The 54,861-nt window shown below is 72.1% G+C and carries 54 protein-coding genes, 2 tRNA genes and 1 other RNA gene (2 of these 57 cut by a window edge); 38 read left to right on the top strand and 19 right to left on the bottom strand.

Annotated features, from left to right (window positions below):
- The 5 genes from ACFC0G_RS06795 to ffs form a co-directional block, all read right to left on the bottom strand.
- Positions 1 to 1,250: the 5' portion of a N,N-dimethylformamidase beta subunit family domain-containing protein gene (locus ACFC0G_RS06795; protein ID WP_376398257.1), read on the bottom strand. It extends 211 nt beyond the left edge of the window; only the first 1,250 of its 1,461 coding nucleotides appear in the window; the start codon lies at positions 1,248 to 1,250; the stop codon falls past the left edge of the window.
- A 197-nt stretch (positions 1,251 to 1,447) separates the two neighbouring features.
- On the bottom strand, positions 1,448 to 3,478 hold the full coding sequence (locus tag ACFC0G_RS06790) for a hypothetical protein (RefSeq protein ID WP_376398254.1): 2,031 nt from the start codon (positions 3,476 to 3,478) through the stop codon (positions 1,448 to 1,450).
- Positions 3,479 to 3,737: 259 nt separating this feature from the next.
- Complete coding sequence (purD, locus tag ACFC0G_RS06785) at positions 3,738 to 4,988, bottom strand: phosphoribosylamine--glycine ligase (RefSeq protein WP_376398251.1); 1,251 nt, start codon at positions 4,986 to 4,988, stop codon at positions 3,738 to 3,740.
- 61 nt (positions 4,989 to 5,049) lie between these two features.
- Positions 5,050 to 7,215, bottom strand: coding sequence for a DNA polymerase III subunit gamma and tau (locus ACFC0G_RS06780; protein WP_376398248.1), 2,166 nt, complete (start codon positions 7,213 to 7,215; stop codon positions 5,050 to 5,052).
- Positions 7,216 to 7,318: 103 nt separating this feature from the next.
- Positions 7,319 to 7,417: signal recognition particle sRNA small type (gene ffs, locus ACFC0G_RS06775), an RNA gene on the bottom strand.
- Positions 7,418 to 7,734: 317 nt separating this feature from the next.
- Between ffs and ACFC0G_RS06770 the strand changes: the two genes are divergently transcribed.
- From ACFC0G_RS06770 to ACFC0G_RS06760, 3 genes are all read left to right on the top strand, one after another.
- A tRNA-Ser gene (locus ACFC0G_RS06770) sits at positions 7,735 to 7,822 on the top strand.
- Between the two features lie 196 nt (positions 7,823 to 8,018).
- Complete coding sequence (locus ACFC0G_RS06765; protein WP_376398245.1) at positions 8,019 to 10,133, top strand: MMPL family transporter; 2,115 nt, start codon at positions 8,019 to 8,021, stop codon at positions 10,131 to 10,133.
- A gap of 195 nt (positions 10,134 to 10,328) precedes the next feature.
- Positions 10,329 to 10,550 (top strand): hypothetical protein, encoded by a 222-nt coding sequence (locus ACFC0G_RS06760; RefSeq protein WP_376398242.1) that lies wholly within the window; start codon positions 10,329 to 10,331, stop codon positions 10,548 to 10,550.
- Between the two features lie 98 nt (positions 10,551 to 10,648).
- On the opposite strand, the gene ACFC0G_RS06755 is transcribed toward ACFC0G_RS06760, so the two are convergent.
- On the bottom strand, positions 10,649 to 11,242 hold the full coding sequence (locus ACFC0G_RS06755) for a hypothetical protein (protein WP_376398239.1): 594 nt from the start codon (positions 11,240 to 11,242) through the stop codon (positions 10,649 to 10,651).
- Between the two features lie 263 nt (positions 11,243 to 11,505).
- Here ACFC0G_RS06755 and ACFC0G_RS06750 point away from each other — a divergent pair, with 263 nt between their 5' ends.
- From ACFC0G_RS06750 to ACFC0G_RS06740, 3 genes are all read left to right on the top strand, one after another.
- A complete protein-coding gene (locus ACFC0G_RS06750) occupies positions 11,506 to 11,991 on the top strand; it encodes a DUF1269 domain-containing protein (RefSeq protein WP_376398236.1) in 486 nt (161 codons plus the stop codon).
- A 45-nt stretch (positions 11,992 to 12,036) separates the two neighbouring features.
- Positions 12,037 to 12,714, top strand: coding sequence for a GAP family protein (locus tag ACFC0G_RS06745; protein ID WP_376398233.1), 678 nt, complete (start codon positions 12,037 to 12,039; stop codon positions 12,712 to 12,714).
- Between the two features lie 134 nt (positions 12,715 to 12,848).
- Positions 12,849 to 14,474, top strand: coding sequence for a SulP family inorganic anion transporter (locus ACFC0G_RS06740; protein WP_376398231.1), 1,626 nt, complete (start codon positions 12,849 to 12,851; stop codon positions 14,472 to 14,474).
- A gap of 7 nt (positions 14,475 to 14,481) precedes the next feature.
- On the opposite strand, the gene ACFC0G_RS06735 is transcribed toward ACFC0G_RS06740, so the two are convergent.
- Positions 14,482 to 15,513 carry an AraC family transcriptional regulator gene (locus ACFC0G_RS06735; protein ID WP_376398228.1) on the bottom strand — a complete coding sequence of 344 codons (1,032 nt, stop codon included), beginning with the start codon at positions 15,511 to 15,513 and terminating at the stop codon, positions 14,482 to 14,484.
- 85 nt (positions 15,514 to 15,598) lie between these two features.
- Between ACFC0G_RS06735 and ACFC0G_RS06730 the strand changes: the two genes are divergently transcribed.
- From ACFC0G_RS06730 to ACFC0G_RS06710, 5 genes are all read left to right on the top strand, one after another.
- Positions 15,599 to 16,585, top strand: a complete 987-nt coding sequence (locus tag ACFC0G_RS06730; protein ID WP_376398225.1) for an NADP-dependent oxidoreductase — start codon at positions 15,599 to 15,601, stop codon at positions 16,583 to 16,585.
- A 100-nt stretch (positions 16,586 to 16,685) separates the two neighbouring features.
- Positions 16,686 to 17,093, top strand: coding sequence for a hypothetical protein (locus tag ACFC0G_RS06725; RefSeq protein ID WP_376398222.1), 408 nt, complete (start codon positions 16,686 to 16,688; stop codon positions 17,091 to 17,093).
- Between the two features lie 57 nt (positions 17,094 to 17,150).
- Entirely contained in the window at positions 17,151 to 17,825 is a 675-nt protein-coding gene (locus ACFC0G_RS06720; RefSeq protein ID WP_376398220.1) for an ABC transporter ATP-binding protein, read from the top strand.
- A complete protein-coding gene (locus ACFC0G_RS06715; protein ID WP_376398217.1) occupies positions 17,822 to 20,077 on the top strand; it encodes an FtsX-like permease family protein in 2,256 nt (751 codons plus the stop codon). The genes ACFC0G_RS06720 and ACFC0G_RS06715 overlap by 4 nt, the downstream gene beginning before the upstream one ends.
- A 79-nt stretch (positions 20,078 to 20,156) precedes the next feature.
- Complete coding sequence (locus tag ACFC0G_RS06710) at positions 20,157 to 20,366, top strand: DUF4287 domain-containing protein (RefSeq protein ID WP_376398214.1); 210 nt, start codon at positions 20,157 to 20,159, stop codon at positions 20,364 to 20,366.
- A 6-nt stretch (positions 20,367 to 20,372) separates the two neighbouring features.
- Here ACFC0G_RS06710 and ACFC0G_RS06705 read toward each other — a convergent pair whose 3' ends face one another.
- Positions 20,373 to 21,593: an MFS transporter gene (locus ACFC0G_RS06705; RefSeq protein WP_376398211.1), complete on the bottom strand. Its 1,221-nt coding sequence runs from the start codon at positions 21,591 to 21,593 to the stop codon at positions 20,373 to 20,375.
- 103 nt (positions 21,594 to 21,696) lie between these two features.
- Here ACFC0G_RS06705 and ACFC0G_RS06700 point away from each other — a divergent pair, with 103 nt between their 5' ends.
- From ACFC0G_RS06700 to ACFC0G_RS06690, 3 genes are all read left to right on the top strand, one after another.
- On the top strand, positions 21,697 to 22,683 hold the full coding sequence (locus tag ACFC0G_RS06700) for a DUF5937 family protein (RefSeq protein ID WP_376398208.1): 987 nt from the start codon (positions 21,697 to 21,699) through the stop codon (positions 22,681 to 22,683).
- Between the two features lie 14 nt (positions 22,684 to 22,697).
- A complete protein-coding gene (locus tag ACFC0G_RS06695; protein WP_376398206.1) occupies positions 22,698 to 23,528 on the top strand; it encodes an alpha/beta fold hydrolase in 831 nt (276 codons plus the stop codon).
- 137 nt (positions 23,529 to 23,665) lie between these two features.
- On the top strand, positions 23,666 to 24,724 hold the full coding sequence (locus tag ACFC0G_RS06690; protein ID WP_376398203.1) for an aldo/keto reductase: 1,059 nt from the start codon (positions 23,666 to 23,668) through the stop codon (positions 24,722 to 24,724).
- 98 nt (positions 24,725 to 24,822) lie between these two features.
- On the opposite strand, the gene ACFC0G_RS06685 is transcribed toward ACFC0G_RS06690, so the two are convergent.
- On the bottom strand, positions 24,823 to 25,683 hold the full coding sequence (locus ACFC0G_RS06685) for a helix-turn-helix transcriptional regulator (RefSeq protein ID WP_376398200.1): 861 nt from the start codon (positions 25,681 to 25,683) through the stop codon (positions 24,823 to 24,825).
- Between the two features lie 155 nt (positions 25,684 to 25,838).
- Here ACFC0G_RS06685 and ACFC0G_RS06680 point away from each other — a divergent pair, with 155 nt between their 5' ends.
- Both ACFC0G_RS06680 and ACFC0G_RS06675 read left to right on the top strand, forming a co-directional pair.
- Complete coding sequence (locus ACFC0G_RS06680) at positions 25,839 to 26,699, top strand: alpha/beta fold hydrolase (RefSeq protein WP_376398196.1); 861 nt, start codon at positions 25,839 to 25,841, stop codon at positions 26,697 to 26,699.
- A 16-nt stretch (positions 26,700 to 26,715) separates the two neighbouring features.
- The gene (locus tag ACFC0G_RS06675) at positions 26,716 to 27,915 is read left to right on the top strand and encodes a winged helix DNA-binding domain-containing protein (protein ID WP_376398193.1); all 1,200 of its coding nucleotides are present in this window, start codon (positions 26,716 to 26,718) and stop codon (positions 27,913 to 27,915) included.
- 14 nt (positions 27,916 to 27,929) lie between these two features.
- Here the strand turns inward: ACFC0G_RS06675 and ACFC0G_RS06670 are convergent, their stop codons facing one another.
- Positions 27,930 to 28,559 carry a MarC family protein gene (locus tag ACFC0G_RS06670; RefSeq protein WP_376398190.1) on the bottom strand — a complete coding sequence of 210 codons (630 nt, stop codon included), beginning with the start codon at positions 28,557 to 28,559 and terminating at the stop codon, positions 27,930 to 27,932.
- A gap of 133 nt (positions 28,560 to 28,692) precedes the next feature.
- Here ACFC0G_RS06670 and ACFC0G_RS06665 point away from each other — a divergent pair, with 133 nt between their 5' ends.
- Positions 28,693 to 29,109: a YciI family protein gene (locus ACFC0G_RS06665; RefSeq protein WP_376398187.1), complete on the top strand. Its 417-nt coding sequence runs from the start codon at positions 28,693 to 28,695 to the stop codon at positions 29,107 to 29,109.
- 58 nt (positions 29,110 to 29,167) lie between these two features.
- On the opposite strand, the gene ACFC0G_RS06660 is transcribed toward ACFC0G_RS06665, so the two are convergent.
- Positions 29,168 to 30,664: an MFS transporter gene (locus ACFC0G_RS06660; protein ID WP_376398184.1), complete on the bottom strand. Its 1,497-nt coding sequence runs from the start codon at positions 30,662 to 30,664 to the stop codon at positions 29,168 to 29,170.
- 64 nt (positions 30,665 to 30,728) lie between these two features.
- Between ACFC0G_RS06660 and ACFC0G_RS06655 the strand changes: the two genes are divergently transcribed.
- Positions 30,729 to 31,403 carry a TetR/AcrR family transcriptional regulator gene (locus ACFC0G_RS06655; RefSeq protein ID WP_376398181.1) on the top strand — a complete coding sequence of 225 codons (675 nt, stop codon included), beginning with the start codon at positions 30,729 to 30,731 and terminating at the stop codon, positions 31,401 to 31,403.
- 107 nt (positions 31,404 to 31,510) lie between these two features.
- Positions 31,511 to 31,798 carry a metal-sensitive transcriptional regulator gene (locus ACFC0G_RS06650; RefSeq protein WP_141299218.1) on the top strand — a complete coding sequence of 96 codons (288 nt, stop codon included), beginning with the start codon at positions 31,511 to 31,513 and terminating at the stop codon, positions 31,796 to 31,798.
- Between the two features lie 83 nt (positions 31,799 to 31,881).
- Here ACFC0G_RS06650 and wrbA read toward each other — a convergent pair whose 3' ends face one another.
- On the bottom strand, positions 31,882 to 32,490 hold the full coding sequence (wrbA, locus tag ACFC0G_RS06645) for an NAD(P)H:quinone oxidoreductase (RefSeq protein WP_376398178.1): 609 nt from the start codon (positions 32,488 to 32,490) through the stop codon (positions 31,882 to 31,884).
- A gap of 167 nt (positions 32,491 to 32,657) precedes the next feature.
- Between wrbA and ACFC0G_RS06640 the strand changes: the two genes are divergently transcribed.
- The 5 genes from ACFC0G_RS06640 (at position 32,658) to ACFC0G_RS06620 (ending at position 37,230) form a co-directional block, all read left to right on the top strand.
- Positions 32,658 to 33,296, top strand: a complete 639-nt coding sequence (locus tag ACFC0G_RS06640) for a TetR/AcrR family transcriptional regulator (protein ID WP_376398175.1) — start codon at positions 32,658 to 32,660, stop codon at positions 33,294 to 33,296.
- A gap of 74 nt (positions 33,297 to 33,370) precedes the next feature.
- Entirely contained in the window at positions 33,371 to 33,931 is a 561-nt protein-coding gene (locus ACFC0G_RS06635; RefSeq protein ID WP_376398172.1) for an RBBP9/YdeN family alpha/beta hydrolase, read from the top strand.
- Between the two features lie 10 nt (positions 33,932 to 33,941).
- Positions 33,942 to 34,892 carry a prolyl aminopeptidase gene (pip, locus tag ACFC0G_RS06630; RefSeq protein WP_376398170.1) on the top strand — a complete coding sequence of 317 codons (951 nt, stop codon included), beginning with the start codon at positions 33,942 to 33,944 and terminating at the stop codon, positions 34,890 to 34,892.
- A gap of 42 nt (positions 34,893 to 34,934) precedes the next feature.
- Complete coding sequence (locus ACFC0G_RS06625; protein WP_376398167.1) at positions 34,935 to 35,561, top strand: HhH-GPD-type base excision DNA repair protein; 627 nt, start codon at positions 34,935 to 34,937, stop codon at positions 35,559 to 35,561.
- Positions 35,562 to 35,676: 115 nt separating this feature from the next.
- Complete coding sequence (locus ACFC0G_RS06620; RefSeq protein WP_376398164.1) at positions 35,677 to 37,230, top strand: M28 family metallopeptidase; 1,554 nt, start codon at positions 35,677 to 35,679, stop codon at positions 37,228 to 37,230.
- A gap of 20 nt (positions 37,231 to 37,250) precedes the next feature.
- Here ACFC0G_RS06620 and ACFC0G_RS06615 read toward each other — a convergent pair whose 3' ends face one another.
- Positions 37,251 to 38,876 carry a helicase HerA-like domain-containing protein gene (locus ACFC0G_RS06615; protein ID WP_376398161.1) on the bottom strand — a complete coding sequence of 542 codons (1,626 nt, stop codon included), beginning with the start codon at positions 38,874 to 38,876 and terminating at the stop codon, positions 37,251 to 37,253.
- A 97-nt stretch (positions 38,877 to 38,973) separates the two neighbouring features.
- Here ACFC0G_RS06615 and ACFC0G_RS06610 point away from each other — a divergent pair, with 97 nt between their 5' ends.
- Both ACFC0G_RS06610 and ACFC0G_RS06605 read left to right on the top strand, forming a co-directional pair.
- The gene (locus ACFC0G_RS06610) at positions 38,974 to 39,270 is read left to right on the top strand and encodes a type II toxin-antitoxin system VapB family antitoxin (RefSeq protein ID WP_017240525.1); all 297 of its coding nucleotides are present in this window, start codon (positions 38,974 to 38,976) and stop codon (positions 39,268 to 39,270) included.
- Positions 39,271 to 39,379: 109 nt separating this feature from the next.
- Entirely contained in the window at positions 39,380 to 40,009 is a 630-nt protein-coding gene (locus ACFC0G_RS06605; RefSeq protein WP_376398157.1) for a LytR C-terminal domain-containing protein, read from the top strand.
- A gap of 115 nt (positions 40,010 to 40,124) precedes the next feature.
- Here ACFC0G_RS06605 and upp read toward each other — a convergent pair whose 3' ends face one another.
- On the bottom strand, positions 40,125 to 40,760 hold the full coding sequence (gene upp / locus ACFC0G_RS06600) for a uracil phosphoribosyltransferase (RefSeq protein ID WP_024756127.1): 636 nt from the start codon (positions 40,758 to 40,760) through the stop codon (positions 40,125 to 40,127).
- A gap of 92 nt (positions 40,761 to 40,852) precedes the next feature.
- Between upp and ACFC0G_RS06595 the strand changes: the two genes are divergently transcribed.
- From ACFC0G_RS06595 to ACFC0G_RS06555, 9 genes are all read left to right on the top strand, one after another.
- Positions 40,853 to 41,062: a hypothetical protein gene (locus ACFC0G_RS06595; protein WP_376398154.1), complete on the top strand. Its 210-nt coding sequence runs from the start codon at positions 40,853 to 40,855 to the stop codon at positions 41,060 to 41,062.
- Positions 41,063 to 41,266: 204 nt separating this feature from the next.
- Positions 41,267 to 41,806, top strand: coding sequence for a hypothetical protein (locus ACFC0G_RS06590; RefSeq protein ID WP_376398151.1), 540 nt, complete (start codon positions 41,267 to 41,269; stop codon positions 41,804 to 41,806).
- Positions 41,807 to 41,919: 113 nt separating this feature from the next.
- Positions 41,920 to 42,348, top strand: coding sequence for a tRNA adenosine(34) deaminase TadA (gene tadA, locus ACFC0G_RS06585; protein ID WP_376398471.1), 429 nt, complete (start codon positions 41,920 to 41,922; stop codon positions 42,346 to 42,348).
- 67 nt (positions 42,349 to 42,415) lie between these two features.
- Positions 42,416 to 42,500 (top strand) — tRNA-Ser (locus ACFC0G_RS06580).
- A 414-nt stretch (positions 42,501 to 42,914) separates the two neighbouring features.
- Positions 42,915 to 43,079 (top strand): hypothetical protein, encoded by a 165-nt coding sequence (locus ACFC0G_RS06575; protein ID WP_185909424.1) that lies wholly within the window; start codon positions 42,915 to 42,917, stop codon positions 43,077 to 43,079.
- Between the two features lie 11 nt (positions 43,080 to 43,090).
- Positions 43,091 to 43,384: a Dabb family protein gene (locus tag ACFC0G_RS06570; protein ID WP_055642352.1), complete on the top strand. Its 294-nt coding sequence runs from the start codon at positions 43,091 to 43,093 to the stop codon at positions 43,382 to 43,384.
- A 243-nt stretch (positions 43,385 to 43,627) separates the two neighbouring features.
- Positions 43,628 to 44,470 (top strand): RNA polymerase sigma factor SigF, encoded by an 843-nt coding sequence (locus tag ACFC0G_RS06565; RefSeq protein WP_376398147.1) that lies wholly within the window; start codon positions 43,628 to 43,630, stop codon positions 44,468 to 44,470.
- 235 nt (positions 44,471 to 44,705) lie between these two features.
- Entirely contained in the window at positions 44,706 to 45,614 is a 909-nt protein-coding gene (locus ACFC0G_RS06560; RefSeq protein ID WP_376398145.1) for an RNA polymerase sigma factor SigF, read from the top strand.
- A 50-nt stretch (positions 45,615 to 45,664) separates the two neighbouring features.
- Positions 45,665 to 46,537 (top strand): hypothetical protein, encoded by an 873-nt coding sequence (locus ACFC0G_RS06555; protein WP_376398142.1) that lies wholly within the window; start codon positions 45,665 to 45,667, stop codon positions 46,535 to 46,537.
- Here ACFC0G_RS06555 and ACFC0G_RS06550 read toward each other — a convergent pair.
- Positions 46,524 to 47,471 (bottom strand): oxidoreductase, encoded by a 948-nt coding sequence (locus ACFC0G_RS06550; protein ID WP_376398139.1) that lies wholly within the window; start codon positions 47,469 to 47,471, stop codon positions 46,524 to 46,526. The two genes, ACFC0G_RS06555 and ACFC0G_RS06550, sit on opposite strands and share 14 nt — an antisense overlap.
- Positions 47,472 to 47,552: 81 nt before the next feature.
- Between ACFC0G_RS06550 and ACFC0G_RS06545 the strand changes: the two genes are divergently transcribed.
- Entirely contained in the window at positions 47,553 to 48,164 is a 612-nt protein-coding gene (locus ACFC0G_RS06545) for a TetR family transcriptional regulator (protein ID WP_376398136.1), read from the top strand.
- Between the two features lie 69 nt (positions 48,165 to 48,233).
- On the opposite strand, the gene ACFC0G_RS06540 is transcribed toward ACFC0G_RS06545, so the two are convergent.
- Positions 48,234 to 48,482, bottom strand: a complete 249-nt coding sequence (locus tag ACFC0G_RS06540; RefSeq protein WP_376398134.1) for a hypothetical protein — start codon at positions 48,480 to 48,482, stop codon at positions 48,234 to 48,236.
- Between the two features lie 209 nt (positions 48,483 to 48,691).
- Between ACFC0G_RS06540 and ACFC0G_RS06535 the strand changes: the two genes are divergently transcribed.
- Together ACFC0G_RS06535 and ACFC0G_RS06530 are read left to right on the top strand one after the other, a co-directional pair.
- On the top strand, positions 48,692 to 49,135 hold the full coding sequence (locus ACFC0G_RS06535) for a MarR family winged helix-turn-helix transcriptional regulator (RefSeq protein WP_376398468.1): 444 nt from the start codon (positions 48,692 to 48,694) through the stop codon (positions 49,133 to 49,135).
- Positions 49,136 to 49,150: 15 nt separating this feature from the next.
- The gene (locus ACFC0G_RS06530; protein WP_376398131.1) at positions 49,151 to 50,749 is read left to right on the top strand and encodes an MDR family MFS transporter; all 1,599 of its coding nucleotides are present in this window, start codon (positions 49,151 to 49,153) and stop codon (positions 50,747 to 50,749) included.
- A gap of 210 nt (positions 50,750 to 50,959) precedes the next feature.
- Here ACFC0G_RS06530 and ACFC0G_RS06525 read toward each other — a convergent pair whose 3' ends face one another.
- The 3 genes from ACFC0G_RS06525 to ACFC0G_RS06515 form a co-directional block, all read right to left on the bottom strand.
- On the bottom strand, positions 50,960 to 51,745 hold the full coding sequence (locus tag ACFC0G_RS06525) for a TetR/AcrR family transcriptional regulator (protein ID WP_376398128.1): 786 nt from the start codon (positions 51,743 to 51,745) through the stop codon (positions 50,960 to 50,962).
- A gap of 35 nt (positions 51,746 to 51,780) precedes the next feature.
- Positions 51,781 to 53,319 (bottom strand): MFS transporter, encoded by a 1,539-nt coding sequence (locus ACFC0G_RS06520; protein ID WP_376398125.1) that lies wholly within the window; start codon positions 53,317 to 53,319, stop codon positions 51,781 to 51,783.
- Between the two features lie 75 nt (positions 53,320 to 53,394).
- Positions 53,395 to 54,861: the 3' portion of an ArnT family glycosyltransferase gene (locus tag ACFC0G_RS06515; protein WP_376398122.1), read on the bottom strand. The gene runs 771 nt beyond the window's last position; the window shows 1,467 of its 2,238 coding nt (coding positions 772–2,238); its start codon lies beyond the right edge, outside the window; its stop codon occupies positions 53,395 to 53,397.

The following is a 54,861-nucleotide window of genomic DNA, read 5'->3' as shown; positions in this document are numbered from 1 at the left end:
CCCTGGTGCTCGGGGAGCGCGGTGCGCGGGAAGTAGCGGTCGGCCTCGCCCGCGACCAGGCCGGGGAGCTCGTCGCCGTCGCCGGCGCCGGTGGCCTCCCAGAGCCAGTGCTCGGCGTTCCGCACGACCATCGGGTGCGGTTCGGGGACCCGGCCCGCGTACTGGATGCCGAGGAGTCGCTGCTCGGGCCGGTCGACCTCGCGCCAGAGGGCGGGGCGGCCGGGGCCGCGCCGCTTGCGGCAGGTGAGGAGGCGGTCGGGCACCCCGGACGGGGACGGGCCCAGCTCCACCTGCCAGTACATGGTGTTGGCGGAGAGGAAGACGAGGGACGTGCCCTGGTCGCGGGCGAGTTCGGCGGTCCTGCGCATCGGCGCCGACCAGTACTCGTCGTGGCCCGGGAAGACCAGGCCCCGGTAGCGGCTGGGGTCGACCCGGCCCGCGTGCAGGTCGCGGGTCTCCGCGTAGGCGAGGTCGTAGCCGTACCGCTCGGCCCAGCGGATGAAGTCGTAGGCGTGGCCGACGTGGAGGGGCAGGCCCGCGCCCGCGTACGGACGGTCGAAGGAGACGGTGACGGCGGCGTCCTCCTCGCCGAGCAGCCGGCCCTCCTCGTCCCAGGCGTGGTAGAGGCTGGCGCCGGTGTGCCCGTCCTCCGGGTAGAGGTTGTACGCCTGCCAGGTCACGTCCGGGAGGACGAGGAGGAGGTCCGCCGGGTGGCTGTCCCGGACCGTGAAGGGGATGTGCGAGCGGTAGCCGTCGGCGGTGGTGAGGACGGCGACGTACGCGCCGATCGACCAGTACGACGGGACCTGGAGCCGCCAGGACTGCCACCAGTGGTGACAGGAGACCGTGCGGTCGGCGGTGAGCGGGGCGGGCTGGACGATCCCCGAGAGCCGCGGGCTCGTGGTGATCTTCGCGGCTCCGTCGCCGCCGTAGTGGCCGATCCGGTAGACGTCGACCAGGAACTGCTGCGGCGGGTCCACGGTGATGTGGAAGTCGATCGACTCGCCCGGCGCGACGGCTCCGGTCGAGGCGAACCCTTTGATCTGGCGCCGGACGTCGTCGGCCGTGCGCGGGCCGCCGCTGCCGCCGCGGGCCAGGATCTCGTCGGCGTACCAGGGGACCATCTGGCCCGTGTCGTCGAAGTAGTTCTCCGAACCGCGGAGCCAGGGCAGCGGGCCCTGTCCGAAGGGATCGCTCACGGCGTGCGCCAGCGCGCCGGACTCCCACCGTCTGATCTGCTCGGCCCCCATGCTGCGCCCCTCCCTCGACTCCCCCGGTCGGGCTGGTCAGTGCCTCTGGTGCTTGCCTTTGTCAGTGACGGTCTCCAGCACATCACATAACGCACGCACTCCGTCACCGTTCGTCGTGAATTGACGAGAGTGGAAGCCGGGACTCCGGGACGGGGCGGTTCCGGAGGCCTCTGCGGAAGGCTTCCGGGGGGCGTGTTTCAGACCAGGCGCACGGGCTTCTCCGGGCGGACTCCGGTGCGGGCGAGCCAGGCGCGCAGGGGCTCCGGGTCGCCGTCCTCGACGAGGGCGAGCACCCGGGGGCCGAGGTCCGCCGCGCGCTCGCCGCCGACGATCAGGGCGGGGCCGTCGAGCCAGTCGAGGCCGGGGGTGGCCTCCGCGGTGTCGACGGCCGCGCAGCAGACCATCGCGGTGACGTGGTCGGCGAGCAGGTCGCGGCCGGTACGCGGCGGCTGGAGCGGGAAGAGCGGCAGGGGACCGTCGGGGCCGCTGACGAGCACGGGCGGGGTGGTGGCGCTCGGGGCCTCGGACGCCGCCTTCGCTGCCTCGGCTGCGGTGGCGGCCGCGCGGGCCTCCCGTGCGGCCTCCTCACGCGCGAGGAGCGCGCTGAGAGCACCGGCGAGGGCGTCGGCGGCCGGGTTGGCCTGCGGCTCGTCGTCGAGGTCGGTGAGGTCTGCGGGATCGTCGGGATCGGTGAGGTCGGCGGGATCCGTGAGGTCGGCGACGTCGGCGGGATCGGTGAGGCCGGCGACGTCGGCGGGATCGGTGAGGTCGGCGACGTCGTGGCGGGCTTCGGGGGCGCCGGCAGCGTGGGCGGCTTCGGGGCCGCCGGCAGCGTGGGCGGCTTCGGGGGCGTGGAGGGCCTCGGGGGCGCCGGGGGTGGGGACCTCGTCGGGGGCCGGGGCCGGCGGTGTCGTCGGCTTCGGGTCCGCGGGCGTGGCCGGCGGGGTGGTCGTCAGGTGGGCCATCACCCGGGTCAGGGTCGGGCCGGTGGAGGCCGACGAAGAGGAGTCGGCGGACGAGTCGGCCACGCCCAGCCGGTCGAGGACCTCGTGGAGCCGGGCCGCGTCCGTACGCCACTTCCGGTCGACGACCTCCTCCGGGTACTGGCTCCACTCCACCGGCGACCAGTCGGGGCCGGGCTCGGCCGGGCCGCCGTGGAAGAGACGGGCGGCGAGCAGCGACGTGGCCTCGTCGACCGCGCCCGGCTCCTCCAGGAGGTCGCAGGCCGGCCGCTCGCCGAGCCGGGAGGAGAAGCCGTCCGCGAGCCGGTCGCGCCGGGAGAGCTCGGTCAGGGCGGAGACCACGCCCGCGTCGAGCTTGGCGGGCCAGCGGCCCATGCGCCAGGCGGGCAGCGCGACCCGGGTCAGGAGCCGGTCCCAGCCCGCGTAGGCCAGGCCGACCTGCTCCTGGGCGACGATCCGTACGCCGTAGTCCACGGCCTGCGCGCGCTCCGAACCGGCGGCGGCGACCCCGCGCTCCATCTCGGCCGCATGCCCGCGACAGGCGCGCAGCAGGACGCGGGCGACCTGCCCGACGCCATGGGCGCCGAACCGGCGGAAGGCGTCGAGCCCGGGGGTCTCGGGGACGGCGACGGCGGCGTCGAGACCGCGGACGAAGCGGCGGGCGGCGGCTATGTCGGGGTGGGCGGCCGGGCCCGTACCGGCGACGACCGGGGCGAGGACCGCGCGCAGCTCGGCGACCCGCATCCACCAGAGGAAGGGCGAGCCTATGACGAGGACGGGGGCTCCGCCGCCGTCGGACGTCCGGCCTCCCCCGGGGGCGTGGTGCTTGCGGTGGGCCCGGTGGGTGCGGTCCTCCAGCCAGCTGTCGCAGTCCGGCGTCAGGGCTATCGCGGAGGGTGCGGGGACGTCGAGCCGGTCGGCCAGGTCCCGCACGAGCCGGTAGAGATCGGGGGCCGCGGTCTCGGAGAGCTCCACGGTGGGCGTGGCGGCCGGCCTGGCCCGGGCGACGACGAGGGCGACGGCGGTGGCGGCGACGAGGACGAGGACCGCGAGGACGGTCACCACCCAGCGGGCGGTGTCCCAGCCGGACCCGGTGAAGTGGCCGGTGACCCCGCCCGCGTACAGGACGACGGCCACCGCGGCAGGGAGCACGGCGAGGCCCAGGGCCCTGCCACGGACACGGAGGACGGCGAGGGCCCGGGAGCGCGCGGCGCGCGCACCCCACTCCTCGCCGACAACGGCACCGGTACCGGACACGCCGTACATCACCCCCTTCTGCCCTCGTCGGGACTGCCTGTGGCGGTGTTGCTCACTCCCCCACTGTGGCACCCGTCACTGACATCGCAATGCCGGTGGGCCAAGTGCCGGAACGCCTCCGCCGCACCCTAGTTGGGGCGGTGGCGGGCGTCATCCGGATGGCCGAGCCGTCACTCGATCGAATGGCTTTGGGTAAAGGTGATGGCATGCGTGCGGCCGTACGGTTCACCGCACGGCCGCACGAAAAAGCGGCGGACGCCGCGCCGGATCAGGCCTCGGCGGCCTTCCGCGCGATGTCCGTGCGGTGCTGCGAGCCGTCGAGCCTGATACGGCCGACCGCCGCGTACGCGCGCTCGCGGGCCTGCGCCAGGTCCGTTCCGGTCGCGGTGACCGAGAGGACCCGGCCGCCCGCGCTCACGATCGCGTCGCCGTCCCGCCTCGTCCCCGCGTGGAGGACGTACGCGTGCGGGGCGTCCTGCTCCGCGATCGCGTCCAGGCCCTCGATGGGGTCGCCGGTGCGCGGGGTCTCCGGGTAGTTGTGCGAGGCGACGACCACGGTGACCGCGGCGTCGTCGCTCCAGCTCAGCGGCGCCTGGTCGTCCAGGGTGCCGTTGGCGGAGTTCAGCAGGACGCCCGCGAGCGGGGTCTTCAGCCGGGCCAGGACCACCTGGGTCTCGGGGTCGCCGAAGCGCGCGTTGAACTCGATGACCCGGACACCGCGACCGGTGATCGCCAGACCCGCGTACAGCAGGCCGGAGAACGGCGTGCCGCGGCGGCGCAGCTCGTCGACCGTGGGCTGGAGGACGCTGTCCATGACCTCGTCGACCAGCTTGGGGTCGGCCCAGGGCAGCGGCGAGTAGGCGCCCATGCCGCCGGTGTTCGGGCCCTCGTCGCCGTCGAGCGCGCGCTTGAAGTCCTGCGCGGGCCGGAGCGGGAGGACGGTGACGCCGTCGGTGATCGCGAAGAGGGAGACCTCGGGGCCGTCGAGGTACTCCTCGATGACGACCCGGTCGCAGGCGAGGGCGTGCGCCCGGGCCTGCTCGACGTCCTCGGTGACCACGACGCCCTTGCCGGCGGCGAGGCCGTCGTCCTTGACGACGTACGGAGCGCCGAAGGCGTCGAGCGCCTCGTCGATCTCCTCGGGGGTGGTGCAGACGTAGCTGCGGGCGGTGGGCACGCCGGCGCCGGCCATGACGTCCTTGGCGAACGCCTTGGACCCCTCCAGCTGCGCCGCCTCCCGGGACGGGCCGAAGGCGGGGATGCCGACCGCGCGGACGGCGTCGGCGACGCCGGCGACCAGCGGGGCCTCCGGGCCGACGACGACCAGGTCGGCGCCGAGCTCGGTGGCGAGGCGCGCGACGGCGTCGCCGTCCAGCTGGTCGACGGGGTGCAGCTCGGCGACCTCCGCGATTCCGGCGTTGCCGGGCGCGCAGTGCAGAGCGGTGACGTCGGGATCGAGGGAGAGAGAGCGGCACAGGGCGTGTTCGCGGGCGCCGCCGCCGATGACGAGGACCTTCACGCCAGCCAGGGTAGCCCGCCGGCCGGGATGCCCCTTGTGCGGGCCACCGAGCGAGACGGCCCTAGTCGTTCGTGTATTCCTCCACAACGGTGGCTCCGAGCTCGCGCACGATCAGGTCGTGCCCGGACAGGGCCGAGTCGACGAGGTCGGGGTCGTCCTCCTCGGGCACGTCGTCCTCGGGCGCCACGGGCTGCGGCGCGGGCGGCGCGTACGCGGGCTCGGGGGCCTGCGCCGGCGCCGGGGCGAAGCCGGGGCCGGACGCCTGCGGGAAGCCGGCGCCCGGCGCGGGCTGCGCCTGTACGGGGGCGGGCGGCGGGGCCTGCTGGAAGGCGGGGGCGGGGGCCTGCGGCCGTCCGCCGCCGAAGCCGGTGGCGGCGGGCGGCGGATTGGCCCCGCCCGAGGGGTCGATGATCGCCTCGACCCTCCACTGCACGTTGAACGTCTCGGCGAGGGCCTGCTTCAGGACCTCCTCGCTGCCGCTGCTCGCGAAGTTGTCGCGGGCGCCGGCGTTGAGGAAGCCGAGCTGGAGGGTGGTGCCGTCGAAGCCTGCCACCTGCGCGTTCTGACTGAGCAGGATCCAGGTGAAGCGGCGCCGGTTCTTGACGGCGTCGAGGATCTGCGGCCACAGGTTCCGCACCTGCGCCGTGTCTCCGCCACCACCGCCGCCGCCAGCCGCGGGAGCGGGGGCCTGCGGCGCGGGCTGCGCGTGTACGGGGGCGGGGGCGGCCGGGGCCTGCGCCTGCGCGGCGGGGGCCGCCGGGGCGGACGCGCCGGGCCACGCGCCGGGCGCACCGCTGCCGGGGGCGGCGGCGCCGGGCCAGGCGCCGGGCCGGGACGCGGGCGGCTGGGCCTGCGCGGGGGCTGCGGGAGCGGCGGGGGCGGGTTCGGGCACGGGGGCGGCCTGCACGGGCTGCATGGGCTGGGCGGCCTGCACGGGCTGCGCGGGCGCCGGGGCGGGCGGGGGCGGGGCCATCGGGGTGTGGGCCTCGGGCCCGGGCACGTACCCCATGGCGGGCGCGGGCGGCGCGGGCGTGTAGACGGCCCCGGCCCCCACTCCGGCTCCGGACGCGGCCCCGCGCTCCAGCCGGTCGAGGCGCGCCTGGAACGAACGCTCGTCGTCGAAGGCGGCGGGCAGCAGCACGCGCGCGCAGATCAGCTCCAGCTGAAGCCGGGGCGAGGTGGCGCCACGCATCTCGGTCAGGCCGCTGTTGACCAGGTCGGCGGCCCTGCTGAGCTCGGCGGCACCGAACACGGACGCCTGCGCCTGCATGCGCTCGATCACGTCGACCGGGGCGTCGATGAGCCCCTTCTCGGCGGCGTCCGGCACGGCGGCCAGGATCACCAGGTCGCGCAGCCGCTCCAGGAGGTCGGCGACGAAGCGCCGGGGGTCGTTGCCGCCCTCGACGACCCGGTCGACGACCTCGAAGGCGGCGGCGCCGTCGCCGGCCGCGAAGGCGTCCACCACCGAGTCGAGCAGGGACCCGTCCGTGTAGCCGAGGAGGGAGGTCGCCATCGCGTACGTCACACCGTCGTCGGCGGCGCCGGCGAGCAGCTGGTCCATGACGGACATCGAGTCACGGACGGACCCGGCGCCGGCGCGTACGACGAGCGGCAGCACGCCGTCCTCGACGGAGGCGCCCTCCTGCCCGCAGACCTGGCCGAGGTACTCGCGCAGGGTGCCGGGCGGCACGAGGCGGAAGGGGTAGTGGTGGGTCCGCGACCGGATGGTGCCGATGACCTTCTCGGGCTCGGTCGTGGCGAAGATGAACTTGAGGTGCTCCGGCGGCTCCTCGACCACCTTCAGGAGGGCGTTGAAGCCCGCCGAGGTGACCATGTGCGCCTCGTCGATGATGTAGATCTTGTACCGGCTGGACGCGGGCCCGAAGAAGGCCTTCTCCCGCAGGTCACGGGCGTCGTCCACACCACCGTGGGACGCGGCGTCGATCTCGATGACGTCGATCGACCCCGGCCCGTTCCGCGCGAGGTCGCGGCAGGACTGGCACTCGCCGCAGGGCGTCGGGGTCGGACCCTGCTCGCAGTTCAGGCACCGGGCCAGAATCCGCGCACTGGTCGTCTTTCCGCACCCACGGGGCCCGCTGAACAGGTACGCGTGATTGACCCGGTTGTTCCGCAGGGCCTGCTGCAACGGGTCGGTGACATGCTCCTGCCCGATGACCTCGGCGAAGGACTCGGGGCGATAGCGGCGGTACAGCGCGAGAGACGACACGTATACGAGGTTATAGGCGCCCACCGACAACCCGGGAAAAACCACCGGGCGGACCTCTCGCCGCCGCCGCGTTCCGCACCCGGCGGAATCCACCCCGCCCGGGAACGCAAGCGCCCCCCACGCACCCGCCAGAGCCAACCTACCCTTGCTGCCTTCCGGCCCTGGGGGAGTTCAGTCAGATAGCGCCGCGTGAGGGGCTCCGCCCAGCGTACCCGATCCCGGGAGCCCCCCGACCCACCCCCCGTCACACACCCTCTCCGCCCCGCGCGGACCCCCTTCGAACACGCTCACGCACACACCCAGGCGCACGCTCACGCACCCACCCTGGCGCGCACCCAGGCGCACGATCAGGCGAGCCCCGTACGACCTCCGCCTGGCCTCCGCCGACCTCGGCCCGACCTCCGCCTGGCCTCCGCCGCCCTCCGCCTGACCTCCCCCTGACCTCCGTACGACCCCCTCGCACCCCCTTGATCGAATCGAGTTCGCGAGCACCCTCCTCGGTCATGTAATGTTCCGACCGGAGGATTCGCCTAGTGGCCTAGGGCGCACGCTTGGAAAGCGTGTTGGGGGCAACCCCTCACGAGTTCGAATCTCGTATCCTCCGCCAGTGCCCCACCAGGCACACGAAGACCCCGACCGGGAAACCGGTCGGGGTCTTCTGCGTTCCGTGTTCCGTCACCCCAGTTCGCGTCCTCCGGTGAGGCGTGGGTCACATTCCGGCCACGGACCTCACATTTCTGGTCCCTGCATCGCTCGTAGTGCGGAATGCGTCCGCGACGCGAGCCCACGGTGGAGGAATCGACATGATGCGAAGACTGGCTGCGTTGCCCGGCGGAAGAGTGGGGAAGTGGGTCGTCCTCGCGCTCTGGGCGGTCCTGCTGATCCCCGTCCTGATGCTGGCCGGACAGCTCGGCGACGTCGAGGAGAACGACAATTCGGCCTGGCTGCCCGGTAACGCGGAGTCGACCAAGGTCGTCGAACGGGCCGAGAAGTTCCAGCGTGCCGACACCGTGCCCGCGATCGTGGTCTACGACCGGCCCGAGGGCGTCACCGCTGCCGACATGGCCGAGGCCCGAGCCGACGCCGAAGCCTTCAAGGGCATCGACAACGTCGTGGGGCAGCCCCAGGGACCGTTCAAGGCCCAGGACGGCAAGGCCATCCAGACCGTGGTCCAGCTCCACAAGGACAAGACGGGCTGGGAAGGGATCGGCAAGACCGTCGACGCGATGACCGAGGTCGGCGAGGAGAACGCCGACGGTCTCGGCTTCCACGTCACCGGACCGGGCGGATACGCGTCCGACTCGATCAAGGCGTTCAGCGGAGGGGGCGCCCTGACCACGATCACCGCGCTGGTGGTCGTCGTGATGCTGCTGCTCACCTACCGCAGCCCGTTGCTGCCCCTGCTGCCCCTGCTGACCGCGGGCGTCGCCCTGGTCACGTCGGAGGCGGTGATCTACCTGCTGGCGAAGAACGCCGGGCTCGTCGTCAACAAGCAGACCAGTTTCATCCTGACGGTGCTGGTGTTCGGCGCCGCCACCGACTACGCGCTCCTGCTCATCTCCCGCTACCGGGAAGAGCTGCTGCGGCACGAGGACCGGCACGAGGCGATGGCCGAGGCCCTGTACCGCTCCGGTCCCGCGATCATCGCCAGCGCCGCGACCGTCGCGGTCAGCCTGATGCTGCTGATGCTGGCCACGCTCAGCTCCACCCAGGGCCTCGGGCCGGCCTGCGCCGTCGGCGTCCTCGTCGGGCTGCTCGCCATGGTCACCCTGATGCCGGCCCTGCTGGTCATCTGCGGCCGCTGGATCTTCTGGCCGGCGAAGCCGTCGTACGGATCGGCCGAGGCGGTCAGGGAAGGCATCTGGAACCGGGTCGGCACCGCCGTCTCCCGCCGGCCGCGGATCGTGTGGATCGGCACCACGCTCGTCCTCGGCGCCATGGCGCTCGGGATGCTCGGGCTCAAGGCCGAGGGACTGTCCAACAAGGACCAGTTCACCGGCACACCTCAGATGGCCGTCGGCGAGAGGATCCAGTCCGAGCACTTCCCGGCCGGGTCGGGCGACCCCGTCGTCGTCGTGGCCAGGGCCGCCTCGGCGGAGCAGGTGAGGGCCGCGCTGTCCGGCGTACCGGGAGTCGTCGGTGTCTCGACGCCGATGGCGGCCAAGGACGGCGAGGTCATCATGCTCGGGGAACTCAAGGACGACCCCAGCGGCAAGGCCGCGATCCGCACCGTCGAGCAGGTCAGAAGCGCGGTCCACACGATCGAGGGCGCGGACGCCCAGGTCGGCGGCAGCACGGCGATCATGCTGGACACGCAGGAAGCGGCCGCCCGCGACTCCAAGGTGATCATCCCCATCGTGCTGGTGGTGGTGCTCCTCATCCTCGCGCTGCTGCTGCGGGCGATCGTCGCGCCGCTGCTGCTCATGGCGACGGTGGTGCTGTCGTTCGGGGCGGCCCTCGGCGTGAGCAGCCTGGTGTTCGAGCACGTCTTCGGCTTCGCCGGCGCGGAAGCCTCCTTCCCGCTCCTGACCTTCGTGTTCCTGGTCGCCCTGGGCATCGACTACAACATCTTCCTGGTCACCCGGGTGCGTGAAGTGGCGCTGCTGCACGGCACCCGGCGCGGCGCGCTGCTGGGCCTGTCCACCACCGGGGGTGTGATCACCTCGGCGGGTCTGGTGCTGGCCGGCACCTTCGCGGCGATGGCCTCGCTGCCGCTGGTGTTCGCGGCCGAGCTCGGGTTCGCGGTGGCGTTCGGCGTACTGCTTGACACCATGATCGTCCGCTCGGTGCTGGTCACCGCGCTGACCCTGGACGTGGGTCGGTGGATGTGGTGGCCGAGCAAGCTGTTCCGGCACCACGAGGCCCCCGGGGCGCCGGCGGGCAGGCCCGACCCCGAACCCGCCCTCACGCGCATGTGACGAGCAGCTCAGAGGGCTGGATCGCGTAGGCGTTCCGGCCCCCTGAGCGGCGCTCTGGCGGTGCTCAGGGGGTGTTCTGGCGGTGTTCTGGCGCTCCTCTGGCGGTCCCCCGTCGGGGGTTCGACCCCGGCTTCCGTCGTATTCGTCGGCGGACGACCACCGCACAGGGCCGTTCGCGGGCGCATACTGGTCGCAATGACAAAGCCAGCTGCACCGAAGCGCTACTTGCCGACCAGTCCCTTCAAGGCCCCGGTCGCCCCGCCGCCCAAGGAGTTCGCCGTGGGCGACCAGGTGACACACGACATGTACGGCCTCGGCCGAGTGATCGGCATCGAGGACGGAGTCGCCGCACTTGTCGACTTCGGCTCGGTGCAAGAGCGGATCCTGAGCCCGTACTCCAAGATGAGCAAGCTGTAGGACCGCTGTGTCGGCCACGGCACGGCAGCCCCAGAGGGCCGGACCGCATCAAGCGGCCCGGCCCTCTGGCATTCCCGGAGCGGGAGCGTCCTGCGGGGCTACACGGGGCAGGGACGGTATTCGAGGCTGAGCTCGCGGTCGACGGCGTAGCTCGTACGCATCGAGGCGTCGATGACCTGCTGCCACGAACCGTACTTGGCGTACAGCTGATCCGCGTTCGGGCCGAGCGGGTTTCCGTACTTGGCGAGGTTCCGCTCCTCCAGGATGCGGACCTCCTCCGGGCTCATGCCCGCGCGGGTGATCTCCTTCGCCTGGTTCCGCATGTCGACGAGCTCCCGGGCGATCTCCTCGTCGGTGAAGCCCGCCTCGCGCATGTTCGCCTCGGTACGGTGCATGTCCTCCAGGAGCCCGTGGTACCGCATCCGCGTCCGCTGGGCCTCGACCTTCTCGTCCATCGGCAGGACGCGGATCCGGCACACGACCGGGTCGGTGCTGGGACAGGGGTCGTCGGCGGAGACGGGCCGCGCGAGCGGGGCCGTGATGACCGATCCGCACGACTCCGCCGCCGTGACCACGGACGTGCCGGCCGTGCCGAGGAGCGCGACCGCGGCCACGAACGGGAGCAGTGCGCGGCGCAGGCGGCGAGAGGTGAGGGGAGGAGAAGGCGCAGGGGAGAGGGAGGGAAGGTGCATGCGCGCCACCCTGGCCAGGGCGCGGCGCCCCTTCACGCAGGCGCACCGATGATCACTCCTACGGGGAACCTGGTTCCTTGGCCGCCCTTGATCGCCCGTGGTCACCCGTGGTCGCCCTTGACTGTCCTTGGCCGTCCTTGGCCGTCCTTGGCTACCGCCTCACACACCTCACCCATATGTCCGAGATGCGCCATTCGTGATCACCGCATTTACTAGGGCTACCTGTTGCCGAGCGCCGTTGGGCGAGCTTCTGGAGGCTGGACGTGGCCACGTTGACCGTGTGGAAATTCGATGCACCCGAGGGTGCCGGGGCCGTGGAGGACACCCTGCTCCAGCTGCAGAAGCAGGAGCTGATCAAGGTCATCGACGCGGCCACCGTCAGCTGGCCGGAGGAGGCGAGCAAGCCGAAGACGAAGCAGCTCAACAACCTCACCGGCGCCGGCGCGCTCTCCGGCACCTTCTGGGGCATGCTCTTCGGCCTCCTCTTCTTCATGCCGCTCCTCGGTGCGGCGGTCGGCGCGGCCGCCGGTGCGCTCGGCGGCAAGATGGCCGACGTCGGCATCGACGACGACTTCATCGACTCGGTCAAGTCGAAGGTGACACCGGGCAGTTCAGCGCTCTTCCTGCTGTCCGCCGACGCCGTCGTCGACCGCGTGAAGGACGCCTTCCCGAACGGCCACGCCGAGCTGATCCAGTCCAACCTGGACAGCGAGAAGGAAGCCAAGCTCCGCGAAGTCTTCGCGAACTGACCCGAGTTCGCAGAACCACGACAGAGGAAAGCGGGGCTGATCCCCATGGGCGACGCTGTCGGACAGATGCTGACCTCGGCCGTCGGCATCGCCATCAGCCCCGTCCCTCTCATCGCGGTCATCCTGATGCTGGCGACCCCGCGCGGGCGCGGCAACGGCATCGCGTTCACGGCGAGTTGGATGGTCTCGCTCGCCGTCATCGTGACCGCCGTCGTCCTGCTCGGTTCGGGCGCGGGCGCCTCCGGTGACGACGGGCCCGCCGACTGGACGCTGTGGCTCAAGCTCGGGCTCGGCGTCCTGTTCCTCCTCATGGGCGCCAAGCAGTGGAAGGACCGTCCGCGGGAGGGGCAGGAGCCCGAGCCGCCGGGCTGGATGAAGGCGATCGACCGGTTCACGCCCGGCAAGGCGGCAGGCCTCGCCGCGGCCCTCGTGGTCGCCAACCCGAAGAACCTGGTCCTGGCGATCGGCGGCGCCGTCTCCATCGCCGGCAGCGGCGCCTCGGCCGGCGGCAAGACCGTCGCCGCCGTCCTGATGGTGCTGATCGCCTCCCTCTGCGCCCTGGCACCGCTCGCCGTCTACCTGCTCGGCGGCGAGCGGTCCGCGCAGACCCTCGGCGGCTGGAAGATCTGGATGTCCCGGCACAACGCGGCGATCATGATGGTGGTGCTCGTGGTCCTCGGGGCGAAGTACGTCGGCGACGCGATCAGCGGACTGGCGGGATGACCCGAGGGGGGCGGAGCCGCCGTACATCGGGGCGGAGCCGTAAGACCGTGTGGACGGGGCAGGCGGGGCGGCGGCCAGGGCGGGGGTTCGGCCGACGCCTCGGTCGGCGCCTCGGACGGCCCCAGCCTGCCGACGTGGGATCCGGCCTCGTCACCGGCCTCTTCTCCATCCCCGAGGGCATGGCGTACGCCGCCATCGCCGGTTTCAACCCGGTCGCCGGTCTCTACGCCGGTGTCGTCCCCGCGATCGTCGGCTCCGTCACCGCCCGTACCGTCCTCATGGTCACCACCCTGACCAGCGCCATCGCCCTCACCTCCCAGAGCGTCCTGTCCGACGCGGGTCTCGACGCGAAGGACCCCGGCAACATCGCGACCCTCACGCTCCTCGCCGGGCTCGTCATGCTCCTGATGGGCGTGCTGCGGCTCGGGGCGGTGATGAGCTTCGTCTCGAACGCCGTCATGACCGGCTTCTCCACCGGCATCGCCCTCCAGATCGTCACCGGCGTACTGAAGGACGCCACCGGCTACAAGCCGCAGGGCCACAACCGGCTCTATCAACTCGGCGACTGGCTCGCCCACATCGGCGACTGGGCGCTCGACGCGACCCTCGTCGCCGTCGCCACGATCGCCGTCTGGGCCGTGACCCGGCGCGTGAAACGCCTCGAACCCGTCGCCCTGCTCGTCGCGATGGTCCTGGCCAGCGTCGCCGTGGCCGTTCTCGGGACGGACGTGGAACTCGTCCGGGACATCGCCCACATCCCGGCCTCACTGCCCGGCTTCTCCGCGCCCGACCTCTCCGTCGTCCCCGAGCTGCTCGGCGGCTCGGTCGCCGTCGCCCTCGTCGCCCTCGCCCAGGCCGCGAGCATCGGCCCCTCCGTACCCAACCCGGACGGCTCCCGCTCCTCCGTCAACGGCGACTTCGCCGCCCAGGGCCTGGCCAACCTCGCCGGCGGCTTCTTCCAGTCGCTGCCCGCGGGCGGCTCCCTCTCCCGTACGGGCGTCGCCGTCTCCGCCGGGGCCCGCACCCGCTGGGCCGGCATCTTCTCCGGCATCCTGCTCGCCGTCATCGTCCTGATCTGCGCCCCGCTCGCCGAACGCATCCCGATGCCCGTGATCGGCGGGCTGATCCTCGTCGTCGGCGGCGAACTGATCTGGGGGAAGCGGCGCGACATCCTGCTGGTGCTCCGCACCTCGCGCCTGTCGTCGGCGGCGATGATCCTGACGTTCCTCGCCACCACCCAACTCCCGCTCCAGCAGGCCATCGTGCTCGGCGCGGTCCTCTCCCTCCTCCTCTACTGCGCCCAGGCCGCCCGCCGCGCCCGTCTCGTCGCCTTCGTACGCGACGAGGAGGGCGGCTGGCGCACGGCCGAGCCGCCGAAACGCCTCACCGCGGGCGAGACCACCGTCCTCTACTACGACGGCATCGGCTTCTTCGCCGAACTCCCCCACATCGAGGACACCTTGCCGCGCCCGGACGACGCTCCGGGCGCCGTGCTCGTCCTCGTCATGCGGGGCGTTCCGGACGTGCCGTCCTCGACCGTCGTCAAGCTCCTCCGCCGCTACGTGACGGAGCTCCAACGGCACGGCGGCCGCCTCGTCATCGCGGGCGCGGAACCCGGTCTCGTCCGCACCCTCAAGGCCACGGGACTCGACCGCGACCTCGGCCCCGGCGGCATCATCCCGGCCGAGGGCACGCTCTTCGCGCCGCTGGACCGGGCGCTGGCCGAGGCGGCGCGCGGACGGCAGGACCAGGGAGCCTGAACTCCGGCTACCCGCCGGAGGTGGCGGTACGGCCGGCGGTGCGACTGGCCGTGCGGCCGGCGGTGCGGCGGGCGGTGCGCCGGTAGCCGCCGGGGGCCGAGCCGTGGACCCGCTTGAAGGCCGCCGAGAAGGCGAACTCCGTTCCGTACCCGACCTGTTCGGCGACGGCACGGAGCGGGGCGTCCGTCGTCCGGAGCAGCCGCTCGGCGAGGGTCATGCGCCACCAGGCGAGGTACGCGAGGGGCGGCCTCCCGACGAGCGCGGTGAACCGGCGGGCGAACGGGGCCCGCGAGAGCCCCGCCTCCGCCGCGAGGCGCTCCACCGTCCAGGGCGCGTCGGGCGACCGGTGCATCGCGTGCAGCGCGGCCGTGACCGCCGGATCCCCGAGCGCGGCGGCCCAGCCGGAGGCGCCGGGCCCCGCCGCGGCCGCCTGCTCGGCGAACCAGATGCGCAGGATGTAGAGGAGCAGGGTGTCCAGGAGGGCGGGCACGGCGGCGTCCGTGCCGAGCCCGGGCCGCCGCAGCTCGGCGGCGAGCAGCGTGACGGCCGCGGCCAGCTCCGGAGCGCGACCGGACCGGGCGGCCGGCAGGTGGATCAGATCGGGCAGGCCGTGCAGCAGGGGGTGCGTACGGGCAGGGTCGAGCTGGTACGTGCCGCAGAGCAGCGCGGTGACGGGGCCGCCGCGGCCGGTCGGGTCGACGCGGTCGGACACGTAGGGGGAGGCCGAGGGGGTGGGGGCGCAGTCCTCGCCGGGGCCGCTGAGCGTCGGCTCGTGGTGCGCGTCCCCGGAGGCAGGGCAGTCGGCGAGGAGGTGCCCGGTGCCGTGCGGCAGGAACACGACGTCTCCGGCGGCCAGTTCGAGGTCGCCGGCGCCGGCGCCGGGCGAGCGCAGGACGCAGGTGCCCTCCAGGACCACCTGGAACCCCGCCGATCCCGGCACGGAGGCGAAACGCTGCGCCCAGGGCGCGTGCCAGCGGACGGAGGCGGACCGGGGGCGGCCGGTCCGCATCACGGCGATCACATCGCTGAGGACGTCCATGGAGGGGAGCCTAGCGAGACGGCTGCGTATGAAGAAGGGACACAGACACATGGATCGTCTCTCTCGACGCTCCTAGATTCACCCCATGACGACATCAAGATCACCCCAGAGCCCGCGCCTGCCTCTGTCGATGAAGGCCGCCCGGATCCATCAGTACGGCGACGCCTCGGCAATCCGTTACGAGGACGTCCCCTTGCCCGCCCCGGCCGCCGGCGAGGTGCTCGTACGGGTCGCGGCGACCGCGTTCAACCCGACCGAGACGGCGCTGCGGGCGGGCCTGCTGCACGGCTTCCTGCCGGTGGACCTGCCGTTCACGCTCGGCTGGGACGTGGCGGGAGTCGTCACCGAAGTGGGGCCGGGCGTACGGGACTTCGCGATCGGCGACCGGGTCGTGGGCCGACTCGACGGCGGGGCCGGGGCCGCGTACGTGGCGGCGCCGGCGAGGCTGCTGGCCGCCGCGCCGACCTCCGTACCACTCGCACACGCCGCCGCGCTGCCCGTCGCCGGCCTCACGGCATGGCAGGCGGTCTTCGAGCACGGGCGGGTGAAGGAGGGACAGCGGGTCCTCGTGAACGGCGCGGGCGGCGGAGTCGGCGGCTTCGCCACCCAACTGGCGGCCCACGCGGGCGCGGACGTCACGGCCACGGCAAGCGCCAGGAGCGCGGCGGCGGTGCGGCGGCAGGGGGCGCGACGGATCCTCGACTACACGACGACCCCGCTCGCGGAGGGCCTGCCGTCCCCGGTCGACCTGCTGCTGAACCTGGTCCCCGTCACGACGAAAGAGGCGGCGAAACTGCCCGCCCTCGTGCGCCCGGGCGGCCACATCGTCTCGATAGCGACACCCATACCGCCGGACCCGGTCCGGTCGGTGACGTCCCAGCACATGGTGGCCAGGAACGACGTGAGCCAACTGGAGGAACTGATCGCGCTGGTGGACGGGGGTGCGGTGACCTTGGACATCACGGAGACGCGACCGCTGGAGGAGCTGGCGGACGTCCACAGGTCGAGCGAGAGCGGGGGCGTACGGGGGAAGGTGCTCCTGGTGCCGGGAGGGGACTCGTTCACCGGATAGGGGGGTGCTGGGAGGGAGGGACGTTCCTGCGGCCACCGGTGTGTAGTGATGCCGATACTTTCTGTGATGACCAGTCGGTTCGACCAGACAGGGGTTATCGATGCGGAAGTTGGCGACTGCGGTGGTGGCTGCGGGGCTGTTCTTTGGGGGGATGGGGGTGGCGGTGGCGGACTCGAAGCACGACTTGATCATGAGCACGCCGGGCGTTGCCTTCGTCGGTACGTACCAGTGGCAGCCCACGAGCAAGGTGCCGAGCGGACTTCATGTAAAGGGAGAGCTGAGGGACAAGGACAGCGGCGACGGCCACAACGTCTACCTCCGCGTAAAGGTTGAGAAGTACGCGTGGGGCCACCTGAAGGGTGTGCAGGGCAGGGACATCAAGGTCGACAAGGTCTACTACGACGGCGCGGTGCTGAAGACGAAGGAAGTTCGAATGCAGGTGTGCCGCGATCGCGGCTCCTTGCGACCTGATAACTGCTCGCCGGAGCAGCTGTACTCGCGGCGCTAGTCGACGGTTCCGGGAGCCGCCACGGTGCGGCTCCCACTCTCCAGGAAGCGCACCACATTGGACGTCATCCTCTGCGCCAAAGGCGTGGATCTCTCTTACGGCACGCATCAGGCCGTCAGCAGTGCTGACTTCACGCTTAAGCGCGGCGAAGTGGCGGCCATCATGGGCAGCAGCGGCTCGGGGAAGTCATCCTTGCTGTACTGCCTCGCCGGGGTTCTACCTCCTTCCAACGGCACAGTGTCCTTCGACGGAGTTCAGCTCTCGTCTCTCCCTGACGGAGAACTGAGTGCTCTGCGTCGCACGCGTCTGGGGTTCGTCTTCCAGTACGGGGAGCTATTGCCAGAGCTGACCGTCGAGGAGAACGCAGCGCTTCCGCTCCGGCTGGCCGGGATTAGCAAGGCACACGCTCATGCGATGGCCGGCCAAGTACTGGGCCGACTTGGGATGGGCGACCTGCTGCGGCGCAGAACTTCAAAGCTGTCGGGAGGCCAAAGTCAGCGTGTGGCGGTTGCACGAGCTCTGGTCCACCGGCCGGACGTGGTGTTCGCCGACGAGCCGACCGGGGCCCTCGACAGCACCAATGCAGCTGCGGTTCTGGAAGAGTTCCTCCAACTGGCCCGGAGACAGAAGACGGCCGTGGTCATCGTCACGCACGATGCCAGCGTCGCGGCGAAGGCCGACACCCAATACACGATGTCGGACGGTGTTCTGGCCCAGCAGGTGGCAGTGTGAATGCGTTCGCACTCGGAATGCGCCTCCTGTGGGGCAGCGGGCGCAGGGGACAGGTCCGTTTCCTCTTGATGGCGCTCGGTGCCGCGCTCGGAGTGGCCTGTCTTGCCGCAGTACTCACCATTCCGTCGATCCTCACCGCTCATGACGCTCGCACGGCTGCCCGTGAGCCGCGGCCGGGTGGCAATGGCAACGTGATCTACCGCGAATTCCGGGATCCGTACGGGTCACAGCCGCTCCATCGGCTCTTTGTCGCTCGCAACGGTCCAGGGCCGAGCGCGGTACCGCCAGGCATCAAGAGACTTCCCACGGCCGGCGAGGCGATTGTTTCGCCGAAGCTCGGCGAAATCCTGGCGGCCAACCCGAGCGCAGCGGGTCTTGTCCCGGGCCGGGTGATCGGGACGATCACTCCTGAGGGGCTGGGTGACTCCGAGGACCTATACGCGTATATCGGCACCACCCCGGCCGAGCTGAGAGAAGCAGACTGGCTCGGGAGCTTCGGCACGGGTCGGTCATGGCGGCAGATCGTCGATCCCTCGACGCTCAACATCCTCCGCTTCACCCTCGGGTGCATCGTGCTGCTCCCCCTCGTCATCTTTCTCTCCGTCTGCGCACGGCTGTCCGGAGAGTCTCGCGCCCGCCGCCTCGCCGCCCTTCGGCTCGTCGGGCTCAGTGTCAAAGACACGCTTCGGGTCAACGCCGGGGAGAGTGTGGTTGCCGCGTTCGTCGGGGCCGCTCTTGGGGTCGTCGGCTATCTCGGGGTCAACGAGGTCATGGCACGGACCGGGTTGCCTGGGCTGCACTGGTATCCGGCCGATGGACGGCCCACGGCATCGACGATTGCGGTGTGTCTGCTCGGGTGTCCGGCACTCGCATGGGTCGTGGGACAGTTCAGCGCGCGACGTGCCGCCCTGTCGCCGATCAGCGTCCGCCGCACAGGGGAGCGCAAGCCTCCAAGAATGTACGGGACCTTGCTGCTGATCCCGGGGCTCGGGGTCATCGGCGGGTACTGCGTACTCAGCGTGTTGGGACGCGACCCGTCCGGGGGTTCTGCCAGTTCCGTGCTCGTGCCCGGTGCCGTGTTGTTGACCGGCACCGGGCTCGTATTTGGTTTGGCGCCGATCACTGCATGGCTCGCGCGGCGGCTAGCCGGGGTGGCAAAGTCACTGCCCGTGGCGTTGGCGATGCGGCGTACGGAGGTCGATCCAGGGTCTTCGCTGCGAGTGGCCACCGGGCTCGTCCTGCTCGTGTTCGGAGCCTCACTCACACAAGGGGTGCTCGTCGAACTGGATCAGGTCAGTCGGCGGACGGCTCCCCTTCAGGAGTACAACATCAGCTTGAGTGAGCTCGTGCCGGAACAGCGCCGAGCACTGGCAAGGGCTCCGGGGGTCCGCACGGAATTGGTCTCGTACGGCTCCTGGGATCCCGCGACCGGGAGCTACGTGCAAGGCACGGACCTGGTGGTCGCCACATGCGCCCAACTCGCCGCCTACACGCAGCGGTCCGCGGGGTGCGTCGACGGACAGGTGATGCAGCTGCGTGACGACCGCGCTCCGTTCGAGTACGACCCAAAGCCGGGCGAGCAATTCCTCTTCGAGGTGCAGAACGGCCAGACGGTCACGCTCACCGTGCCGCGCAAGCGGGTCGATGTGCGCCCGTACGACATGTCCGTCTTCGACTCGGGCACCCTGCTCGTACCGCCCGCCCGCTTGCCATCCAATCTGGCAGACGCGGCTGGCACCCTCACCCTAGTCAGCGACTCCGACCCCGCCACCATCCGTTCCGTTCTCGACGGTGTCGGGGCCATCGCGCCCACCGCGGCCGTCGAGCCCGTCGGGATTGTGATCGATTCGCTCGCGCAGCTTGCCGTGATTCGGAGTCTGTTGGCCGTCGGGATGGTGTTGGGGCTGGTCATCGGGGTCGCCGCGTTTGTCGTGTCCGTGGCCGATCGGGCCATGGAGCGGCGGGGGCAGGTGACCGCGCTCGCCTTGTTGGGGGCTCGGGCCGGGACCTTGCGGGTGGTGCAGGTCGTGCAGGTGGTGTTGCCGTTGGGCGTGGGGTTGGGGGCGGCGATCGTCACCGGGTGGCTGGCCGAGTCCAGTTATCTGATCACCGGGGGTGGAGCCGTTCACTGGGACTGGGAGGGGCTGCCGCTGCTCTTCGTCTGTGCCCTGGGCGTGCTGCTCGCCGCCGCTCTCGCCTCCGTGCCCATGGTCCGGCGGCACATCGATCCCGAACACATTCGGCGGGATTGATCTTGCGGTCGGCGATGAGTTCCGGGTGGGGTGGGAGTCATACGACCAGTTGCCCGCCCCACCCCACCAGGAGTTCATCGTGGCCGAGAACACGCCCAAGGGTCCCGCCAGCTACTTCCCCTCCATCGAGAAGAAGTACGGGCGCCCCATCTCCGAGTGGCAGGAGCTCATCCGTTCCTCGCCGCTCACCAAGCACATGGAGCTCGTTTCCTGGCTCAAGGCCGAGCACGGGCTCGGGCACGGGCACGCCACCGCTCTCGTCGTGCACACCCTGGCCGAGGGTAAGTAGGCGTCTTCAGGCCGCCAGTTCGTGGGCCGTGCGGCGGGCGACCCGGGGTGCCAGGGCCAGGGTCGCGACCGCGGCCGCCGTTCCCGCCACCAGCGCCGTCCACCACAGCGCGGCCGGGCCCAGGCTCGTGTACGCCGCGACGCCCACGGTGAGTGCCGCGAAGCGGGCCACTCCCCACGTCCAGCTGAAGGCGCCCTGGTAGCGGCCCCGGGCGTGCGCCGGGGCGAGGTTGGCGACGACGCCGGCGGCGATGCCGGCGACCACGACCTCGCCGAGCGACCAGACCACGACCGACACCGTGAAGCCGACGACCCCGTCCGCGAGGCCGGTGAGCGCGACGCCCGCCGCGATCAGGACACTGCCCGCGCACTGCACCGCCAGCTGCGGCAGCTTGGCCAGCCGGGCGGTCGCGAAGGGCTGGAGGGCGACCACCAGGACCGCGTTGACCGCCGCCATCGCCCCGTACACCGCCGGCGAGAGGCCGCTGTCGCGGACCGCCAGCGGAAGCGCGACCTCGGTCAGCGAGTACACGAAGAGCTGGATGCCGAAGAGCGGCAGGAGAAGCAGGGCCAGGCGGTCTCGGAGGACCACTCCGTAGCCGATTCCGTCCTTCTTCCCGGTCGTCGAGGGCGTCGCTCGGGTCGGGTCCTTCAGGCGCGTCGCCACCACCCCCGCGTACAGCAGCATCGAACCCGCGTCCACCGCGAACAGCAGCCAGTACCCGTGGGCGGCGAGGTAGCCGCCCAGGACGCCCGCGACGGCGGTGCCGATGTTCACGCCCCAGCCGAAGAGGGCGTACGCGCGCTGGCGGCGTTCGCTGTCGACCGCGTCGGCCAGCAGCGCGTACGCCGCCGGCGACACCGTGCTGCCCGCCGTGCTGATCAGCAGCGACGCCGCCGCCATCGTCCACACCCCCGGCGCCAGGAACAGCGCGCCCTGCGCCGCCGCCGCGCCGATCAGGCCGATCAGCATCGTCGTCCGGCGGCCGATGCGGTCGGCGAGGATGCCGCCGACGGCCGGGCCGATGAGGTTGCCCGCGCCGAGGGCGCCGAGGACGTACGAGGTGTCGGTGCCGGTCACTCCGCGCGAGGCGAGGAAGAAGACCAGGAACGGCGTGACGAGGTAGCCGAGGCGGTTGACGATCGTTCCGGCGAAGATCGTCCAGACGACGGGCGGGAGACCTCGGAAGGGGGAGGCCGAGGAGGAAGGCGAGGAGGTAGAGGGCATGGGGGGATCCTCTGGCCCTCGCCCCTCTGCCTCCAATGATTAAGCTCAGGACGAATCCATTCATCCGCAGTGCCGCCGTGACGACGAGGACGTGACTCACTCCATGGAATCCGGGCTCCGTTTCTCCGCCGCCGATCTCGCCCAGACCCGCTTCGCCGTCTCCCCCATGTGGGAGGTCGTCACCAGCTTCCGTCTCCTCGCCCGGCACCCCGACAGCACCGGCGCCTCCCCGCACCGCCGTTGGGCCGCCCAGGTCCGCCCCCGCCTCGTCCGGGCCGGACTCGACCGCGGCTGGCTCGCCGCCCTCGTCCCCGCCCACGGCTACCTCGCCGACTTCCTCAACCCCACCCCCACCGGCCCCTTCCCCACCCTCGACGCCGAGCTCGACGCCATCCGCCGCACCCCGCCCGAGCAGGTACGCGACGACCTCCGCCGACTCGCGGTCGAGGGCGGCGACGGGGCCCGGCGCCGGCTGCTGCACGAGGCCCCCGAGGCCGCCCTCCGCAAGGTCGCCGACGAGGTCGACACGTATTGGGAGATCGGACTCGCGCCCTACTGGGCCCGTATCCAGAAGCTCCTGGAGGCCGACGTCTTCCACCGGGCCCGCCAGGTCGCCGAGCACGGTTCGGCCCGGGTCCTGAGCGAACTCCACGAGACCGTACGGTGGGACGACGGCACCCTGCGACTCGTACGCCGCCACTGCTCGCTCACCCGCGACCAGGCCGGCTCCGGGCTGCTGCTCATCCCCTCCGCCTTCGCCTGGCCCAAGGTCCTCACCCGGTCCGTCCACCCCGATCCGCCCCAGCTCGCCTACCCCGCCCGGGGCATCGGCACCCTGTGGGAGCCCCGTACCACCGGCGCCACGGACGCCGTCGCCGCCGTCCTCGGCCGCTCCCGCACCCTGCTGCTCACCGAGCTCGACACCCCGGCCTCCACCACCCAGCTCGCCACCCACTGCGGCCTGTCCGCCGCCGGCGTCTCCCAGCACCTCATCGCCCTGCGGAACGCCGGCCTGGTCACCGCCCACCGCAGCGGGCGCTCCGTCCTCTACGCCAGGACCGCCGTCGCCGACCAGCTCCTCAACCCGTAGAGGAGGATGGGGGGATGGGTGATCATTCGCGTTTCCGCTGGTCCGAGCGTGTCGTCGTGGCGCGTGACGGGGTACGCCTGTCCTGTCGCGACTGGGGCGGTTCCGGGCCCGACGTGCTCCTCCTCCACGGGCTCGCCGGGCACGCCGGGGAGTGGGACGCGACCGCCCGCGCCCTGTGCGGCGCCGGCTACCGCGTCCTCGCCCTCGACCAGCGCGGCCACGGGAACAGCGAGCGGCGGCCCGCGGACGTCTCGCGCGCCGCGTACGTCGCCGACGTCATCGCCGTCGTGACCGAACTCGGGCTCCGGCAGCCCGCGTTGGTCGGGCAGTCCCTCGGCGGGCACACCGCGCTGCTCACCGCCGCCGCCCGCCCCGAGCTGCCGAGCGCCCTCGTCCTCGTCGAGGCCGGGCCCGGCGGGTCGAACCCCGGCGTGCAGGACGCCATCGGCGCGTGGTTCGCCGCCTGGCCCGTGCCCTTCCCCACCCGAGAGGCGGCCGTCGCGTACCTCGGCGGCGGGAAGCGGCCCGTCGGCGAAGGGTGGGCTAGCGGTCTCGACGAGCGCGCCGACGGGCTCTGGCCGCGCTTCGACACCGACATCATGGTCCGGTCCCTCGACGACAACGCCACCCGCGCCTTCTGGGACGAGTGGGCGGCGATCACCTGCCCCACCCTCGCCGTCCTCGGACAGGGCGAACAGGACGGGATCATCGGCGACGAGGAGTACGCCGAGATGGTCCGGCTCCGGCCCGGCCTGCACGGGGTCGGCGTGCCCGGCGCCGGACACGACGTCCATCTGGAGCGGCCCGAGGTCCTGCACTCGCTGCTGACGGAGTTCCTGGGCTGACCGGGTCTGCCGGGCCGCCCCGGCCTGCCCGGTCGGCCTGGCCTGCCCCATCGGCCCGACCTGCCCCGTCAGCCCCGGCGGCCCCGTCGGCCTTTCGCTCTTGCCTTGGAGCGCACTCTCATTCCTAGAGTGCGCGCATGCGCTATCGAACACTCGGCGGGACCGGGATCGACGTCAGCACCTACTGCCTCGGCACCATGATGTTCGGTGCCGTCGGCAATCCCGACCACGAGGAATCCGTACGGATCATCCACGCCGCCCTCGACCAGGGCATCAACTTCGTGGACACCGCCGACATGTACTCGGCCGGGGAGTCCGAGGAGATCGTCGGCAAGGCGCTGCGCGACTCCCGGCGCCGCGAGGAGACCGTCCTCGCCACCAAGGTGTACTTCCCGATGGGCGGCGAGGGCCCCAACAAGGGCGGGCTGTCCCGCCGTTGGATCACCCTCGCCGTCGAGAACAGCCTGCGGCGGCTCGGTACCGACTGGATCGACCTCTACCAGGTCCACCGGCCCGACCCCGGTACGGACATCGAGGAGACCCTCGACGTCCTCGGCGACCTCGTCACCCAGGGGAAGATCCGGGCGTTCGGCTGCTCCACCTTCCCGGCCGAGGAGATCGTCGAGGCGCACGCCGTCGCCGAGCGACGCGGGCTGCGCCGCTTCCGCTCCGAGCAGCCGCCCTACTCGCTGCTCGCGCGCGGCGTGGAGGCGTCCGTGCTGCCCGTGGCCCAGCGGTACGGGATGGGGGTGCTGACCTGGAGCCCGCTCGCGTCCGGCTTCCTCACCGGCCGGTACCGCAAGGGCGCGCCGATCGACCTGACCAGCGGGCGGGCCGCGCTCACCCCGCACCGCTTCGACCCGACGCTGCCGGTCAACGCCGCGAAGCTCGACGCCGTCGAGGAGTTCGTCGCGCTGGCGGACGAGATCGGGTGCAGCCTGCCCGAGCTGGCGATCGCCTTCGTGACCGCGCACCCGGCGGTGACCTCCGTCATCCTCGGGCCGCGCACGATGGAGCAGCTGGAGGGACTCCTGAAGGGGGCGACGGTGGTGCTCACGGACGAGATCCTCGACCGGATCGACGCGATCGTGCCGCCGGGGACGAACCTCTACCCGCCGGACGGCGTCTGGCGCCCCCGTGCCCTCACCGAATCGGGCCTGCGGCGGCGGCCGTTGGAGGAGCGGGCGGCGGGGTGAGACCAGGGCCGGGGTGGGTGGGTAGGTAGGACTAGGGCCGGGGCGAGGCGGGGGCGCGCCAGGCGAGGCGGGACGGGGCGCGGGCGGTGCCCGAGGGCCTATCCCCCCTGCGCCGGCGCGAACTGTTCCCCGCCCACCACCCTGAGCAGCGCCAGTCGTTCCCCCGCGTCCGTGCCCGGCGGCGGTGTGTGGATCACGAGCCGCTGCTCGCCCTCCGGGGCCAGCAGCACCTGGCAGTCCAGGTCCACCGGGCCGATCACCGGGTGCACGACCCGCATCCGGCTGTGCCGCCGGACCGCCACCTCGTGCAGCGCCCACAGCTCCGCGAACTCCTCGCTCGCCCCGCGCAGTCGCTCCACCAGACGGGCGCTTGCCGGGTCGCCGGAGCGGCGGCCGACGGCCGCGCGCAGGTCGGCGACGTGGAGGCGGCTGTAGTACGCGTGCTCCTCGGCCGGGTACGCCGCACGGCCCTCGGGGTCGGCGAACCAGCGCCACACCACGTTCCGCCCGTGCTCGGACACCGTGCACACGCCGCCGAGCAGGGCGCGGGCCATGGCGTTCTGGGCGAGGACGTCCCCGAGGTCGCTGAGGACCTGCGCCGGAGTCGTGTCCAGCTGGTCCAGGAGGTGCAGGAGGCCGGGTGAGACGTGGTCGCCCACGGTGGGCCCGGCGGGCGGGCGGTGCCCGGCGAGGAGGTGGAGGTGGTCCCGCCCGTCGGTGTCGAGGCGCAGCGCGCGGGCGAGCGCGGCCAGCATCTGGGGTGAGGGATGGGGGCCCCGGGCCTGCTCCAGGCGGATGTAGTAGTCGGCCGACATGCCGGCGAGCTGGGCGACCTCCTCGCGGCGCAGCCCGGGCGTACGGCGGCGGGGACCGGCCGGGAGGCCGGCGTCCTGCGGTCGGACCCGTTCGCGGGAGCGGCGCAGGAAGTCGGCGAGTTCGCGTCGGTCGATCGTCGTCATACGGACCATCCTGCCGGAGGAGCGGGGGCTCATCCAGGCCGTATCCAGGGACTGCCGATCCCAGGGTCGGAAGGGCTCTCCCGCCCGTTCCCGCAGGTCGGCAGAGTCCTCGGTGTCAGCCACTCACCCCCTCCACTCCACCGGGAGCAGCGATCATGGCCACCGTCACCGTCGGCACCGCCCACGTCCACTACGACGTCCAGGGCTCGGGCGCCGGTCCCGCCCTCCTCCTCGTCCACGGCACCGGTTCGGCCGGCTCCGCCCTCACCTGGGGCGGGACGACGCCCCGCTTCACCGTCGACCGCACGGTGATCACGCTGGATCTGTCCGGTGCCGACCGGACCGTCGACGACGGCGGGCCGCTGACCGTCGAGTCGCTCGCCGCGCAGGTGATCGCGGTGATCGAGGCGGCGGGTACCGGGCCGGTCGACCTGCTCGGCTTCTCGATGGGCTCCCCGGTATCGGCGGCCGTCGCCGCCCTCCGCCCCGACCTGGTGAACAAGCTGGTGCTGGTGGCGGGTTGGGCGTACACGGACGGCGACGAGTACCTGCGGAACCTGTTCACGCTGTGGCAGCGGCTCGGTACGTACGATCCGGCGGGCTTCGGGCGGAGCGTGACGATGACCGGGTTCAGCCGCGGCTTCCTCAACGGCATCGGCCGCGAGGGCGTCGAGGGGCTCATCCCGAACATGCCGCCCACTCCCGGCACCCTGCGGCACGTGGCGCTCGACCTGGAGGTCGACATCCGGGAGCTGCTGCCCCGGATCACGGCGGAGACGCTGGTCGTGGGGTGCGCTCAGGACGCGACCGTACCGGTGGAGCTCAGCCGGGCGCTGCACGCGGCGATCGACGGCAGCGCGTACGCGGAGATCGACGCCGGGCATGTCGTCTTCTTCGAGAAGGAGGACGAGTTCGTGGAGACGGTGACGGGCTTCCTCGGCTCCTCCGGGCGCTCCTTCGCCGGTTCGTCCGTCGGCTCCCCCGTCGGTTCGCTCGTCGGTTCGGGGCGCTCCTGACTTCATGCTTGGCCCCATGAGTGAGACGCGTACGAGAACGATCGGCGACGCCGAGCGCAGGGCCCGGCTCGCGGTGCGGCACCGGCTGGCCGGGGCCGCGCGGGCGGCGACGGCGGAGGAGGTCGGGGACTCCTTGGTGGCGCTGCACGGGACGGACCCGGCGAGTGTGTTCCTCGCGGTGGGGGCGCGGCTGGCGGGGGACGCCGGGCCCGTCGGGGAGCTGGAGCGGGCACTGTACGAGGACGGGTCCCTGATCCGGATGCACGGCATGCGGCACACGGTCTTCGTGTTCCCGTCCTCCCTCGCGCCGGCCGTGCGGTCCTCGACGGCCCTCCCGGCGGCCGTCCGTGAACGGGCCGTGCTCGTACGCCACTTGACGGAGGGAAGCTCCTTCGACGAGGACTGGCTGGCGGAGACCGAGCGGCTCGCCCTCGCCGAGCTGGCCGTCCGCGGGGAGGCGACCGGCACCGAACTGGGCGCGGCCGTACCGAGGTTGCGGGAGACGTACGTGTACGGGCCGGGCACGCGCCAGGAGGGCGTCCAGTCCGTGGCGAGCCGGGTGCTGCGGATCCTCGGCATGGAGGGGCGGATCGTCCGGGGGCGGCCGCAGGGGACGTGGACGTCGAGCCGCTTCCGCTGGACGCTCCCGTACACGCGCACCGGGGAGGCCCCCGCTGCGGAGCTCCCGGCCGCGGAGGCGCGGGCCGAGCTGATCGGGCGCTGGCTGGCGGCCTGCGGGCCGGCGAGCGAGGCGGATCTGAAGTGGTGGACGGGATGGAAGGTCACGGACGTGCGCGGGGCGCTCGCCGCGGTGGGGGCGGTGCCGGTGACGCTGGCCCACGGGACGGGCTTCGTCCTGCCGGACGACCTCGACCCCGTACCGGCACCGGAGCCGTGGGCGGCGCTGCTGCCCGCGCTGGACCCGACGGCGATGGGCTGGCAGGCCCGGGACTGGTACCAGGACCCGGAGCACCGGGCCGCGCTGTACGACCGCAGCGGGAACATCGCGCCGACGGTGTGGTGGGACGGCCGGATCGTCGGGGTGTGGGCGCAACGGCCCGACGGGGTGATCGCCCGCCGCCTGCTGGCCGACGTGGGCCGGGAGGCGGAGCGGGCGATCGGGGCGGAGGCGGAGCGGCTGGCGGCGTGGGTGGGGGACGTACGCGTGACACCCCGGTTCCGTACGCCCCTGGAACGGGAGCTCGCCGCGACCTGATCACCGGCACCCGCCTACTCGGTGTCGCCGAGTCCGGGGACCCCCAGCTCGGCGAGGCCGTTGAGGACGAGGTCGACGCCGACCGCGGCAAGCAGCAGGCCGAGGAGCCGGCCGAGGAGCTCGATGGTGGTTCCTTTGGCTCGGCGCAGGACGCCGGCGAGGAGCAGGACGCAGGCCAGGTCGAGGGCGATGACGGCCGCGTACGCGAGGACGACGGTCGAGCGCCAGCCGAAGGAGTCGCCGGAGGCGCCCCCGATGAGGATCGCCGTCATGGCGAGGGGGCTCACGACGTACGGCGTGAGCAGCTCGCGCACTCCGCTGACCAGGTCCGGGGCGTCCTGGTGGACGCTGACGGGGCCGATGTGGAGGCCGAGGACGAGCCCGAGGGCGTAGAGGAAGAAGATGACGCCGCCCGCGAGCATGAGCGCGGGCGTGCTGATGTGGAAGAGATCGAGCAGCCACGGGGCCGTGATGCCGGTGCCCACTCCGACGAGGACGGCCAGGCCCGAGGAGACGAGGGCGATGGAGCGCAGCTGGCGGGCGGAGTGGATCTGGGCGAGGCCGGCGAACGAGAGGAGCACCTTGGGCGGGCCGACGACGGAGAAGAAGGCGATGAAGGCGGTGGAGAAGCTGAGTGCGTGCACCCTGGAATCATGGGTCGGTCGGGTGATTTCTCCCGTCTTTCCGGCTGTTGTCCGCGCGGTGTCGAGAACCGTCCGCCGGCTCCGACTCTCCTGCGAAAGGGCAGAAACGGAACCCGGAAGCTAGGAGGACGTCATGAAGTACCTGGTGATGGTGCAGGGCTCGCAGGCCGACTACGAGGCGATGGTGGGCCGCGGCTCCGCCGGGAGCCCCGCCTGGGACAAGGCGGCGCTCAAGACGATGTTCGAGCACATGAACGCGATCAACACCGAGCTGACCGCCCGTGGCGAGATGCTCGACGCCCAGGGCCTCGCCGCCCCGTCCACGACCCGCTTCGTGACGGTGGACGGGGAGGGCAGGCCGGTCGTCACCGACGGCCCGTACGCGGAGACCAAGGAAGTCCTCGCCGGTTACTGGCTCCTCGACTGCGCCTCACTGGACCGCGTCACGGAGATCGCCGCCCAGGTGGCCCGCTGCCCGGTCCCGGCCGGGTCCCCCGAGTACGCGGTGGTGATCCGGCCGGTCGACGAGGGCGGTCCGAGCCAGGACTGACGGCAGGACTGAGGCCAGGGCTGAAGGCAGGGCTGAGAGGGCGACCTGGCTCCCTTCCTCAGTGCATCCCGTGGGGGCCGCCCGTCGGGCGGGGGGTGCCTCGGGGGATGAGGAAGGGGGCGGCCAGGGCCGCCGCGGCCGCCGCTGCCGTGCAGAGGGTGAAGGCCGCCGTGAAGCCGGTCGGCGTCGCCTCCGTCGTGGCGGTGAGGGCGAGGGTGGAGACGGCGGCGATGCCGATGGAGCCGCCGACCTCGTGGAAGGTGTTGACGATGCCGGAGGCGAGGCCGGCCTCGTGCGGGGCGATCAGGCCGAGGGAGGTGGTGGTCGCCGCGACGAAGACCGCGCCCAGGCCGAAGGAGGCCGTGGCGAGGGCCGGCAGGAGGGTGGCCCAGGGGTTGGCGCCCGGGGTGAGGAAGGTCAGCGGCAGGCAGCCGAGGGCCGCCAGGGCCAGGCCGCCGGTGGCGCAGGCGCGCGGGCCCGCCGTCGTCACCAGGCGCGAGCCGAGGTGGGCGCCGATCGCGGTGGTCAGGGCGATCGGGAGGAAGAGCAGGCCGGTGCGGAGGGCCCCGAGGCCGTAGACGTGCTGGAGCTGCATCGAGCCCAGGAAGAAGAACGAGATCAGCAGCGCCGTCGCGACCAGCATGAGCAGGGAGCCCGCCACGACCGGGCGCCGCTTCAGCATCCTCAGGTCCATCAGCGGGGCGCTGCTCGCCCGCTCGACCGCGGCGAAGACCCCGTAGAGCGCGAGCGCGCCGAGCAGCGGCAGCAGGGTCGCCGCGGAGGCCCAGCCGGAGTCGCCCGCCTGCACGAGGCCGTACACGAGCGCGCCGGTGGCCGTGGTCACGAGGAGGGCGCCGGGGACGTCCAGGCGGGGGTGCGTACGGGAACGGGCGGCGGTGTCCGCGGGGAGGACGCGCGGGAGCGCGGCCAGCAGGGCCAGGCCCACCGGGACGTTGACGTAGAAGACCCAGGGCCAGCCCGGTCCTTCCGTGAGGGCGCCGCCGAGCAGGACGCCGACGGCCGAGCCGGTGCCGCCGATCGCCGCCCAGGCGCCGAGGGCCTTGGCCCGCTCGGCGCCGTGGAAGGCGGTCGTGACGAGGGCGAGCGCGGCCGGGGAGAGGAGCGCGGCGCCGATGCCCTGGGCGATGCGGCCGCCGAGCAGCACGGGGGCGTTCGCCGCGAGGCCGCAGACCAGGGACGCCGTGGTGAAGAGGGCGAGTCCGGCGAGGAGGACGCGGCGGGCGCCCAGGGCGTCGGCGAGGCGGCCGCCGAGGAGCATGAGCCCGCCGAAGCAGAGCGTGTACGCGGTGACGACCCAGGTCAGGGCGGTGCGCCCGAGGTCGAGGTCGGCGGAGAGGGCGGGCAGCGCGACGTTCACGACGGTGACGTCGAGGATCAGCATGAACTGGGCCGCGCAGATCAGGGCGAGGGCCGTCCAGCGGCGGGGATGCGGGTCGCCGTGGGGGTGCTGGGGGGCCGAGTGGCCAGGGGTGGAGGGGGTGGAAGGTGTGGAGTGGGCAGGGGTGTGGGCTTGGGCGTCCGGGTGAGCCGTCATAACTGAACTGTACGGCACAGTACAGTTGAACTCAACGGTACAGTTCGGTTGTAGGGTGACCGGTATGAACGCGCAGCCCTCGGACGGTCCCGCCGCACCCAAGCCCGCACCCACCGGGGCCCGCGCCGCCCGCAAGCGGCAGGCCGTCGTACGGGCCGCCCGCGACCTCTTCCTCCGCGAGGGCTTCGGCGTCGGCATGGACGCCATCGCCGCCGAGGCGGGCGTCTCCAAGGTCACCGTCTACAACCACTTCGGCAGCAAGGAAGCGCTCTTCACCGCCGTCGTCGCCGGCGCCCTCGACGAGCCCCTGGCCGCGGGAGAGGGCGCGGAAGGGCCGGACCTCGCGCTGCTCGTCGCCGCCGAGGGGCCCGACGCGCTCAAGGCCGCCCTCACCGACGCCGGCCACGCCTGGGCCCGGGCCGTACGCGCCGACGACGAGGGCCGCGCCCTGCGCACGCTCGTCGCCACCGAGCTCCACCGCTTCCCCGAGCTGGGCCGCGCCTGGCGCGCCCACGGCCCGGCCGGCCACCACCCCGCCGTCGCGGACGCGCTGCGCGCCCTCGCCGACCGGGGCCTCCTGGAGATCCCCGACCTGGAGGTCGCGGTCCTCCAGCTCTACTCGCTGCTGGTCTTCCCGCAGATGGTCTTCGAGCAGTACGGGACGGAGCTCGCCGAGGGGCTGAGCGAGCGGCTCGTCACGGACGGGGTCGAGATGTTCCTCCGCCGCTACGCCGCCTGAGACCCACGACACCTCCCGAGCCTCGCCGCAAGTGTCATCCTTGGTCTTCGGCGTAGCCCCGTGCTGGGGAGTAAATTACCCCCTGGGGTATCTGTGGAGGAGTCATCGTGGAACTCGATCTCGCGGGCGCGGAGCTCAAGGCCGTACTGAACCGGCTGCGCCGGGCCCAGGGCCAGATCGCCGGCGTGATCCGGATGATCGAGGAGGGGCGCGACTGCGAGGAGGTCGTGACCCAGCTCGCCGCCGCCTCCCGCGCCCTCGACCGGGCCGGGTTCGCGATCATCGCGACCGGGCTCCAGCAGTGCCTGACCGACATCGAGGACGGCCGGAAGAACGGCGAGGACCGCGATGCCATGCGGGCGCGCCTGGAGAAGCTCTTCCTGTCGCTGGCATAGAGCCACCCTGACCAGAGATGCCGAGCGCCCCCGGGATGTCCCCGGGGGCGCTCGGCATTTCTCACGTACTCAGTCGCCAGTCGTCAGTCGTCCGCGAGGCCCTTCAGGCGCTTCGCGATCCGCGTCAGGCGGGCGCCCTGGTACCGGGCGGCCTGGAGGACGTTCTCCTCCGGGGCGCCGTTGGCGCCGGGGTGGGAGGTGCCGTAGGGGTTGCCGCCGGCCGCGTACACGGCCGGGTCGGTGAAGCCGGGCGAGACGATGACCGAGCCCCAGTGGTGGAAGGTGTTGTAGAGCGCGAGCAGCGTCGACTCGTTGCCGCCGTGGACGTTGTGGGCGCTGGTGAAGGCGGTGGCGGCCTTGTCCGCCATGACGCCGCGCTGCCACAGGCCGCCCGAGGTGTCGACGTACTGCTTGAGCTGGGCGGCGACGTTGCCGAAGCGGGTCGGGGAACCCAGCGCGTACGCGTCGGCCCACTCCAGGTCGTCCAGCGTGGCGGTCTCCACGTCACCCGTGGCGTCGACGTGGGCGCGCCAGGCCGGGTTCGCGTCGATGGCGGCGTCGGGGGCGAGCTCGGACACCCGGCGCAGGCGGACCTCCGCGCCGGCCTTCTCTGCGCCCTCGGCGACGGCCTGGGCGAGCTGGTGGACGGCACCGGTGGCCGAGTAGTAGATGACGGCGACCTTGACGGACATGACGAACTCCCTCAACCGGATTCTTTTCCGCTTCGATGGTTCGAGGTTAAACGGATTGCTATCCGGTTTGCAAGGGCAGCAGGTATGCTCACTTCAAGGAGCGGCCGAGGGAACGCGGGGGAACACGGGCGAGCGCGGACGAACGCACGAAGGACAGGAGCCGGCAGATGAGCACGAGAGAACCGCGGAGCGGGAACGCGGCGGCGCCGATGCTCAGCCTGCTCCCCACCGTCGGCGGCGGCCCCGCCCCCGAGCGCGCCGACGCCGCCCGCAACCGGCGCAAGATCCTCGACGCGGCCGCCCGGATCGTCGCCGAGGACGGCCCCGAGGCCGTCACCATGAACCAGGTCGCCCACGCCAGCGGCATCGGCGTCGGCACCGTCTACCGCCGCTTCGGCGACGTCTCCCAGCTCCTGTGGGCCCTGCTCGACGACCGCGAGCGCCAGTTCCAGGAGGCGTACATGAGCGGCCCGCCGCCGCTCGGGCCCGGCGCCCCGGCCGCCGAGCGGCTCGACGCCTTCCTCGACGCGCTCGTCGACCGGGTCGGCGAGCAGCGCGAGATCCTGCTCGCCGCCCACTCCGCGGCGCCCCGCGCCCGCTACCACAGCGGTGCCTACCGGGTGATGCACACCCATGTCGCGCTGCTCATCGGGGAGTTGAGGCCCGGCTCCGACGCCACGCTCCTCGCGCACCTGACGCTCGCCTCGTTCTCGCCGGACGTCATGCACCACCTGACGGTCGAGCAGGAGCTGTCGAGCGAGCGCCTGAAGGCGGGCGTACGGGAGCTGCTGACCCTGCGGGGCTGACCGTCCGCCGGTTCCCGCGCCCGCTCCGTGGACGGTGGTGGACCGGGAGCGGGCGGCGGTCGCAGGATCGTGCCATGACCACGTACCTGATCCTGCACGGCTTCCAGAACCACCGTCCCGCCGGCCACTGGCAGCACTGGCTCGCCGGGGAGCTGCGGGCGCGCGGCCACGAGGTGCGCTACCCGCAGCTGCCCGAGGCGGACGCGCCCGTCCTCGCGGACTGGCTCGCGGCCCTGGAGGAGCACGGGAAGCGCCCGGCCGAGGGCGAGTTCACGGTCCTCGCGCACAGCCTGTCGGTGCTGCTGTGGCTGCGGGCCGGGGAGCGGCGGCCGGCCGCCGACCGGGTACTGCTCGTCGCCCCGCCCTCGCCGCCGGTGACCGCGTCCATCCCGGAGATCGCCGCGTTCGCCGACGGCCTCGACCTGGCGGAGAAGGGCCTGGCGGCCCGGCTCGTGTACGGGGACGGCGACCCGTACTGCCCCGAGGGCGCCGACGTCCACTACGGCACCCCGCTCGGCCTCGACACGGACCACGTCCCGGGCGGCGCGCACCTCAACCCCGATTCGGGGTACGGGGAATGGGCCTCGCTCCTGGAATGGTGCGAGGACCCGGCGGTGCGCGTCCGGGGTCGGTAGCCTCGGTCGGATGTACTCCGAGACCGCACCGTACGACCAGGGCCTGCTCGACGTGGGCGACGGCAACCTCGTCCACTGGGAGGTGTCCGGCAACCCGGCGGGCAGGCCCGCGCTCGTCGTGCACGGCGGGCCGGGCTCCGGGTCCTCGCCGCGCAACCGGCGCTACTTCGACCCGGCGGCGTACCGGGTCGTCCTCTTCGACCAGCGCGGCTGCGGGCGCTCCACCCCGCACGCGAGCGACCCGGCCGCCGACCTGTCCGTGAACACCACCGCGCACCTGGTGGCCGACATGGAGCGGCTGCGCGAGCACCTCGGGATCGACCGCTGGCTGCTGTACGGCGGCTCCTGGGGCTCCACGCTGATCCTGGCGTACGCGGAGGCGTACCCGGAGCGCGTCACGGAGATCGTCATCGCGGCCGTCACGACCACCCGCCGCTCCGAGACGGCCTGGCTGTACGAGGGCGTCGGCCGGTTCTTCCCGGAGGCCCACGACCGCTTCCGCGCCGGGGTCGACGGGGCCGCGACCGACGGGGCCGCCGAGCTCGTGAGCGCGTACGCCGCCCGGATGAACGACCCCGACCGGGCCGTACGGGAGAAGGCGGCGGCCGACTGGTGCGCGTGGGAGGACGCCGTCCTGTCGATGGAGGGCCAGGGCACCCCGTACACCGACCGGGTCGACGACACCCGGCTCGGCTTCGTCCGGATCTGCTCGCACTACTTCGCCCACGGCGCCTGGCTGGCGGAGGGCGCCCTGATCCGCGACGCGCACCGGCTCGCCGGAATCCCCGGCGTCCTGATCCACGGCAGGCTCGACATGGGCGGCCCGCTCGCCACCGCCTGGGAGCTCTCCCGCGCCTGGCCGGACGCCGAACTGCACGTGGTCGAGGACGCCGGCCACCTGGGCGGCGAGCAGACCCGGAAGCTGGTCCTGGCGGCCCTGGACCGCTTCGCGATGGGGTGAACCCACCGGGCGGACGCCCGGCGCGGGCGGGATGATCGGTTCATGAGCACCAAGCCCCAGGCCCCCGAGATCCATCTCGCCCAGCAGCCCGAGGCCGACGAGCTGCTCGGGCGTTCGCCGCTCGCCGCGCTCGTCGGCATGCTCCTGGACCAGCAGGTCCCGATGGAGTGGGCGTTCTCCGGCCCGTACACGATCGCCTCACGGCTCGGGACGGACGATCTCGACGCCCACGAGATCGCCGTCCGCGACCCGGAGGAGTTCGCCGCGCTGCTCTCCGAGAAGCCGGCCGTGCACCGCTATCCGGGCTCGATGGCCCAGCGCGTGCAGCAGCTCTGCCGGTTCCTGGTCGAGGAGTACGGGGGCGACGCCGAGGCCGTCTGGGCGGACGCGGCCACCGGGAAGGAGCTGCTCACGCGGCTCCAGGCGCTGCCCGGCTTCGGGAAGCAGAAGGCGCAGATCTTCCTGGCGCTGCTCGGCAAGCAGTACGGGGTGCGGCCCACGGGCTGGCGGGAGGCGGCGGGGCCGTACGGCGAGCAGGGCTCGTACCGCTCGGCCGCCGACATCACCGGGCCCGAGTCGCTCGCGAAGGTGCGCGCCCACAAGCAGGAGATGAAGGCCGCCGCGAAGGCGGCGAAAGCCACCAAGAGCAGCAAATCATCCGGGAATTGATAATTCCAGATGTCAATCCTGCTCAAGGTGACAGGAATTGCGCAGAACCTGTTCACAGAACCCCCCTGAGATCGCTAACTTCCCCTCAACCTCGTCCGTACCGGGAAGGACTTCTGTGAACGCAACCCAGCGCCGTGCCGCGGCCATTCTGGCCGCCGCCGCCCTCGCCACCCCGCTGGTGCTCGCCTCTCCCGCCACCGCCGGCCAGGACCCCGCGGCCGCGCCGGCCCGCGACGCCGCCAAGCTGGCGAAGAAGCTGGTCCGCGAGACCTCCGGCCAGGACGCCTTCAAGCACCTGCAGAAGTTCCAGGCGATAGCCGACTCGGCCGGCGGCAACCGCGCGGCCGGTTCGCTCGGGCACGACGCCTCCGCCGCGTACGTCTACACGCAGCTCAAGAAGGCCGGCTACGACGTCCGGTACCAGAAGTTCGAGTTCCTCTTCACGGAGACGCTCGCCGAGAAGGCCTCCGTCGTCTCGCCCGCGCCCCGCGCGATCGACGTCAAGGCGATGACGTACACCAAGTCCACCCCGGTCGGCGGCCTCACGGCGGCCCTCGCGGCCGTGCCCGTCGACGCCGACGGCACCACCGGCTGCGAGCCGGGCGACTTCGCCTCCGGCACCTTCACCGGCAAGATCGCCCTGATCAAGCGCGGCGGCTGCAGCTTCGCCATCAAGCAGCAGAACGCCGCCACGGCCGGCGCCGCCGCCGCCCTCGTCTACAACAACGTCGACGGCGTCCTCTCCGGCACCCTCGGCGACCCCGCCTCCGGGAAGCTCCCGACCGGCGGTCTCACCCTGGCCGAGGGCACGGCGCTCGCCGCCGACCTCGCGAACGGCCCGGTCTCGCTCTCCGTGGAGATCCGCCAGCTCCAGGAGAAGCGTTCCACCAACAACGTCATCGCGGAGACCAGGGGCGGCAACGCCGCCAACACCGTGATGCTCGGCTCGCACCTCGACTCCGTCACCGCCGGCCCCGGCATCAACGACAACGGCTCCGGCTCCGCCGGCCTCCTCCAGACCGCCCTGGAGCTCGCCAAGTCGAAGGACAAGGTCCGCAACAAGGTCCGATTCGCCTGGTGGTCCGCGGAGGAGAACGGCCTCCTCGGCTCCGAGCACTACGTGGACAACCTCACCGCGCTCGACAAGAGCGAGATCAAGCTCTACCTCAACTTCGACATGATCGCCTCGCCGAACTACGGCCTGTTCGTGTACGACGGCGACAACTCCGACGGCGTCGGCGCCGAGGCGGGCCCGGAGGGCTCGGCCCAGCTGGAGCGCGACATCAACGACTTCATGGACCAGCGCGGGGTCCCGCACGAGGGCACCGACTTCACCGGCCGCTCCGACTACGGCCCGTTCATCGCGGTCGGCATCCCCTCCGGCGGCACCTTCACCGGCGCCGAGGGCATCAAGACCGCCGCCCAGGCCGCCAAGTACGGCGGCGAGGCGGGCGTCGCGTACGACGTGAACTACCACGCCAAGGGCGACGACATCCGCAACATCAACATGAAGGCCTTCGACGTCAACATCGACGTCATCGCCAACGCCGTGGGCACCTACGCCCACGACATCTCCTCCCTGCGCAAGCCGGTCGTCTCCGTCCCGACCACCGGTGACGCGGGCAGCGGCGGCGGCCTGCACGACGACCACCACGAGGTCACCGAGTAAGCACGCGGTCCACGGGGAGGTCAGCGCCTCCGGCGGGCCGTCCCGAAGATCGAGCGGCTGATCTCCCGGCCCAGCTGGGTGCCGACCGACCGGGCGAGGGACTTGAAGATCCCACTGCCCACCACCTGTTCGGCGAGCGAGGGCTCCGGCTTCGGAGCCCTCGCTCCCTGCTGTCCGGACGCCGTCCCGCCCTTCCCGGCCTCCTTCTCGGCCTCCCTCTCGGCCTCCTTCGCCGCCGCCGCTTCGAGCGCCGCCGCCTCCGCCGCCCGCTGCTCCGCCGTCAGCCGCTCGTACGCCGACTCCCGGTCCACCGCCTGCGCGTACCGCCCGTACAGCGGCGACCCCTTCACGGCGGCGTCCAGGGCGGCCGCGTCGATCGGCCCCATCAGCGACTCGGGCGCCCGCAGCCGCGTCGCCGCCACCGGCGTCGGCGCGCCCTTCTCGCTCAGTACGGTGACCACCGCCTCGCCCGTACCGAGGCCCGTGAGCACCTCCTCCAGGTCGTACGGGGAGTTCGGGAAGGTCCGCACCGTCGCCTTCAGGGCCTTCGCGTCGTCCGGGGTGAACGCGCGCAGCGCGTGCTGCACCCGGTTGCCGAGCTGGGCGAGCACGTCCGAGGGAACGTCCTTCGGCGTCTGGGTCACGAAGAAGATCCCCACGCCCTTCGAGCGGATCAGCCGGACCGTCTGCGTGATCGACTCCAGGAACGCCTTCGACGCCCCCTTGAACAGCAGGTGCGCCTCGTCGAAGAAGAAGACCAGCTTCGGCTGCTCCAGGTCGCCGACCTCCGGAAGGTCGTTGAAGAGGTCCGCCAGCATCCACATGAGGAAGGTCGAGAACAGCTGCGGCTTGTCCTGCACGGCCGGCAGCTCCAGGACCGAGACGGTCCCCCGCCCGTCCGCCGCCGTCCGCAGGAACTCGTTCGTGTCGAACTCCGGCTCCCCGAAGAACTCCCCCGCGCCCTGCTGCTCGAACGCCGTGATCGACCGCATGATCACCCCGGCCGTCACCGTCGAGAGCCCGCCGATCCCCTTCAGTTCGGCCTTCCCGGTGTCCGAGACCAGGAAGGCCACCACCGCCCGCAGGTCCTTGAGGTCGACGAGCTCCAGGCCCTTGGAGTCGGCGTAGTGGAAGATCAGGCCGAGCGACTGCTCCTGCGTCCGGTTGAGCTGGAGCACCTTGGAGAGCAGGACCGGGCCGAAGCTGGTCACCGTGGCCCGCACCGGGATGCCGGGGCCGATGCCCCCGAGCCCGTAGAACTCGCAGGGGAAGCCCGTACCCCGCCACTCCTGGCCGACCTGGGCGGCCCGCTCCCGCACCTTCTCGCCGTCCGCGCCGGGGGCCGAGATCCCCGAGACGTCGCCCTTGATGTCGGCGAGGAAGACCGGCACGCCGTGGGCCGAGAGCTGCTCGGCGATCAGCTGGAGCGTCTTCGTCTTGCCGGTGCCGGTGGCGCCGGCGACCAGACCGTGGCGGTTGAGCATCGGCAGCGGGATGCGCACCGGCGCGTCCGGGTGACATGCACCGTCCCAGAGCAGCGCCCCCAGATCGAGTGCCGCACCGTCGAAGGCGTACCCGGCGGCGATGTCGGCGGCGGGCCCGGCAAGGGGGGCGGGCGGCTGCGCGCTCTGCTCACTGACACTCATGACGGCACCTTGATTTCGCTTTTGTCACGGTTCGCACCAGCATCCCACCGCCCTCGCGTGGCTGCGCCGGGAGCCGCTCGCCCGGTAGGCTTTCCGTGTGATCTTCAAGCGCATCGGAAACGGAAAGCCGTATCCCGACCACGGCCGGGAAAGCACCCGGCAGTGGGCTGACGTCGCCCCGCGCCCGGTCCGCCTCGACCAGCTCGTCACCACCAAGGGCCAGCTGGACCTGGAGACGCTGCTCGCCGAGGACTCCACCTTCTACGGCGACCTCTTCGCGCACGTCGTGAAGTGGCGTGGCGACCTCTACCTCGAGGACGGACTGCACCGCGCCGTCCGCGCGGCACTCCAGCAGCGCCAGGTGCTGCACGCCCGCGTCCTGGAAATGGACTGACCGCCGAGTGACCCGCGGCTGACCCTTTCGGGGTCAGTTCGCCCCCATCCGGACGCGATCACATGATCATCAAGTAGGCATCGCCGACGGGCGGCACTACGCTGCGTTCATGAGCATGCTCACTCCCCCCGGAATGGGCGGAAAGTACCGCATCACGGGGGATGTCTACCCGCGCATGCGCCGCCCCCACCGTCGGCGCCGGATCATCCTCGCGGCCGCGGCCTCCGTGGTCGTTCTGGGCGCGGCCGGCTGGGGCACGCTCCAGCTCGTCGACGTCTTCTCCGGCGACGAGGGCAAGAAGACGACCGCCGGGAAACAGGCCGACTGCAAGCCCGTGGCCAAGGCGACGACCCCGCCCGCCGCCGCCCTCCCCAAGCCCGGCCAGATCACGGTCAACGTCTACAACGCGACCCCGCGCAGCGGACTCGCCAAGACGACCGCGGACGAGCTCAAGAAGCGCGGCTTCAAGATCGGCAAGGTGGGGAACGCTCCCGCCGCCTTCGACAAGAAGGTCCCCGGCGCGGGGCTGCTGCTCGGCGCGCCCGCGGCCACCAAGGGCGCCTTCCCGGTCCTCGGCACCCAGCTCAAGGGCGCCACGACCAAGACGGACACCCGGGCCACGGCGGACGTCGACCTCATCATCGGGACGGCGTTCAAGACGCTGTCCCCGAAGACGACGGCGGACGCGGCCCTGGTCGCCCTGACCAAGCCCGCGCCCGTACCGACCGGAAAGTGCTGAGAGAAGCCGCTGCTGCTCGGCGGAGCCGGCTGCGACTTCTCCTCGGCGGAGCCGGCTGTGCCTTTGCTCGGCGGAGCCGGCTGTGCCTTCTACTCGGCGGAGCCGGCTGTGACTGCTACTCGGCGGAGCCGTACATGCGGTCGCCCGCGTCGCCCAGGCCCGGGACGATGTAGCCGTTCTCGTTGAGCCGCTCGTCGACCGAGGCCGTCACGACGGTCACCGGCGTGCCCGCGAGCTCGCGCTCCATGATCTCGACGCCCTCCGGGGCGGCGAGGAGCACGACCGCGGTCACGTCGTCGGCGCCGCGCTTGATCAGTTCCCGGATCGCCGCGACCAGCGTGCCGCCGGTCGCCAGCATCGGGTCCAGGACATACACCTGGCGGCCCGAGAGGTCCTCCGGCATCCGCGTGGCGTAGGTCGACGCCTCCAGCGTCTCCTCGTTGCGGATCATGCCCAGGAAGCCGACCTCGGCCGTCGGGAGCAGGCGGACCATGCCGTCGAGCATGCCGAGCCCGGCACGCAGGATCGGGACCACCAGCGGACGGGGGTACGAGAGCTTCACACCGGTCGTGGGCGTGACGGGGGTCTCGATGTCGACCTGCTCGGTCCGCACGTCCCTGGTGGCCTCGTAGGCGAGCAGGGTGACCAGCTCGTCGGCGAGACGGCGGAAGGTCGCGGAGTCCGTGCGCTTGTCGCGCAGGGTGGTGAGCTTGTGGGCGACCAGAGGGTGGTCGACGACGTGGAGACGCATGACTCAACAGTAGCCCGCCCCGCACTGGCGTCGACCCACGCCGCTGGGGGAAGGTGGGGGCACAGGGACCCAGCGATGGGGTGGTGTGGCCGATGCCCGACCTGGAAGAACCGGCCGAGGAAGCCGCCGAGGGGGCGGCCGATCGACCGGCACCGGAGACCGACGCGCAGCGCCGCAGGCGCCGCGCCCAGTTCCTCCGCGAGCTGAACGAGGCCAAGGCGCTGCGCGAGCGCGTGCAGCCGCGGCGCGCCCGGGCCGCCCGGATGCGTCAGGCCATGCGCATGCGGACCTTCCGCTGGTGAGACCGCCCGGCGCGGCCCGCCGTGCGCCCCCTGTGTGCGCCGGGGTCGCACGCCCGCCCGATGGCGGTGCCCTTCAGACTGATGCACGACGCAAGAGCCGAAGACCTCTCCTGAGCGCCCTGTTTCTGTCACGATGCCGATTGGGCGGGGCATCAGGAGCGCGCCGCCGGAACGTCACACCTCTGATCAGTGGGAGAGAGTCAGGTGTACTTCGCCGCACTGCTCGCGCGCACCGAAGACGGGTGGGAAGCGAGCGACACGGAGCTCGACGACGTGGAGACCCTGTCGGATCTGGCCGAGCTCGCCCGTGAGGCCTCGGACGACGACACGGTGATCGTCTACATCGAGCAGGAGGACGCGTGGTTCGGGGTCGTCCGGATCGAGGGTGAGGAAGACCCTCGGATCTACGTCTCCGACGGCGCCGCCGCCGCCCGTTCCTCGTACGGGGAGATCCTCACCCGGGAGATCCTCGGCGACGACCTCGACGCCGAGCTCGACGAGCTGGAGTCGCTGGACCTGGACGGCACGGAGGACGGGGAACCCCTCGCTTCCGACGCCGACGATGACGACGACGAGCGGGCGGGACCGGCCGCCGAGGCCGTGCCGGCCGCTCCCGTGGGCGACGCGCTGGTCCTCGCGGACCTCGGTCTCTCGGAGCGCGAGCTCCGGGCGCTCGACAGCGACGCGCTCGCGGTGATCGCGGACGCGCTGGGCGCCGCGGAGGTCCTGGAGGCCGTCCGCTAGTGGCCCACGCAGTCCCTGTCCCCGACCCCGACCCCGACCCCGTACCGACGCCCGGCGCCGATCCCGTACGGCTGCCCGGCGCCGATCCCGTACGGGACCCCTGGCGGGACGCCATGCGGCTCGCCCTCGCCGAGGCCGACGCGGCCGCGCCCGCCGGTGACGTACCGGTGGGCGCGGTCGTGCTCGCCCCGGACGGCACGGTCCTCTCCCGCGCGCACAACGAGCGGGAGGCGGCCGGCGACCCGACCGCCCACGCCGAGGTCCTCGCCCTGCGGCGGGCGGCCGCGGCGACCGGGGAGTGGCGTCTGACGGGCTGCACGCTCGTCGTCACCCTGGAGCCGTGCGTGATGTGCGCCGGCGCGCTCGTCCAGTCGCGGGTCGAGCGGGTGGTGTTCGGCGCGCTCGACGAGAAGGCGGGCGCGGCGGGCTCGCTCTGGGACCTCGTACGGGACCGGCGGCTCAACCACCGCCCCGAGGTGATCCACGGCGTCCTCGGCGAGGAGTGCGCGGAGCAGCTGACGGCCTTCTTCCGCACCCGCTGACCACCGCTCCGACCTGCGCGTCGATACGGATTTCATCGCAGCGCCAGTTTCGGCTAAGCTCTCTCTCGGTAGCGTGTCCGAGCGGCCGAAGGAGCTCGCCTCGAAAGCGAGTGTGGCGCAAGTCACCGAGGGTTCAAATCCCTCCGCTACCGCTTCGATCGAAGGGCCTGGTGCATCAGCACCGGGCCCTTCGGCGTATCCCCCGCATGCCCGCGGGCGCGTACGTACGGGAAAGGCCCCGGTCCGCGCGCAGGGCGCGGGCCGGGGCCTTCTCCGTAGGACGGGGGGAACGGCATCGGGGGGACAAGCCGCTCCCCCCGATGAGAACCGGACCTACAAGTCCTGCGCCGCAGTCAGGGGGGAAGCTCGCGGCGCGGACCCCGCAGTGCGGGCCGGTTCCAGTAGCCCTTCGGATTCCTGCCAGATCCTCCGGGCTCGACATCCATACTGCTCGCCCGTCACTCTTCCGGGGGGCGGCAAAAGGCCTCGATCTCCGGGCCCTTGGTCCATAAAGGCTCGGTTAGAGTGGCGCGGTTCGTACGGCGGGGGACAGGGAGGGCTGAACAGTGGTGCAAGCGAGGAAGGTCGCGCTGTACGCGGTCGCGGTCTTTGTGCTGTACACGATCATCAACTCCCCAGAGCGGGCGGCGGATCTCGTGGGAGTAGGGTTCGAGGGCATTGCCGGTGCCGCGCAGGGCGTCGGCGAGTTCATGACGGAACTCATCAACTAGGAGCCCTCTCCGTGATCCGCCATCTGGTCCTCTTCAAGCTCAACGAGGGTGTCGAGCGCGACGAGCCGCGCGTCGTCGCCGGCGTCGAGGCGTTCCGCGCGCTCGGCGAGCAGATCCCCGAGCTGAGGTTCTGGGAGTGCGACTGGAACATCACGGACCGGCCGATCGCGTACGACTTCGCCATCAACTCGGCCGTCGAGGACAAGGACGCCCTCCAGCGCTACCTGGAGCACCCCGCGCACCAGGCGGGTGTCGCCCAGTGGCGCGAGTTCGCCACCTGGGTGATCGCCGACTACGCGTTCTAGACACACCTCTGTCGAGGCCCCCCGCCGTCACGGCGGGGGGCCTCGTGGGTTTCCCGCCTCCCCCCGAGCACCCCCCGGCCGCCCCTGGCCTCCCCTTTTTGCTCCAACATGCCCTCAACACGTGGCTATACGGTGCTTGCACACAGTGGACATGTCTTGTGATGCTATGACCGCTTTTGACGGATGAGTTGACCGTAGTTGACCCAGTCGACCAGCAAGACCAGCCAAAGGGGTGGCGTGAACGTGCCGGCCAGTACAGCGCCACAGGTCCCGCCCCAGCACGAGGCGGGCGCGGAGACCCCGCGCCCGCGCCCCCAGAGCACCCGTGGCGCCGACACCCGCGCCCTCACCCAGGTGCTCTTCGGGCAGCTCAAGCACCTGGAACCGGGCACGCCCGAGCACCACCGCGTACGCGGGGCCCTCATCGAGGCCAACCTCCCCCTCGTGCGGTACGCGGCGGCCCGCTTCCGCTCCCGCAACGAGCCGATGGAGGACGTCGTCCAGGTCGGCACCATCGGCCTGATCAACGCCATCGACCGCTTCGACCCCGACCGGGGCGTGCAGTTCCCGACCTTCGCCATGCCCACGGTCGTCGGCGAGATCAAGCGGTACTTCCGCGACAACGTCCGGACCGTGCACGTGCCGCGCAGGCTGCACGAGCTGTGGGTCCAGGTGAACGGCGCCACGGAGGACCTGACGACCGCTCACGGCCGCTCCCCCACGACCGCCGAGATCGCCGAGCGGCTGCGGATCGGCGAGGACGAGGTGCTCGCCTGCATCGAGGCCGGACGCTCGTACCACGCGACCTCCCTGGAGGCCGCGCAGGAGGGCGACGGGCTGCCCGGACTGCTCGACCGGCTCGGCTACGAGGACCCCGCGCTGGCCGGCGTCGAGCACCGGGACCTCGTCCGGCACCTGCTCGTCCAGCTGCCCGAGCGCGAGCAGCGGATCCTGATGCTGCGCTACTACAGCAACTTGACCCAGTCTCAGATCAGTCAGGAACTCGGCGTCTCGCAGATGCACGTGTCAAGGCTCCTCGCCCGCAGCTTCGCGCGTTTGAGATCCGCAAACAGAATCGAGGCGTAACCGAAACGGGTAGACCGGTTCGGAGCAGTTCTGCGGCACCCCAAATGCCGTACACCCCTTGTTTCCTGCGGAAATGCACCGTCTGCTTGTCGACAAGTCACTACAGCGTGTTGCCGACATGTGACATTCTGCTGGAACCGAGTTTGCCGCAGCCCCGCCGCCGGTATTCAGGTGGTGGCTGCGTTCCTCAGATGGTCGCGGCCACCGCGACCGTCCGCGACCTCAAGGGGGTGGCATGTCCACAGAACTGGGCAGCTCGAAGGTGCTCACGCTCACGCCCGTTCCCGTGCCCACGCAGACGACGGCTCCGACCGCGGCCGAGAGCGCGGAGGCCACGCCTCCGCCGCCCGTGGTCGTCTCGTCCGGGGCCCTCGACACCCGCACCCTCTCGCGCTCCCTGTTCCTGCGGCTGCGCGCCCTCGACACCGAAGGCGCGGCCTCCGACAGCCCGGAGCGGACCTACGTCCGCGACACCCTCATCGAGCTCAACCTCCCCCTCGTGCGGTACGCGGCGGCCCGCTTCCGCTCCCGCAACGAGCCGATGGAGGACATCGTCCAGGTCGGCACCATCGGCCTGATCAAGGCGATCGACCGCTTCGACTGCGAACGGGGCGTGGAGTTCCCGACGTTCGCCATGCCCACGGTCGTCGGCGAGATCAAGCGGTTCTTCCGCGACACGTCCTGGTCGGTGCGCGTGCCGCGCCGGCTCCAGGAGCTGCGGCTCGCCCTCACCAAGGCCAGCGACGAGCTCGCGCAGAAGCTCGACCGCTCCCCCACCGTCCCCGAACTCGCCGCGGTGCTCGGGGTGTCGGAGGAGGACGTCGTCGACGGCCTCGCGGTCGGCAACGCCTACACGGCCTCGTCCCTCGACTCGCCCTCCCCCGAGGACGACGGCGGCGAGGGCTCGCTCGCCGACCGCCTCGGCTACGAGGACACCGCGCTCGAAGGCGTCGAGTACCGCGAGTCGCTCAAGCCGCTGCTGGCCAAACTCCCGCCGAGGGAGCGACAGATCATCATGCTGCGCTTCTTCGCCAACATGACCCAGTCGCAGATCGGCGAGGAGGTCGGCATCTCCCAGATGCACGTCTCGCGGCTGCTCACCCGCACCCTGGCCCAGCTGCGCGAGGGCCTCATCTCCGACTGACTTCCCGAAAACCACGCCTTGCTGACGATCCGTCAGCCAGACTGTGATGCATGAGGCGAAGGAAGCCGGGACTCGTGGCGGTGGCGCTCTGCCTCGGCGGGGCGCTGACCGCCTGTGGTGGCGGAGGAGACGGCGAGGGGTACGCGGCGGTCGGCGCCGGCCCCTCCCCGAGAGGCGCGGTCGCCCCCTCGGGCGCGGTCACGCTGATCCCCCTGGACGGCCCCACGGCGAGCGGGACGACCTCCAGCACGTCGTCCCCGGCGCCTGCACCGTCGGGTTCGTCCCCAGCGGCGTCTTCCTCTTCTTCGTCGTCGTCGTCGCCGGATGCGGTGGGCGGGGGTACGGGGACTTCGTCCGACTCCTCCGACTCCTCTGCCACGCCGGGCGGCTCGGGCTCTTCCGGTACGGGCTCCTCCGGTACGGGGTCCGGTACGGCTCCGACGACCTCCGCGCCCGGCGACTCCGGCGGTTCCGGCACCTCCAGTACGGCTCCGGGGGCCGGCAGCGGCACCCCGCCCCGTACCCCCTCCGGCACTCCCGGCACCGGCGGCCCCGGACCGTCGTCCGCCCCGCCGACCACCCCGCCCTCTTCGCCGTCCCCCACCCCCGCGCCCCGGCCCGCCGCGCTGACCGTCTCCGCGCCCGTCCTCGCGGACGCCGACCGGCGCTGGTGCGAGCAGGTGACCGTCACCTTCAGGAACACCGGCGGCACGGCGGCCCGCTCCGGCACGGTCGCCTTCGCCACGCACGTCATCGGCGCCCTGGGCGTCGACTGGGCGACGCTCACCTCCAGCCAGCCCCTGCCGGCGCCGATCGCCGCCGGGACCGCGCGGACGCAGACGTACCGCGTGTGCGTGGACTCCTGGCGGGTGCCGCTGGGCATGCGGATCGACACCCGGCAGGTCACGGTCAGCTGGCAGTGACGAGCGGGAAGCGCACCCCCGTCAGGCCCTCCGACACCTCCCACAGCCGGCGCCCCGTGTCGGCGTCGGCCGCCGCGTCGGAGAGGCGTACGCGGGTCGGCGCGCCCCGCAGTTCGGCCGGACCGTCCGGGCCGATGAACTCGCCGCCCGCCACGTCCGGCCCGGTCGCCGCGTACAGCTGGGGCAGCGCGCCCCGCTCCGGGGACTGGGCGAGCAGCGGGTTGCCGATGCGGCCGAAGACCAGCCGCGTCAGGCCGCGCGTGTCCCGGGTCTGGAGGCTCGTCGCCGTGTAGCCGGGGTGGGCGAGCACGCTGCGGACCGGGCTTCCGGCCCCGGTCAGGCGGCGGTGGAACTCCCGGCCGAAGACGGCGTTGGCCAGCTTCGACTGGTTGTAGAAGGCCATGGGCGCGTAGCCGTGCTCGCCGTCGAGGTCGTCGAACCGGAGCCGGCCCTGCCGGTGGTTGATCGAGCTGACGGTGACCACCCGGGGGTCCCGCCCGGCGGCCAGCAGGTCGAGGAGCAGCCCGGTGAGGGCGAAGTGGCCGAGGTGGTTGGTGGCGAACTGGAGCTCGTGGCCCTGGGCGCTCAGGGTGCGGGGCGGCGCCATCACGCCCGCGTTGTTGACGAGCACGTCGAGGTGCCGGTGCTCCTCGTGCAGACGGGCGGCGAAGGCGCGTACCGAGTCGAGGTCGGCGAGGTCGAGCCGCCGCACATCGAGCAGGCGGGCGTCCAGGGAGCCCTCCTCCGTCACCAGGCCCTCGACGACCGCGCGCCCCCTCTCCTCGTCCCGTACCGCGAGGATCACGCGCCCGCCCCGGCGGGCGAGCGCCCGGGTCGTCGCGAGGCCGAGGCCACTGGTGGCTCCGGTGACGACGAAGACCCGTCCTGTCTGGTCCGGGATGCGGTCGGCGGTCCAGCTCTGCTTCTTGGTCATACGACACACGCTGCCGCTGGTGTCACCGAGTGTCAAGTGCGCATCCTGGTGTCATCAAGGGCACCGGGTTACCATCTCCCCGTGAGCACCCGCCCCGACGTCTCCCTCGCCCAGCGCAAACGCCAGCTCGTCGCGACCGAGCTGACCGAGGCAGCGCTCCAGCTGCTCGCCCTCAGGGGCTTCGACGCGGTCACCGTCGACGAGATCGCGACCACCGCGGGGGTCTCCAAGCGCACGTTCTTCCGCTACTTCGCGTCGAAGGAGGACGTGGTCGTCCAGTTCCTGGCCGACATGGGCGCCGACATGCGCGCGGGCCTCGCCGCCCGGCCGCCCGAGGAGCGCCCCTCCGAGGCACTGCTGCACGCCGTCTCCGTACCGCTGGCCCTCTGCGGCGATCACGCGGAGCGCGCGCTGCCGGTGGTCCGGCTGATCCTGCGGACGCCGGCGCTGCTCGCCCGCTTCCTTGAGCACGAGGCGCGGTGGCGGGAGGAACTGACGGAGGAGCTGACGGAGCGGCTGGGGCTCGACCCCGGTGCCGATCTCTTTCCGCGGCTGGCCGCGGGCATGGCCGTCGCGGCGTTCGACACGGTGCTGCACCACTGGAGCGCCGACGGGGCCACCGAGGACCCGACGGTCCTGATCGGCCGGGCCTTCGCGCTACTCGCCCCCGCCCTGGACCGCGAGACGGGCTGAACGCGAAGGTGGGCCGGGTCCGCGTGATGCGGACCCGGCCCACCTGGAGCGTGCGGGAGGGACGAGCGGTCAGCCGAGGGCGAGCCAGGCGACGGCCGCCAGGACGACGATCACCGCGACGACGCCGACGATCAGGCCGACGCGCGGTCCGGCCGGCGCCGCCGCCGGAGCCGCGGCCTGCGGCTGCTGCCGCTGCGGGGCGCCCTCGTCGACGAAGGCGCGGAACATCTGCGTGCTGCCGGCGGGGTCGTAGCCCTCGGGGCCCTGCCCCTGGGGTGCCTGGCCCTGGCCGTACGGTGCTTGGGGGTTGTGTGCCATGAGCCAGGACCCTAGCGAAGTGCGGGTGGGGGGCCCAAGCCCGTCACCCTCCTCCAGGGCCGCGAAGCCGCCCCGACGCCACCCCGACCGCGCTTTGCCGATTCTTTAGCGCCGTTTGACCGATTTAGTTTGCCTGAAGCAACCATCCATCTCTATCGTTGCCCTAAGCAACAACATCCATGGAGTGCCCGATGGACCCGACGGATCCGATGGACCACGGCAAGCGCTACGAGAACCTCGCCCGCCAGGTGAGCGCGATCGGAGCGGTGAAGCGCGGTCTCGCGCGGACCCTGCCCGCCGACTGCCCCGGCGGATCCGCCATCGTCCTCGCCCTGCTCCACCACCACGGGGACGTGCGGATCGGCCGCGTGTCCGAACTGATGGCCGTCGACATGTCGGTCAGCAGTCGCCACGTGGCCCACACCGTGGACCGCGGCTGGGTCGAGCGACTGCCCGACCCCGCCGACAAACGCTCCCGCATCCTGCACCTGACCCCCGCGGGCGAGTCCATGCTCGCCGTCCTCGACCGACGGCTGACCGACATGCTCGCCCGCACCCTCGTCGAGTGGTCCGACGACGACGTCGAACTGCTCACCGACCTGCTTGCCCGCCTCCGCGACTCCTTCGGGGACTGCCGGGCCCACCACGCTTGAGAACGAAGGAACTTGATGGCTACCACCACACCTGCCACCGGTGTGCGCGGCGGGAGCGCCCAGCAAGGGGACACCGCGACCGGCGGCGCCCCGATGACGCACCGGCAGATCATGGAGGCGCTGTCCGGCCTGCTGCTCGGCATGTTCGTCGCCATCCTGTCCTCGACGATCGTCTCCAACGCCCTCCCCCAGATCATCACCGACCTGGGCGGCGGCCAGTCCGCGTACACCTGGGTGGTCACCGCAGCGCTCCTCTCGATGACCGCGACCACCCCGCTCTGGGGCAAGCTCGCGGACCTCTTCTCGAAGAAGCTGCTCGTCCAGATAGCCCTGATCATCTACGTCGCGGGCTCGATCGTCGCCGGCCTCTCGCAGAGCACGGGCATGCTCATCGCCTGCCGTGTCGTCCAGGGCATCGGCGTCGGCGGTCTGACCGCCCTCTCCCAGATCATCCTGGCCGCGATGATCGCCCCGCGCGAGCGCGGCCGGTACAGCGGCTACCTCGGTGCGACCTTCGCCGTCGCCACCGTCGGCGGCCCGCTGCTCGGCGGCGTCATCACCGACACCGACTGGCTCGGCTGGCGCTGGTGCTTCTACGTGGGCGTACCCTTCGCGTTCATCGCGCTGATCGTCCTGCAGAAGACCCTCAACCTCCCCGTCGTGAAGCGCCAGGTCAAGGTCGACTGGGCGGGCGCGTTCTTCATCAGCGCCGCCGTCTCCCTGCTCCTCATCTGGGTCACCTTCGCCGGCGACAAGTACGACTGGATGTCCTGGCAGAGCGCCGTGATGGTGCTCGGCGCGATCGCGCTCGGCGGGATCTTCGTCCTCGTCGAGTCGAAGGCCGGCGAGCCGATCATCCCGCTCCGCCTCTTCCGCAACCGCACGATCACCCTGGCCTCGCTCGCCTCGCTCTTCGTGGGTGTCGCGATGTTCGCCGGCACGGTCTTCTTCAGCCAGTACTTCCAGCTGGCGCGGAACGAGTCGCCGACGATGTCCGGCGTCCTCACCATCCCGATGATCGCGGGCCTGTTCGTCTCGTCCACCGCCTCCGGCATGATCATCACGAAGACCGGCAAGTGGAAGGCGTGGCTGGTCAGCGGCGGCGCCCTGGCCGCCGGCGGGCTCGGGATGCTCGGCACGATCCGCTACGACACGACGTACTGGCACATCGCGATCTTCATGGCGGTCCTCGGCCTCGGCCTCGGCATGATGATGCAGAACCTCGTGCTCTGCACCCAGAACCAGGTGGACCCCGCCGACCTCGGCGCCGCCTCCTCCGTCGTCACCTTCTTCCGCTCCCTCGGCGGTGCGATCGGCGTCTCGGCGCTGGGCGCGGTCATGGCCCACCGGGTCACGGACTACGTCAAGGAAGGCCTGGCCGAGCTCGGCCCGAAGGCCGCGGGCGCCATGGGCCAGGCCGGCTCGGGCGGCGGGATCCCGGACATGGACAAGCTGCCGGGCCCGATCCGCACGGTCATGGAGAGCGCGTACGGACACGGCGTCGGCGACGTCTTCCTCTACGCGGCACCGTTCGCGCTGCTCGCCTTCGTGGTGACCCTGTTCATCAAGGAAGTCGCCCTCAAGAGCAGCACGGTCACGGCTGACGACAAGTAAAGAGACTCCCGGCCGCGCTTCGAGCGGAGGCGCGGCCGGGTCGGGAACGGAGCGGCGGGCAGGGGACGGCCCGCCGCTCCGTCATGACGAAGCCCGGAGCATGAGCTCCGGGCTTCGTCGTGTCCGGACCCGGTGCTCATGCCCCCGGGGCTCCGTCACGTCCACACCCGGCACTCACGCCCCGGGCTCCGTCACGTCCACACCCGGTGCTCATGCCCCCGGGGTGTCCTCCGTGCGGCTCCGCTCGACCATGACCTCGATGCCCGCGATGAGCACCTCCAGGGCGTAGTCGAAGTCGCGGTCCCAGATGGCGGTGACGCTGCCGTGCGAGGCGCGCTCGTCGAGGATCTCCGCCATCGGCTCCAGCGCGTCGACGAACTGCGGGTCGTCGCGGAAGGCCCTGACCGACTCGCCGTAGAAGTCGTCCTGCGACATGCCGGCCTCGGCCGCCCGCCGCTCGAACTGGGACTGGATCGTCCCGTATCCGTACACGAACTGGAAGACCGCCGACATCGCGCTCGGTTGACGGGCCATCGGCAGCCCGGTGTCCCGGATCGCCTCCTGGATCTTCCCGCCGACGAGGATCGCGTGCGGGCCGATGTTCAGGTACTGGCCCGCGCACGGCGACATCCACGGGTGGTTCACCAGCATCCGGCGGTAGTCCAGGGCGAGTACCCGGATCCGCTCCCGCCAGTCCCCCGCGGCGTCGACCACGTCGAGGTCGATCTCGCCGTAGACCGTGTCCACGGCGTACTCGATGATGTCGTCCTTGGTGTCCACGTACCAGTAGAGGGACATGGCGGTGACGCCCAGCTCGGTCGCGAGCTTGCGCATCGACAGCTTGGCCAGGCCCTCCTCGTCGAGCATCCGGATCGAGGCGGCGACGATCCTGTCCCGGTCGAGCCCCGCCGGGCCGCCGCCGCTGCGGGCGGCCCGGGTCTCCAGCCAGACGCTGGAACGCGCCGGGTTCTTGGCCCGGTCTGCTGCCTTGACCATCGCGTTCCTCCGTCTGTCAGCGGTCCGTCACCATGCTAAGCAGCCGTCTCGATCCGCTTCGCCGCCTCTGTCGCCGTCGCGGCCCTGGCCTCCGTCCGTTCGGCCCGCCGGAGCAGGGCCGCGGCGACCAGACCGCCGGCGAAGACGGCGATCGCGCCGACCAGCTGACTGGTCTGGAGGCCGGAGGCGAAGGCGTCGGAGATCTCCTGGCGCTCGGCCGCGCTGCCCGCCGCGGCGAGGGCGGCCGGGAGCGAGGTCGCGGTGACGGCGACGAGGGCGGCGAAGCGGGCGTTGAGGACAGCTCCGAGGACGGCGACGCCGAGGCCGTTGCCGAACTCGGCGAGGGTGCCGTTGATGCCGGCGCCCACGCCCGCCTTCTCCGGCGGGATCGAGCTCATGATCGCGTTGGCCATGGCCGGGGAGGAGACGGCGATGCCGCCGCCCATCAGGAGCAGACCGAGGAGCATGCCCCAGTAGCTGCCGTCGGTGCCGCCGCCGAGCAGCGATATCGAGGTGAGGCCGGCGGCGACCAGGGTCATGCCGAGGACGACCGTGGGCGGGGTGCCGAGCTTCATGACGATCTTCGGGCCGATGCCGGTGAGGTTGAGGGCGACGATCGTCAGCGCGAGCGGCGCCATCCGCAGACCGGCCTCCAGGGGCTCGTACCCGAGCACGAACTGCAGGTGCTGGGTGAGCAGGAAGAGCGAGCCGCCCATGCCGAACATGACGAGGATCGAGCCGCCTATGGCGCCGACGAACTTCTGGTTGCGGAAGAAGTGCATGTCGAGCATCGGGTACGGGGTGTGCAGCTCCCACAGCGCGAAGGCGCCGAGTCCGAGGACGCCGATGGCGGCCGGTATCAGGACTTCGAGGGAGAGCCAGCCGTGCTCGGGGCCGGTGATGATCGCGTACACGACCGCCGTCATGCCGATCGTGGAGAGCAGCGCGCCGAGCAGGTCGGGGCGGTCACCCTGCGGGTTCTTGGACTCGGGGACCAGCTTGAGGACGGCGACGAGCGCGAGGAGCGCGATCGGGATGTTGATGAGGAAGATCATTCCCCACCAGAAGTGGTTGAGGATCACGCCGCCGATCAGCGGCCCGCCGGCGAAGCCGAGCGAGGCGACCGTGGACCAGAGCGCGATGGCCTTGACCCGCTCGGAGTCGTCGAAGATCTGCATGACGACGGCGAGCGTGGTGGTCATGAGGAGCGCGCCGCCGACGCCCATGCCCGCGCGGGCGGCGATCAGCTGCGTGGTGGAGTCGGCGAGGCCGGCGGCGAGCGAGCCGAGGCCGAAGAGCGCGAGGCCGGCGGCGAGGAGCTTCTTGCGGCCGTAGCGGTCGGCGGCGTTGCCCGCGCTGAGCAGGAGGCCGGACTGGACGAGCGAGTACGCGTTGATCATCCACTGGATGTTGGTGGTGGTCGCGTGGAGTTCCGAGGTCAGCGAGGGGATGGCGACGCTGAGCACGGTGTTGTCGAGCAGCACGGTGAGCTGGGCGAGGCAGATGACGCCGAGGATCAGCCAGCGCTGCGGGTGGCCGCCGGTGGGCGCGGCCGGGGCGGTCGACGCCGTCATGGGCAGGACTCCTTGTACGGTGTACGGGACTTGGTCTCGTACACCGTACAAGGGCTCTCGTACACTGTATAGCGATTACTTCGTCCGGGTCAGGTCGTAGAAGGTGGCGCCGCCGAGGGTGACCTTCTCGAAGGTCTCCGAGACCCAGGTGGAGATCTCCGAGTTGCCGCCGCCGGGACCGCCGCCGAAGGCCATGCGGCCGGCTTGGCTGCCGCCGGCTTGGCTGCCGCCGGCTTGGCTGCCGCCGGCTTCGTTGCCGCTGCCTTCGCTGCTGCTGCCTTCGCCGCCGCCGATGAAGTAGTGGATCTTCCCTTCGGCGACGTACTGCTTGAACTGGGCGAGCGTCGGGGACGGGTCGCTGCCGTTGAAGCCGCCGATCGCCATCACGGGCTTCTCGGTGGCGAGCTGGTAGCTGGCCGCGTTCTGGGCGCCGACCGTGGCCGCGACCCAGGTGTAGTCGTCGGCGTCCGCGAGGAGCGCCGCCTTCGCCTCCGTACCGACGCTGGCGCCGTTGAGGAGACCGCCCATGCCGCCGCCCCCGCCGCCGGGGCCGCCTTCACCTCGGGTCATGCCCTGGGGCATGCCTTGCGGCATTCCCTGGGGCATTCCCTGGGGCGGGGTGCCGCCGCCGGGACCGCCGGGCATCTGACCGCCCTGGCCGGCCTGCCCCTGGCCTTGACCGCCCTGACCGCCGGGCATCTGGCCGCCCTGGCCCTGGCCTTGACCACCCTGGCCGCCCTGGCCGCCCGGGAACGCCCCGCCCTCGAACATCCGCATGCCGCCGCCGCCCGGGCCCCGGCCGCCCATGGCGCCGCCCGCCGGGCCCGCCGTGACGATCGAGCCCTGGTGCCCGGAGTTCAGCGTCTCCAGGGTGTACGCGAACGGGCCCGCGAGTCCCGCCGCCAGGCCGAGGCCCGCCGCCGCGAGCCCGAGGCGCCGGTCGAGCCGTCCCGCGAACAGCAGCCCGAGCGCGGCCACCGCACCCGCCACCAGGACCGCCCAGCGCAGCCACGGCAGCCAGTCCGGCGTGCGCCCGAGGAGCGTCCATCCCCAGACCGCCGTCGCCGCGACCGTCACCGCGAGGGCCGCGGAGGCAAGCCATCGCGTGCGCTCCTCCCACAGCACCGCCGCGCCCATGCCGACGAGCGCCGCGAGGTACGGGGCCAGGGCCACCGTGTAGTACTCGTGGAAGATGCCGGCCATGAAGCTGAAGACGGCGAGCGTGATCAGCAGCGACCCGCCCCACACCAGGAACGCCGAGCGCGCCGTGTCCGTCCTGGGCGCCCGCCAGGTGACCACGAGCCCCGCGACGAGCAGGATCAGCGCGGCCGGGAGCAGCCAGGAGATCTGACCGCCGACCGAGTCGTTGAACATCCGGCCGATCCCGGTCTCGCCCCAGCCGCCGCCCTGGCCGCCGCCACGACCGCCGCCGCCGACGCTGCCGGTCTCGTTGCCGTTGATCCGGCCGAGGCCGTTGTAGCCGAAGGTCAGTTCCAGGAAGCTGTTGTTCTGCGAGCCGCCGACGTACGGGCGGGAGGCCGC

The organism is Streptomyces sp. NPDC056169 (genome assembly GCF_042268445.1).
Taxonomy (GTDB): Bacteria; Actinomycetota; Actinomycetes; order Streptomycetales; family Streptomycetaceae; genus Streptomyces.
This window is presented reverse-complemented; position numbering and strand designations above follow the sequence as displayed.

What these genes read in the sequence shown, in the direction of transcription:
- ACFC0G_RS06640 (WP_376398175.1), top strand. Translation starts at nt 32,658, where the DNA reads ATGAGCACGAGAGAACCGCGGAGCGGGAACGCGGCGGCGCCGATGCTC.
- pip (WP_376398170.1), top strand. Translation starts at nt 33,942, where the DNA reads ATGTACTCCGAGACCGCACCGTACGACCAGGGCCTGCTCGACGTGGGC.
- ACFC0G_RS06760 (WP_376398242.1), top strand. Translation starts at nt 10,329, where the DNA reads ATGACAAAGCCAGCTGCACCGAAGCGCTACTTGCCGACCAGTCCCTTC.
- ACFC0G_RS06660 (WP_376398184.1), bottom strand. Translation starts at nt 30,664, where the DNA reads ATGACGGCTCACCCGGACGCCCAAGCCCACACCCCTGCCCACTCCACA.
- ACFC0G_RS06605 (WP_376398157.1), top strand. Translation starts at nt 39,380, where the DNA reads ATGAGCATGCTCACTCCCCCCGGAATGGGCGGAAAGTACCGCATCACG.
- ACFC0G_RS06625 (WP_376398167.1), top strand. Translation starts at nt 34,935, where the DNA reads ATGAGCACCAAGCCCCAGGCCCCCGAGATCCATCTCGCCCAGCAGCCC.
- ACFC0G_RS06745 (WP_376398233.1), top strand. Translation starts at nt 12,037, where the DNA reads ATGGGCGACGCTGTCGGACAGATGCTGACCTCGGCCGTCGGCATCGCC.
- ACFC0G_RS06530 (WP_376398131.1), top strand. Translation starts at nt 49,151, where the DNA reads ATGGCTACCACCACACCTGCCACCGGTGTGCGCGGCGGGAGCGCCCAG.
- ACFC0G_RS06680 (WP_376398196.1), top strand. Translation starts at nt 25,839, where the DNA reads ATGGCCACCGTCACCGTCGGCACCGCCCACGTCCACTACGACGTCCAG.
- ACFC0G_RS06655 (WP_376398181.1), top strand. Translation starts at nt 30,729, where the DNA reads ATGAACGCGCAGCCCTCGGACGGTCCCGCCGCACCCAAGCCCGCACCC.
- ACFC0G_RS06695 (WP_376398206.1), top strand. Translation starts at nt 22,698, where the DNA reads ATGGGTGATCATTCGCGTTTCCGCTGGTCCGAGCGTGTCGTCGTGGCG.
- ACFC0G_RS06705 (WP_376398211.1), bottom strand. Translation starts at nt 21,593, where the DNA reads ATGCCCTCTACCTCCTCGCCTTCCTCCTCGGCCTCCCCCTTCCGAGGT.
- ACFC0G_RS06685 (WP_376398200.1), bottom strand. Translation starts at nt 25,683, where the DNA reads ATGACGACGATCGACCGACGCGAACTCGCCGACTTCCTGCGCCGCTCC.
- ACFC0G_RS06550 (WP_376398139.1), bottom strand. Translation starts at nt 47,471, where the DNA reads ATGACCAAGAAGCAGAGCTGGACCGCCGACCGCATCCCGGACCAGACA.
- ACFC0G_RS06700 (WP_376398208.1), top strand. Translation starts at nt 21,697, where the DNA reads ATGGAATCCGGGCTCCGTTTCTCCGCCGCCGATCTCGCCCAGACCCGC.
- upp (WP_024756127.1), bottom strand. Translation starts at nt 40,760, where the DNA reads ATGCGTCTCCACGTCGTCGACCACCCTCTGGTCGCCCACAAGCTCACC.
- ACFC0G_RS06540 (WP_376398134.1), bottom strand. Translation starts at nt 48,482, where the DNA reads ATGGCACACAACCCCCAAGCACCGTACGGCCAGGGCCAGGCACCCCAG.
- ACFC0G_RS06730 (WP_376398225.1), top strand. Translation starts at nt 15,599, where the DNA reads ATGACGACATCAAGATCACCCCAGAGCCCGCGCCTGCCTCTGTCGATG.
- ACFC0G_RS06635 (WP_376398172.1), top strand. Translation starts at nt 33,371, where the DNA reads ATGACCACGTACCTGATCCTGCACGGCTTCCAGAACCACCGTCCCGCC.
- ACFC0G_RS06665 (WP_376398187.1), top strand. Translation starts at nt 28,693, where the DNA reads ATGAAGTACCTGGTGATGGTGCAGGGCTCGCAGGCCGACTACGAGGCG.
- tadA (WP_376398471.1), top strand. Translation starts at nt 41,920, where the DNA reads ATGCGGCTCGCCCTCGCCGAGGCCGACGCGGCCGCGCCCGCCGGTGAC.
- wrbA (WP_376398178.1), bottom strand. Translation starts at nt 32,490, where the DNA reads ATGTCCGTCAAGGTCGCCGTCATCTACTACTCGGCCACCGGTGCCGTC.
- ACFC0G_RS06595 (WP_376398154.1), top strand. Translation starts at nt 40,853, where the DNA reads ATGCCCGACCTGGAAGAACCGGCCGAGGAAGCCGCCGAGGGGGCGGCC.
- ACFC0G_RS06765 (WP_376398245.1), top strand. Translation starts at nt 8,019, where the DNA reads ATGATGCGAAGACTGGCTGCGTTGCCCGGCGGAAGAGTGGGGAAGTGG.
- ACFC0G_RS06525 (WP_376398128.1), bottom strand. Translation starts at nt 51,745, where the DNA reads ATGGTCAAGGCAGCAGACCGGGCCAAGAACCCGGCGCGTTCCAGCGTC.
- ACFC0G_RS06535 (WP_376398468.1), top strand. Translation starts at nt 48,692, where the DNA reads ATGGACCACGGCAAGCGCTACGAGAACCTCGCCCGCCAGGTGAGCGCG.
- ACFC0G_RS06560 (WP_376398145.1), top strand. Translation starts at nt 44,706, where the DNA reads ATGTCCACAGAACTGGGCAGCTCGAAGGTGCTCACGCTCACGCCCGTT.
- ACFC0G_RS06790 (WP_376398254.1), bottom strand. Translation starts at nt 3,478, where the DNA reads ATGTACGGCGTGTCCGGTACCGGTGCCGTTGTCGGCGAGGAGTGGGGT.
- ACFC0G_RS06755 (WP_376398239.1), bottom strand. Translation starts at nt 11,242, where the DNA reads ATGCACCTTCCCTCCCTCTCCCCTGCGCCTTCTCCTCCCCTCACCTCT.
- ACFC0G_RS06615 (WP_376398161.1), bottom strand. Translation starts at nt 38,876, where the DNA reads ATGAGTGTCAGTGAGCAGAGCGCGCAGCCGCCCGCCCCCCTTGCCGGG.
- ACFC0G_RS06520 (WP_376398125.1), bottom strand. Translation starts at nt 53,319, where the DNA reads ATGACGGCGTCGACCGCCCCGGCCGCGCCCACCGGCGGCCACCCGCAG.
- ACFC0G_RS06555 (WP_376398142.1), top strand. Translation starts at nt 45,665, where the DNA reads ATGAGGCGAAGGAAGCCGGGACTCGTGGCGGTGGCGCTCTGCCTCGGC.
- ACFC0G_RS06675 (WP_376398193.1), top strand. Translation starts at nt 26,716, where the DNA reads ATGAGTGAGACGCGTACGAGAACGATCGGCGACGCCGAGCGCAGGGCC.
- ACFC0G_RS06725 (WP_376398222.1), top strand. Translation starts at nt 16,686, where the DNA reads ATGCGGAAGTTGGCGACTGCGGTGGTGGCTGCGGGGCTGTTCTTTGGG.
- ACFC0G_RS06735 (WP_376398228.1), bottom strand. Translation starts at nt 15,513, where the DNA reads ATGGACGTCCTCAGCGATGTGATCGCCGTGATGCGGACCGGCCGCCCC.
- ACFC0G_RS06690 (WP_376398203.1), top strand. Translation starts at nt 23,666, where the DNA reads ATGCGCTATCGAACACTCGGCGGGACCGGGATCGACGTCAGCACCTAC.